The sequence below is a fragment of the Butyricimonas sp. RTP31003st1_G1_RTP31003_210430 genome, assembly GCF_040920905.1.
GTDB lineage: Bacteria > Bacteroidota > Bacteroidia > Bacteroidales > Marinifilaceae > Butyricimonas > Butyricimonas paravirosa.
In genome coordinates this window covers 1-47,670 of the sequence record NZ_JBCOSQ010000037.1, presented here as the reverse complement: position 1 = coordinate 47,670, position 47,670 = coordinate 1, and the positions used below count along the sequence as shown (strand labels likewise).

The following is a 47,670-nucleotide window of genomic DNA, read 5'->3' as shown; positions in this document are numbered from 1 at the left end:
GGTATATATAGACCGACGCATTCAGGATTTCTCCCGTTCTCGGATCCGTCCACGAGGGACCCATCCCGTTAGCGATACTAATTGGGGCATAACGAATACAACTATATTTCAAGTTATCCGGATCAAATTCCAGATCATCTGTCGGAAAATCACGGCTGATCATGACGTTTTTCATACCGATTTTCTCGAAAGCTTTGTTCCATTCTTTAATTCCCGCATGTACGGCAGCCTTCCACTCTTCCGGGAAACCATTATCCACGTAGAACACGATGGGCTTTACCGGTTCCACCAGTTCCCCCCGCTTGTAAGCCTCCATATCTTTCGGCTCCACTCTCCAACGATTCATCAAAAAAGTATATTTGGCTCCATCCGTACGGGTGGTCATATCTTCCTTCACGGAATAGAAAAGTCCTACTCTCGGATCAGCCAGACGTTCACGCATCAAATCCTTATCCGGTAACAAAATCATTGAACGATTCATTTTCACGGTAACAGCCGTTTTCACGCTTTTCCCCGTTATAGGAGACATCACGCTCTGGTCATAAGATAAAGAAGAAATTACCGCAATATTATCCTCGAAGGCTTTCACCTCATCTATATAAGAAACCTCTTTATTAAAAGTAGCTCTTCGTTTTAACTTCCCGTAACCGGTTGAACGACTATACGGATCAAAAGGTGTCAGACGAGCATCATCTGCCAGAAACAACCAAGTCATATCGAACACGACGGCTGTACTATCCGCATTGTAAGCCATAATTTCCATCGCTTTCAGCACGGGCGGCACGTTACGATTCCGAATAGCCCGATTATATGCCTCTTGCTCTATGCCACTATACACTTGTAGCACGGAGGGCAAACTCATCTGGATCAACTCAATTTTATTGTCCCTTTTCTGAAAGGCTATATGCAAAGGATCTGTTGTTTTTTGCCCGACAATAGCATTGCTATTGTCACTAATCCCGGCCACGGTCGACCCTAACAGAAACTCTCTTTTCAGTAAAGTCAAGGGCAGCTCAAAATAGACCTTATTCTCAAACTTATGCAACGTGATCATTCCCTTTCGGGTCACGCATTCCTTCCCTTCAAAAAGCTGGTCATATTTGCTCTCCTTTTTTTGTTCCACGTTCTCCTTCTTTCCTTTCTTTTTCCGTTTTTCAGCCTGAACCTCAACAGAAACCGTCAACAAAAAGGAAAAAAGACAGAAGAGGATTAAAAGGAATCTTCTATTCATATATCTTGTTTTAAAGTACATCATTTATTTTTTAGAAATCCCTCTATCTGCGATAACAAGTAAGCATAATGTCCCCGAGTCTCGTAAGAACCATTGTTTTTATTTACTTTCATCAGGTTTTGTATTTTCAAAATCATCTGATGCAAAAGATGCTGGTTATTATCATTCGATATGTTCGCCACGTATTGAATAAAATCATATCCCAACCTGTCATTCAAATCTTGTCGGCGTTCAACCAAGTTGGAGAATTGATCAAAATTCGTAGCTTTCATACTTATTGCTTTCCTCATCGGTAATTTTTCCATTATTTCCCGAATCTGATAGTCCGGTAACTGCTGGTGCCCTCCACAGGCACAACCAAATGCCGGACGAGATTTAGCCAACACCATATCGGCCATGCTCTTCCTGCCCGTAGCCGGATTTACCCCACTGATTAAAGAATTTACAACTTCCGTCTGCAGAATACGTTCTGCCTCCGTCGGATTCTTTCCGCGAAGAGTTGAGGCCCAAATCAGATTATAAAGATCATCCAAGTATTCTTGGGGAGAATAACCATTCGGATCACGATACACACCTAATGCCAAACGTTTGGTCGAAACGAGTGAACTGGCAAAGGCCTTTAATAGCAACCGGGCATTAGAACCGTCAAATTCCAAGTTTTTTACCACTTCCGGGCAATCCAACCATTCCATATTCTTCAACTCGTTAATGGCAAAACGCAAAGCCCGTTTTTGAATTTCTTTCGGAACAACTTGATAAGTCTTATAAGGATCTCCCACGAAGTGTTCGTTAATATAGAATCCTCCCACGTTTGCCAAAGCAGTATAGATATATTGAGAATATTGATTACAAATTTCCCGGTAGATATTGTCCCGGTAAGTATAATCCTTATCCTGACTGTCCATCCAATGATTGAGATTTTTCAGAATATATTTCAGATTCTTAATCCCGTACTCACCAGCCTTGACAGCATCATCACTCAAATCTTCAGTCAAAGATGACGGGTCAAAAGTACCATACCCGATTTGTTGCTTACCATACCGGAACATCGGATCCCCGATCTTATCTGAAATCATTTTCCGCAAAACAGGTAATTCTTCTTCCGGGGTGCGTGCATCCAACAAGGGTTTATATCCCCATTCGATAGCGTAATAATCATACACACCCAATTCCGGGGGAGTCAAAGAGACCCCCTTATCTTCAGGTTGCGCAATGTAGTTAAAACGAGCGTAGTCCATGATAGAAGGAGTTGTCCCGTATTTTTCCATAAATTCCGCATCCCGGTAGGATTCCACGGGAATAGAGGCAGAGGCAGCCATGTTATGCATCAAGCCTAACGTGTGTCCGACTTCGTGTGCCACGATATAACGCATACTTTCAAACAAAACATCTTCCGGTAACTTTGTCGTTCGCACTCGCTCGTCCACCTGAGCTGTCTGCACGAAACGCATATTATTGATCAACTTGATCACATCATGATAAATCAACACGGAAGCATTGACCACTTCACTGTTACGAGGATCAACCCAAGATGGTCCCTGAGCATTAGCCATCCCGACAGGACAATAACGTACACAAGAATATTTGATATTATCCGGATCAAACTCCGGGTCATCTTTCGGAAAATCATAAGATTGAACAGCATTTTTGAAACCGATTTTTTCAAAAGCCTTGTTCCAAAGTCTGATTCCCGCATGAATGGCAGTCTTCCATTCGTTCGGAAATGCATCGTCCACGTAATAAACGATCGGTTTCACTGGTTCCACCAGTTCTCCCCGCTTATAAGCCTCCACATCCTTAGGCTGAAGGTCCCAGCGATTAATATAATAAACGTCTTTCACGCCATCCAGATCATCCGTAATCACCTCTTTACCGGAAACGAAATAACCGATACGAGGGTCTGCCAAACGGGGACGCATCCTCGGTTCTTCCGGCAACAATACCAATGAACGATTTACTCCTACCGTCACAGGCTCATCAATAACCAGCACGAACATTCCATGAAGCGCAATATCCTGTAAATAGGAAAGCGAGGAAGTAATCGAGACATTATCTGAAAAGGCCTTTATATCCCCGACATAAGACAGTTCTGACTGGAAACGCTTCCTACGGGTTCCCTGCCCGTAATACACCTTTTTTCCGTAAGGATCAAAAGGATCCATCCGAGAGTCGTCACTCACGAAGAATTTAGTTGCCTCAAACACAACCGCAGTACTATCGGCATTATAAGCCTTCACTGCGAATCCTTCCATAATTGGTAAACGAGTTCCCATTTCCATGGCCTGTTCAATATGCTTATCTTTACTTTGGCTTGATATTTGTGCCCGGGAAGGATTAGTAACTTCCCGCAAATACACCATACTATCCGTCATGGTAAAAGCAACGTGTAACGGGGTCTGATTTTTTTGTCCCACCAACGCATTCGAATTATCGCTGATACTGGAAACAGTTGATCCAAGCAACATATCCCGTCCCAACAAACTCAGCGGGAATTCAAAATACAATTTTCCATCCACTTTGTGAAGGGTAATCATCCCTTTCGCCGTGGTGCATTCTTTACCCTTAAAGAGTTGGTCATAAGCAGATTCTTTAGGAGTTTGAACATTCTCCGTTTTTCCTGCTTTCTTCTTTTTCTCTCTCTTTTTAGCATCTGTAATCAATGGAACACAGACAAGGGCCATCAAAACAACTAAAACTTTGATTTTCATAAATACATTTAATTTACATACAATTTATTTCGTCCCGATATTTATACAAAGGTCTTTCCGTCTGGAGCAAACAAGACGTAAAAAAGTCTCTGCCACAGTCGAGTGGAAGGAGTCCAAAAGCGTTTCAAAATGAAATACTTCTGGATCTCCTTGATTACTTGTTACCGATTAATATCCCCAACCATTACCACTACATACTTTATAGCGGATATGTACGATTTCGCCAAAATTATGAGTTGACGCATAAATCAACTTCTCTTTTTGACCATTCACGGCCTTTCTTGTCAGATCCAACACGTAAAACTCTCCGGATTGCATTCCTATAGCCACCCGACGGCTACCAACACTCTCGGAATCTATCGCCGTGATAATCTGCCCTTGTGGGAATTCATAATATTTCTCCACGGGCATCTTAGCGTCCCGATCGTACAACCACAACTCATTATCTTTAGAAATCAAAACATAAGGGGTTCCAAAATCATCCCCGTACACCCATGAACGTAATACATTAAATACATTTTTAGAGGTTCCGTTTATCACTTGATTTAGATCTATCTGACGCTGTAATACCGGGAATGCAGAAGGAGCAGAAGATTCACTCATCGCATTCACACGAAAATCATGCGTGTAATAATTCCCGGTTGTCCGGTCTCGTAAAATAGAGTAATATCCCTGATCTCCACTTTCTCCCTCTTTTACCTCATAATAACCAGTATGCAACACCTCCATATTCCCCAAATTATCCAATCGGGCAAAATCAGGCGCATACCCGGATTCATCCACCGTAAATTTCACTACCTTTCCTGCTGTTTCCTTTTTCAAGTCCGCAATAGCCAGAAAACGGTTATGCACCTTATCATACATAACAGTATAATTCAAGTCAGAGAAAGGAGCCAACACCATACGAGATCCATCTACTTCTTCATTTTCGAATTCCAACGGACGGTCGATAAAATAACCGGAATTGTACAATTGATTCGTTAATTTCTTACGCGTATATACCTTTCCATCATGATTAACCACACAAGTCAGCCACTTCATATCAATCATATCAATCGGTTTAAAATCTACCGGTAAATTTCCATCCAGAAAAATATCATTCAAAAGAATATCTTTCGTGAAATCTTCTCCGGATAGATCCACGCATCCTTGACCTCCATTTTGTAGTACCCAAAAATGCCCGATACCGCCTCTTGCTGCAAAATGTTCCAGCACTCGAACCGGTTCCGTTCCTAACTCTTCCCCATTAACCAATTGATAAATATCAGGAATATCGGTATACGTGAATTTACCATACTCACTTCCATCATCTTCTTGGGTTTCTCGGATATATGACAAAACAGACTTTCCGTTCTGTTTCGCAAGAACAACCCAAGCCTCTTTGGCATACGCAGAACTTAACATCGCTGAAATTCCCCCGGAGAAAGTTACTCCGGTACGATTATCGGTCACGTTCAAATAAACGTTATGGTTACTAGTCACGGTATCAACAACCCATTCCAAATTTCGTTGATCGGAAATTTCTTTTCCAAGGAACGTCCATTTGTAACTCAAATCGACATCATTGCTATCAATGGCAAACGTCAATCTCGGAGTCAATTTAATTTTTTCTCCTAGAATAGCCTCAAAATAACTTGCATCAAAAGTAATCTTAATATCATTCTTGGGATCATACGAATAATTTCCCTTATCATCATAGCAGGAACTCACTCCCAGTACTGTAATGATTAACAGAAGTATATATCTTATTTTCATCACCATCACTTTTTAGTTATTAATAAATAGGCACCGTCATATTCAATTCAGGGTGTAAAGCCAGATAGTCTTTAAATTCCAATGCCAATACCCGCAATTTTGTCGGGTTTTCTTTTAACAAAACAGGGATCTCGGTTGCATCAACCTGAGTAACGATCAGGAAATACTTGTATTTTTCGGGAGAATATTCACCCAAATATACCGTTATAATATCTCCTTCCCACCAGAGAGGTTTGCTTTCCACGTTATCAAAATGAACCTTTACCGTGCGATTACGCCTTAACCCCGGGGTAAAGCCATTTCCCTCTTCCAGTTTGATCATTAACGTCACGGGACCATCATTCAATCTTTCCGTTTTTTTCAAGGTCACATAAAGCGTATCTTTCAGCTGGTTGGCCCCGAACTTCGGTTCCATGTTCAGAACATACTCTTCAGGAAGAGCCGTAGTCCCCGTATCTACCACCGAGATACGATAGACAGCATCTTCTGCAAGAGGATCACCCATTAAATTCACCTCGAAACCGGCCTTATATTCTTCATTGGTCGGATAGTGGGAAAAAGACACGGATAAATCTGCACTATCCAAGCTTGTCGTGAAATAAAGATAGCGTTCTGAATGATAAGTTTTTATTTCCTCTTCACTACAGGAAAAAAGAGCAAACACTATCGCAATTAGAATTATATATATTTTCATAAGTATCCTTTTTTTATTAATGAATCAGTTGATTGTCCGGAAGAGGCAACACCCTGCCAATCGTGTATCCCCAATCATTCGGAGTCATATCATATTTTTTATAATAATAAAACAACTGTCCTTCTCCGATAAAATCTCTTCTAGCATCTCTCAAAATAGCTTTTTGCATTTCCTCCAAACTCTCAATCTGAAGTTTTCCACCCCGAATCCCTCTTGCCATTCTCACCTCATCCAGTTTGTTAATACCTGATTGAGTCTGTCCTTCCGTGTAAAGAGCTTCACTAATGATATAGTACATCTCGCTTAAACGAATCATCGGAATCAGATCCTCCCCGTAAGAATTACCGACTTGCGTAGTATATTTCTTTGAATAGTAATAATAATCATCCACAACCGAAAATAAGGTCAGGCGGGCATCCTCTGTATCAACCTCATCATAATTTTCATTATAAATAATGGCATCATAGTATACCGGCAATTTAATGTCATTAGCCGTTCCCAGATAATTGCTATAATCGTCTATTAATTTCTGATTGGAAAGTCCAAAGATCACCCCATCATACAATTTATAATTACTATTATAACTCCCACCTCCGGTAAACGTGAAACATTTGGTATTATAACTGCTTTGGGGATAAGTGGCCTCAACTACTTCTTCTGCACATTCTCTTGCCAGAGTTTGTTTGTCCCCATATGAGTACACACGTGCCAAGGTCGCACAAATAGCATAGTAGTTCATCCGAAATCCCCGGTACATATAGAACAAATCATCCGGCAAATAGGAATCACCGGATCCCCGTCCCCCTTCTATTCTTAATCTGGTACTCATCCATACTTTATGATTGCCGGTCGTATCAAAAGGAGCAACCAGATCTTTGGCTTTAAGCAAGTCCCGTTCTATTTTTTCTAAAATCACGGGAACACTTGCTCTAGCCTCAGAGGTTGATCCGTATCTTTCATAGTACGGGATATATCCTTTGTCATCCGCAACTTTAGGAGCCGGGGCAAACAAACGTAACATATCGAAATGCAGATAAGCCCGTAAGGCCAGTGCCTCCCCGTGAATCATATTCCGTTCTTCCTCTCCACCAGCAAATTTAGACGGATTTTCCCCGTCAATCCGGGCAATGATATTATTACAGTTTGCGATAGAATTGTAGGCTTGAGACCAAAAAGCCTCGCTGATATTCTTCACGACTTGAACATTGTATTTCCCCAGTAACACATCATAATACTCGTGATTACTACAATCATAATAAATCGTCAACGGATCATACACCCATCCCATTACGTCCACAAATCCCCAAGTTAATTCCCTTCCGTACATTTGGGTGGTTGCCATATCCCGATACACTCCATTCAACGCATTCCGGTAACCGTCTCCATTGGCGAACAGAGTCTCTTCGTTTACCTGATCGTCAGGTGCTACATCCAACCATTGCTCACATGAACTCAACATGATCGGCAACAATACAGCTAATATTATCTTATTTATCTTCATATTCTATTGATTTCTAATTTCCTAAATAACGTTGAGCCGTTTTAGAACGTCGCTTTTATTGAAAAATTCACGGATCTGGCAAAAGGATAACTAAGTCCACGTTCCGCCTTAACGGAAGAGATCCGCAAAAGGTCATTAGCCCCAATTTCCAAACGTAACATACCTAAATGAGCCTTTTTAATCAATTCTTGATCAAAATCATACCCTAGTGTAATCGAATTCAATGTCACAACATTATAATCCTGTACAAAACGCTCGGTCGGATTCGTAGTCTCAATGGATCCTCTCCCGGTTTCCAAAGCTTTGTATTTTGCTTTATCGCCCGGATTTTTCCAACGGCTGGTAAACACCCGTTTATCTACATTTGAGCTGTATAAATTAGCATTCTCCACCTTGTCCACCAAAGTTTGGTTATATTGTTGTCCCCCGAACTCATACATAAACGTCGTGTACAATGTGAAGTTTTTATAGTTCACGTTAAAACCAAACGTTCCTTGTGCCTTGGGTTCTGTATTTCCCACAACAACCTGTTCAGAGCTATTCCACGTGTAAGTAACAGAACCGTCACGATTGACTAGAATCTCCTGTCCGGTAGCCGGATCTATCCCCAAAGATCTCATCGCATAGATAGAGGTCAACGATCCTCCTTCCGTGTATTTTGTGATGGGTTTGGAAGTGGACCCGTCGAATGCATTCGACTCGGCAAAATCCTTGTCAACCGCATCATTATAAGCTTTCAAGCTCTCGGAAACTTTTAATATCTCATTTTTATTATGAGCTAGGTTAGCAAACACGGAAACATACCAGTCATTGTTACGGAAAAGATCACTTTTAAATTGAATCTCATACCCTTTATTCATTATCTCTCCCAAATTATCCATGTAAGTCGTGAACCCTGCCGCACTTTCAATGGTCACATCATTAATTAGATCCACCGTTTTCTTACGATAATAAGAGAACTCCAGTTGGAAGGCTCCATTAAACAGTTGTATATCTATACCTAAATCTAACTCTTTCGTTTTTTCCCAAGCAAGATCCTTATTCCCTAAAGCCATTAATGAGGCCCCGAAACCGGTCTTATACCATTCATCACTCAAAATCTGGTAAATTGTTTGTGCTGCATACGGTGGGAAATTTACTTTACCTGTTACCCCGTAAGACCCCCGGATTTTCAACATATCAACGTAACCGAATTTCTTCATAAACTCGTAATTATGAAGATTGATACCAAGACCTCCGGACCAGAAAGGAGCAAAACGCTTATCAGAACCGAATTCAGAAGAACCGTCTGTTCTCACGGAAAGGTCTAACAAATAGATATTATTATAGGTATAATTCAAGCTTGCCAACAAACCAAATAAACGGGTTCTGTTCTGACTAACGGTCGGTTTCTCCACAATCTCTTGTGCATAGTTAGGAGAATGCAACGTCCCGGAAGGAAAACCTCGATAATAAGCTGAAGTAGTCGATGTCTCCGTAGAAGTGGCATTGATACCAACATTCAAGTTAATATTGTGACCTCCTAAAGTACGGTTGTAAGCCAAAAAAGCATTCAAATCCCAGTCAAACCCGTCTCCCGTACTGGTTCTAAGTTCACCGGAACTACTATTAGTAGAACCTAACACCTTTGTATTACGCATTGACTTCGGGTCAATAAAGTCCTCTGTTTTTGTGTTTTTCTTGGTCAAACTGAATTGTCCCTTTATCTGTAAATAATTATTAACATACCAGTTGGCACTCAAATTATTTATCAACTCGTCTACCTGCGTTTTATTAAAACTTTGCAATCCAGCTTCATACAAAGGATTTTTCACCTCTGAATCCGATTCTCCATGCCATTTTTGAGTCGTTTTTAAATAATTCCCGTTCTCATCTTTATACATATCATACGGTTGCTTGGAAGTATAATCAGAGAAAGTTCCATAAGGAGATTCCTTAGACCGTGTGATATTATAAGAGATATAATTTTTTACCTGCAAAGAACCGACCCGATAGTCTATATAAAATCCAGCACCCATTCGATCACGGAAAGATTCTTTCATCACACCGTCTTCGTTATTATAGAGCATATCTAAACCAAAACGAATATCATTGGTTCCTCCCTCTATATATAAACTATGTTTATGATTGAATGCCGTTTGTAAAGGTTTGGACAACCAATAAGTATCAACTCCGTGTACAATATTATTCAATTTGCCATTATACTCCACATCATACTTATTCTGAGCTGTTGGATTCTCTCCTTTATAAATACCTGCTGCCACCTCTGCCTCTAATTTCTCCCTCGCATTCATTAAATTGTAATCGGTCAAATCCGGAGCAGTTACCGTCCCGGTCATGCTGTAAGATACAGAAACTTTCCCCGGAACGGGAGCCACGGTCGTTATAACAACAACCCCATTAGCAGCCCGCGACCCGTACATGGCTGATGCTGCCGCATCTTTCAAGATGGTAATGCTTTCAATACGATTCGGGTCCATGTCATATAACTTTTCCACGCTAATCTCGAAACCGTCCATAATAAAAGTGGGTAAATTAGGATTGTTTTCCAATTCGGATTTTGAAAGATTATTCTTTCGATCCAAATCCTTCACTCCAATACCAGAACGCCCACGGATATATAATTCAGGTACATTATTCGGGTCCGATCCCCATTGATTATTTTGTTGAATACGAAAAGAAGGATCAAAGGTCTGTAATGCCTGTAGCACGTTTGTTTTAGACACTTTCAGCAAATCCTCTCTTTTAACGGTTACGGAATTTCCTGTAAAACTTTCTTTGTTAATATTGGCATATCCTGTCACGACAACTTCCTGCATTTCTTTCACGTCTTCTTTCATACGGATAGAAATTTCTTTCTCATCATTCTTGGGATCATTGGATAAACGGTATTCCTGAGAAACCATACCGACAAAAGAGAATACCAATATCGTACTATCCATCTTCGGGACCTCAAGCGAAAATTTCCCGTCAATATCCGTAACAACCCCTAACGTAGTTCCTTTGATAAGCACCGTTACCCCCGGAAGGGTTAATCCCTTCTCGTCCATCACCTTTCCTTTGATTTTCCGGAATGTTGCCTTCTGTTCCTCATCCTTTCCGTCTTTCTTCGAAATAACCAAAAAGTTCTCGACTAATTTACATTCCAAACCACTTCCTTTTAATGCCTCATTTAAAGCATCTTTGGCATTCACGTTATTCAAGCGAACGGTTACACGGGCCATGTTTTTTAACAACGTGTTATTATACACCACCACGTAACCGGACTGTACTTCCACTTCCTTTATGATGTCTTCGATCAAAGCATCTTTAAAGGAAATACTAACTTTTTCCTGTGCAACTCCCGTTTCAGCATGTAACTGAAACAGAGTTACAAAAACGATCAATAATTGTAATCGCATAATTTTCCAAAATTTGGACCATACTTTTCCCGTCCGGAAAAGTTTATCCTTTAAAAATTTTTTCATAGATTTGTGTAACTATTTGTTTAAAATTCTCTCTTGCAGGAGAGGGTTATTAAAGCGAAAAAAGGGGAAGAGGCCAATCTTCCTCTTTTTCATTTTTTACTTATCCATATCATACCATCTTTTTGTATTGAAAATTTTACTGATTGAGTATTTTCTAATAATCTGAGCATAAAATCTATCGGTCTGTTCCGTAAAGCTGCCCCCGAGAAACAAACATCTTGCAAGGATTCGTCCTCAAAACGAAATTCGACATCATACCAGCGCCCCAAAGCTCGCACAATTTCTGACAACGGGGTATTGTAGAAATGGAAAGTCCCATGTTTCCAAGAGGTGTAATATTTCAAATCGACCGGATTAATTGTCACCTCACCTGATTTCTTGTCATAAACCGCCCGTTCCCCAATATTCACCTTATTTACGGTATTGTTTGCCAACAGATTGATGCGTCCAGTTTCAAGTATTGCGCAACAGTTATACTCATCCGGATAACAGGATGCATTAAACGAGGTTCCAGTAACTTCAATGGTTGCCCCATCCATCACAACATTAAATTTCCGTTTTACATCTTTCTTCACTTCAAAATAAGCCTCGCCCTTCAAACGAACTTCCCGAACATCCAAACCGAAACATAACGGGTATTCCATTTCTGTCTCTGAATTTAACCAGACTTTCGTCCCATCAGACAGTATCAACATGTATTCCCCTCCCCGAGGAACCACGATTTTATTATAAACGACCTTTTCAACTTGCCTTATGCCTCGAGAAGGGTCATAATAATTCAAAGTATTGCTCGTTCCTCGCAATAAAATTTCCTGTTCGGCTAATCCATCTCGTAAAGTGGAATCGCCTAATTGTAAAAGATCGATTTCCTGACCGTCTGATAAATAAAGAGTGGCTTTCGACATACCCGGCTGAATCTGATGGGCTATTACCGGGGACTCCATAGTCTCATTAGGAGCCATAAAATAATAAGCTATGGCAACGAGTATCAAGGGCAGAAGAATTCCAGCAGCATAACGTAACCACACATACCGATGAATGGAACGAGGTTTTATCCGCCTCATCACCTTTTCCAAAGCATTTTGCTCGTTCAATACATCATATCCTTTTACAAGTTCTCCTGATTCTATAATCGAGCGAATCTGTTCAAAGACAAGCCTATTTTTTTCAGAGGCTTCTATCCATTCTTGTAAAGAAAGTTTTTCCTCTTCTGAACAGATGCCCTGGTAATCTCGCCATATAATATCTTCTATGTCTTCCTTTATCATCATAACAGAAATCATCTTGCTATTACTATAGAGAAGACGAAAAAAAATGGAAATGGGTGAAAGAATTTACTCGGAAACAGCAAAAAAAGCAAGAAATAATTTGAAATCATCCTTGTTTAGATTTTCACGCAAGATACGAATACTTCTAGATAGTTGTGTTTTCACCGTATTCAAAGAAATATGCATCTCGTCTGCAACATCCTTATATTTTCTGTTATTCACGCAGATTGCGGTAAACACATATCGGCATTTATCCGGAAGATTCTCTATTGCCTCCAATAATTTATCTATTTTGGAATCTTCCTCCGATTCTGCTTGAAAAAAATCTTCCAATTGGTCTGCTAAAGAGTTTACATCAACAGTATCGTATTTTTTTGCCCGGGCCAGATCAATACAGGCATTACGTACCATTCGGTACAAATAGGAACGCACGGAAATTCCTTCTGAATCTTCTTTAAATACATTCCAAAACTTAACAAATACCTCTTGCACGATATCCTCTGCCTCGGAAAAATCACCACAAAGTTTCGCCCCATACAAACATAGCGCTTTGTAATTTTTATTGAAAACATCAACAAACAATTTTTCCTTTATAGTCAAATCCGAAGACATCTATTTATACTTTATCTATATTCCATCTATCGGGGATAAAAGTATAAAATTATTCTATTTTTTCCGCCAAACAAGTAATTTTTAATTGTATACGTTTATTTCTCAACCACTAACATTATTAGAAAACAAAAGAAACGGCCCTGTCAAACAATAACAGGACCGCTCGGAATATATTCTTAGTAAAAAGACCTATACGTAATTAGTCACCCAAAGTAGCAACCATCACAGCCTTAATCGTATGCATACGGTTTTCTGCCTCGTCGAACACGATAGAGTTCTCTGATTCAAACACTTCCTCGGTTACTTCCAATCCGTTCATTCCGAATTGTTTGTAAACGTCACGTCCTACTTGAGTTTCCAAGTTATGGTATGCCGGTAAGCAGTGCATGAATTTGCAGTTCTTGTTTCCAGTCAATTCCATAGCTCTCTTATTCACTTGGTACGGGGTCAACAATTTGATACGCTCTGCCCATACTTCTGCAGGCTCACCCATAGATACCCATACGTCAGTGTACAAGAAATCGCAACCTTTCACACCTTCTTCTACATTATCCGTGATCGTAACAGTTGCACCGGTCTCTTCTGCAATAGCCTTACAAGTAGCAACCAATTCTGCATCCGGTTGTAATTCTTTCGGAGCAACGATGCGAACATCCATACCCATTTTAGCACCACCTACCATCAACGAGTTACCCATGTTGAAACGAGCATCGCCAAGATAAGCGAAAGTTACTTTGTTCAACGGTTTGTCGGTATGCTCCATCATGGTTAAGAAGTCTGCCAAAATCTGAGTCGGGTGGAATTCGTTAGTCAAACCGTTCCATACCGGAACACCAGCGTAACGAGCTAATTCCTCAACAATAGCCTGACCGAAACCGCGGTATTCAATACCATCGTACATACGTCCCAATACACGAGCCGTATCTGCCATAGATTCTTTTACCCCAATTTGAGATCCTGAAGGACCAAGATAAGTTACCTGGGCTCCTTGATCGTGAGCAGCTACCTCGAAAGCACAACGGGTACGAGTAGAAGTTTTCTCGAAAATCAAAGCGATGTTCTTACCTTTCAAACGAGGTTGCTCGGTTCCTGCATATTTTGCTTTCTTCAGATCAGCAGCCAGGTCCAACATGTATTTTATCTCCTTCGGACTAAAGTCCAATAACTTTAAAAAGTTTCTGTTTCTCAAATTAAAAGCCATAACTTTATTTATTTTAGATTTATGATTTTAGATTCCAAATTCAAGGACTCCATACCTTGTATTAAAATCAGGTCAAAATTACAATATCCAATCGAGAATAAAAAAACATTTTCAGTTTTCAATTCTCCATATTCAATTATCTTCTGTCGTCTTCGTATTCCATGGTGATCTTTGAACCATATCTCCGATCTTCCAACTTGGTAGCCTCGGTGATCACGGATTTTTGACCGCCATCCTTAACAAAACGCAGACAAGCACGGATTTTAGGAGCCATACTACCTTCGGCAAAGGTTCCATCTTCCAAATATTTCATCGTGTCGGCATAGTCCAAGAATTCCAGTACTTGCTGGGTCGGTTTCTTGTAATCCTTATAAATATAAGGTACATCCGTCAAAATATAGAATTCATCCGCTTTTACACGGGTTCCAACCATGGCTGAAGCCAAATCCTTGTCAATTACCCCTTCGATCGGCTGAATATCACCTTTCTCATCAATATATACCGGAATACCACCCCCTCCGGTCGTGATCACGATGTTTCCTTCACGAGCCAAACGCTCTACCAAATCAGCATTCATAAAATCTTTCGGATCCGGCGAAGGAACCACACGACGCCAACCACCTTCTACCTTGATCTCTTCTTTGAACACCCAACCTTTCTCTTGAGCTAATTTATCAGCCTCATCCTTCATGTAAATTTTTCCTACCCGTTTGGTCGGATTCTGTAAAGCCGGATCGTTCTTGTCAACAATCACCTGTGACACCATAGAGATCACGTTACGTTGCAACCCGTGTTCTTTCAAGATATTACGTAAGTTACGTTCAATCATGTACCCGATTTGTCCTTGCGTGAAAGCCACACAAACATCCAATGGCATAGCGGCATTGTCATATTTCTCCACACCGGCAGCGTTATCCATCAAAACGTTTCCAACCTGAGGACCGTTTCCATGAGAAATAATCAGATTATATCCTTCTTTTATTAAATATACCAAATTCTCCAAAGTGTCGATGGTATTGGCATTTTGCTCTTCAATAGTACCTTTTTGATTTCCTCTCAAAAGAGCATTACCTCCCAACGCAATAACTGCTAATTTTTTTTCCATTACTCGTATTTTATTTTATTATTTCTTTTCTATTCGAAAAATTCTGCGTCCACAAAGCTAGCGAAATTAGTTATACAAAAAATAGGTAAAATTCTTTTTTATCAAAACATAAAACACTGCAAATCAAATTACTGTATAAATATTCTCCCCATTTTTATAAATATGCAGCGTAAAAACCGGACTTTTGACCATTCGGAAAAAATTTATCATTTATTTCTCTTAACAGTCTCTTTTTTTGTACCTTTGCGATATGCAAAACGAAAACAAACCATCATCGAGAAATTTGTTCCAGCGATTTGCAAACAAATACACTTTCGTGGGGCTGCTATTTGTTATCTGGATCGCTCTGTTCGATAAATACAGTTTTATCGATCGGTTACAGTTGCGTTCAAAAATCAACCAATTGGAGAACGAACAAAAGTATTACCGGGAGAAAATAGAAGAGGACAAACGTAAGAAAGAAGAGTTGTTGGGAAACCGGGATAACCTGGAGAAGTTTGCTAGAGAGCAGTATTTAATGAAGAAAGAAAACGAGGATATTTTCATCATTGTAAAGGAATAATCGATTGGGAAGAATTATTGCTATTGATTACGGGAAAAAGAGAGTGGGCATAGCCGTTACCGATCCATGCCAAATTATTGCCAACAGTCTAACCACGGTCAGATCACATGAGGTATTGCAATTTTTGCAGGACTATTGCTTGAAAGAGAAAGTAGACTTGATTGTTGTGGGACATCCCAAGCAAATGGATAACACGGATTCGGAAAGCATGACCTATATCAAACCCTTTCTTACCGCTCTCGGTCGCAAGCTACCGGACATACCCATCGTTATGTATGACGAACGTTTCACTTCCGTACTGGCCCATAAAGCCATGATCGAAGGAGGGGCAAAAAAGAAACAACGTCAGGACAAAGCGATAATCGATGCTATTAGTGCCACGATTATATTGCAGTCGTATATGGAATCACAAAGAAATCTGAATATTTAAAAATGCTTTTACCTATTTACATTTATGGACATCCGGTTCTTCGGAAAGTTTCCGAAGACATCACCCCGGAATATGCGGGATTGAGTAAATTACTCGACGATATGTGGCAAACAATGTACGAATCAGACGGAGTCGGACTGGCTGCCCCGCAAATCGGAAAAAACATTCGTATTTTCGTGATCGACGGCTCCCCGTTCGAGGAACTGGATCCGGATTGCAAGGATTTTAAAAAAGCTTTTATCAACGCACATATCTTAGAGCGTTCGGGAGATGATGTACCTTTCAACGAAGGCTGTTTAAGTATCCCCGGAATTCACGAAGATGTTATGCGAAAAGACCGGATAAAAATTGCCTATCGGGATGAAAACTGGGTGGAACACGTGGAAGAATTCACGGGAACTCGTGCCCGCATTATCCAGCATGAGTACGATCATCTAGACGGGATTGTCTTCACGGATCACCTGTCTGCACTGAAAAAACGTTTACTCAAAGGAAAACTGAATAACATCAGTGCCGGAAAATTCAAACAAAGTTACAGGGTAGTATTACCCAAGTAAGTTTATAAAGTATAAAGTTTATAAGGTTCATAAAGTAACAGGTATCCTTCGGTTCCTGCTTAACGATACTCAAGCTACCGTAAAGGAAGTGCCCTGTGAGACGATAGACCTTATAAACTTTATAAACCTTATGAACCTTATAAACTATAATTAATTTACAACTAGTTTGCGCCCTATTTACTGGCATAGATTTCCTTTTCTCTTTCTCGTGATCCCGTTGATCTTGGGAATTACTGCCAGTCAATATTTATCAAGCTTTCCTTCGACGTTCATTTTAGGTGTCATTATTATATCTTTTTCCCTGCTTTTCATTATCCAGAAAGTTCGTTCCGGACTTCCGTTTGTACTACTCGCTTTTACCGGACTTTTCTCCACGGGGATATATCTATCGGAAACCAAGACACCCCCGATCATTTCAGGCGAAACTTATCAATTAACAGGACGCTGCAATCAAATTCTTTCCCCCGGAAAGCTTGTCATTTCCTCACCTCATTTATGCACGTATTTACAAATTCCAGATTCCATGAAAGTCTCGGTTGGGGATTCCCTTTCCGGGCTGATAAGATTATACCCTTTACAAACCTCACATAATCGTCATGATTTCAATTACAACAACTACTTACAACACCAAGGCATACAGGCCAAAGGCTTTCCGGTTGGTGAAATCCATAAAACCGGACACTCGCAAGACCTTTATTCTGTGTGTCACATGATTCGAAATAACTTAGCAACTAAACTACAACAGGTCATCCCAGATAGCATGACGTACAAGCTATTAGCAGCTCTTTGTCTGGGATGTAGGCAAAAAATTACTCCCGATACGAAAGAACTATTCCAAAACACAGGAACAATTCACATCCTTGCTATATCGGGATTACATATAGGAGCCATATTCGCATTTTTCTTGGGTCTATTAAAGTTATTCCATTTTAAAAGTAAAAAATTCCGCTTGATTCTGATCCCGCTAATATGGCTTGTTGCTTGCATTACCGGCCTCTCCCCTTCTGCTTGTAGAGCAGCAACCATCCTAAGCTTTATTACCATTGGAGAGGCATTCAGGCAAGAAACAATTCCTTTGAATGCCATTGCCGCTGCTGCCTTTTTTTCACTTCTTATCAATCCGGAATTACTCTATTCTGTCAGTTTTCAAATGTCATACGCAGCCTACACCGGAATCATTTTAATTTACCCGTTGATGCAAATTAAAAAGATGCACAAGTTCCTTCGCCCATTATACACGCTACTTTGCATCAGTTTTTCTGCACAGATCATGACACTACCCATCATGGCTTACTATTTCCATTCCATCAGTTTGAACAGTATCTTCATAAACCTTATCACAGTACCCGCCGCTTCTTTCCTTTTATATGGAGGAATCATACTACTTGCATTACCGGAATTCATCAGTTTTTATTTGTCATATATCATCATAGGTCTAACACACCTATTTATTTTCAGCCTACAACTATTTTCCAGAATCGTGATAAACTTACCGGATTTATACCCGACAGCAACTCACGTCATACTATTTTACCTCATCATCGTCCTTGTCATCATTTATTTGATCACGAGAAAACGTCACGTTCTTAGGTTTATCTGTTGCAGCATGAGTATATTGCTCGTTCTTCATGGCTGTTTCACGTACTATATCCAAAACCATCAGGAAATCGTGATTCGTAATCTCTACAAACAATCTGCTATCTTATTGAATTACAAAGGTTATTACACTTACCTCAAAACCACGAGCCCCAATGATGGTTTGTCCACTTATATCACAGCCAACCATTTACAAGCTTTACCCACCCATGAAGCTTTTGTCGGACAACAAATAAAATTCATTCAGAATCACCTGTCATCTTCTCAATGTTCCATATCAATAATCGACCACACCAATCCTACATTTTCTCATGAAGATATTGTCATCATTACCGAAAATATCTACCCTCCCAACTTCCTCGAGTTCCATCCGCAACAGATTATCATGGACAACTCGAACACAAGTCACTGCACGAAAGCCTGGCAAAAATTCTGTTTCAAGAACCAAATTCCGTTTTTCAAAACAAGCGAAGTGGGAACAATTATCTTGAAAATATAGGCATTTTTTTATGGAATTCGGATTATAATGCTTTATTTTGCTCGTTAATTAACACCTAACTAAAATGGACATAGTCATAGCGGGAGCAGGAGAAGTGGGGACACATCTCGCGAACATGCTTAGTAAGCAAGAACATAATATAATGTTGATTGACAGCGATGAGGAAAAGCTGGAACTATTAGGCAATCAATTAGACGTTATGTCAATCGTGGGATCTTGTACCTCGATTGGTGCATTGAAAGATGCAGGAGTACACAAGTGTGATTTATTTATTGCTGTCAATCACCAAGAAGATCAAAATATCAACTCAGCGATCTTGGCTAAAAAACTCGGGGCCAAACAAACCATTGCCCGGGTAAACAATAGCGAGTACTTGGAAGACGAGAACAAAGAGTACTTGAAAATGATCGGTATTGATTCGCTGATTTACCCGGAACGATTGGCCGCAGAAGAAATTGTAGCCTCCTTAAAACAGAGTGGTTCAAGGCAGTTACACGAATTCTCGGATGGCCGCCTGCAATTATTAGGAATCAAACTTTGGGAGAATGCCCCGGTACTCAACTTGACCTTGATAAAAATGGCAGAACGTTACGGTGCCCAGCATTTCCGCGTCGTGGCTATCAAACGAGCAGACCACACAATTATCCCGCGAGGAAATGACTCTTTCCGCTACGGAGACCTGGTATTTATTGTAACCAAGCCTTTCTATGTCCCCAATGTATTCGCTCTTTGTGGCAAATCACAATATGAAGTTAAGAATGTCGTCATCGTGGGGGGCTCCCGTATCGGCATCAAAACAGCTTCCCTATTAGAGAAAAATTACAACGTGAAGATTATCGAAAAGGATCGGGAGAAATGTATTCTCATCGCCGATAAATTAAAATCCACGCTGGTAATCAATGGTGACGGAAGAGATTTGGCCTTATTACGAGAAGAGGGAATAAAAAACACCGATGCTTTTATCAGTGTAACCCACTCGTCAGAAACCAACATTCTTTCCTGCCTGTTAGCGAAAAAGCTTGGGGTAAAAAAGAGCGTAGCCGAAGTCGAGAACATTGACTACATTGATCTGGCTGAAAACATCGGCATTGGAACCCTCGTGAACACGAAATTAATTGCCGCCTCTCATATTTATCGTTACACGATGAACGTGGATGTGAAACATTTAAAATTCCTCACATTTTCGGAAGCAGAGGTATTCGAAGTTACAGCAGAGCCGGGTTCTAAGATTACCCGTAAAACTTTGGCTGATATGAATTTCCCTGAGAACGCAACCGTCGGGGGTGTTATCCGCAACGGGGATGCCATTATAGCGAAAGGAGACGTACAAATCGAGGCCGGAGACAAAGTTGTCATTTTTGCCTTGCCCAGTGCAGTGAAAAAAGTAATCAAACTATTCCAGAAATGATTAACTTTAGGTTCATTACCAACATCATAGGAAAACTATTATTTGTAGAAAGTGCTTTCCTGATCTTATGTATTATTGTAGCCTTGATATACGGGGAGAACGATCTCATGGCTTTTGTTTACTCTGCAATCATCACGCTGGGAGTCGGGAGCCTCATGACATTTACAGTGAAAGTCAAAGACCGGGTACTTGCCAAAAAAGACGGTTATTTTATTGTAACCTGCACGTGGATTATCTTCACCATCTTCGGTTGCTTACCTTACTTATTCGGAGGAACAATTCCGTCAATTGTTGACGCCATATTCGAAACCATGTCCGGTTTCACGACGACAGGTTCCTCAGTGATAAACAACGTCGAGGCCTTGCCACATGCCACTCTATTCTGGCGTTCCCTAACTCAATGGATGGGCGGAATGGGTATCATCGTGTTACTTTTAGCTATCATTCCCGGCTTGGGAATCGAGGGGCGTGATCTTTTCGTGGCCGAAGTACCAGGTCCGACACATGACAAGTTCACGGCAACCTTCAAATCAACAGCCCGACGTATGTGGTATCTCTATATTTCACTAACTGCCGCCCAAGCTATTTTACTGTTACTAGGAGATATGGATCTCTTTGATGCCATCTGTCACTCATTCACGACGATGGCTACCGGAGGATATTCGACCAAACAAGCCAGCCTTGCTTATTGGGATTCCGCATACATCCAATACGTGGTTATCATATTCATGTTCATTGCCGGAACGAATTTCGGTTTACTCTACGTCATGTTGCACGGCAAATTCCGCAAATTATTTCATGATGAAGAGTTTAAACTATATCTTTACATCACGTTAGGGGCTAGTGCAATCATCGCAATCGTACTATTCTTGAACGGTTATGCAAACTTAGAATTAAGCATACGGGAATCTATATTTCAAGTAGTTACCATTCTAACAACAACAGGATTCGCCACTGCGGACTATCTACTATGGCCACCTCTCACGAGTGCCATCATCTTTGCCCTCTTATTTATCGGGGCATGTGCCGGTTCAACTTCGGGAGGATTGAAATGTATCCGACTCAATCTATTATTCAAGAACTCATTTATCGAGATGAAACGAATCATTCATCCTAACGGAATTATCAATGTCAAGTATAACGGGAAAAGTGTTCACCCCAATATTATGACCGGAGTGATGGGTTTCTTTATCTTGTACATGTTCATTTTCGCTATCTCCAGCCTGATCATGTCACTATTTACTCAGGATATAGCCACCGCTTGTAGTGCTGTTATCTCTAGTATGAGTAACGTTGGTCCCGGCTTCGGTGAGATTGGACCTATGGACAATTTTGCTAATCTACACGACTTTGCCAAGATATTTCTATCCATCCTGATGATGGTCGGACGTCTGGAAATATTCACGGTCCTCGTTCTATTCAGTAAAACATTCTGGAAAAAGTAATCTCTACCCACAAGATAATTTGGATCTCACCCAAAGAGAGGTATTTTCGGAGCTTAGATTCCGGGATACCTCGTTGCAAAAATAAAAAAGGACTGCCATTTCAACAGTCCTTTTTTATTCTTAGAAAAATATCCTACAATTCACCCAATCCTTGCCTTGTGACAACAATCTCATCGCCCGTACAATCAATCACTGTCGAAGGAATATTATTCCCATATCCTCCGTCTATGACCAGATCAACTAGACGATTATATTTCTCGTGAATCAACTCCGGATCAGTGATATATTCCTCGACTTCACCTTCAGCAGCTTTCACAGAAGTGGTCAGCAAAGGCCCGCCCAGCTCTTCGACAATAGCCTGAACAATAAAATTTTTGGGTATTCGAATACCTATCGTTTTACGTCTATTCATTAAGACATTGGGCAACTTACTGGTAGCCGGCAACACAAAAGTATACGGTCCCGGTAAATATTGTTTCATCAACCGAAACTCTTCATTACTTACTTTTGCATAAGCAGCGATGTTTCCCAGATCCTTACAGATCATCGAGAAATTTGCTTTCTCTGCTTTCACACCACGAATAGCCGAAACCCGTTGGACAGCCTTCACGCTATTTATATCACACCCGATCGCGTAAATCGTGTCGGTCGGGTAAATGATAACACCACCATTACGCAAGAGCTCAACGATCTTTCGAATCTCCCGATCATTGGGATTGTCCTCGAATAAACGTACAAACATGATCGTAAATTATGAATTCACTTTCTTGTGATCAGCCAAGAACGTAGCCAAACCGGAATCCGTCAGCGGGTGCTTTAACAAACCTTTGATCGCACTCAACGGGCAGGTTGCAACGTCCGCCCCGGCCTCAATACATTGAATAATATGTTGTGTGTGGCGAATTGAAGCGGCCAATACTTGCGTGTTGAAACCGTAATAAGCATACATATCCACAATCTTTTCCACCAACTCGATACCATCACTACTGATGTCATCCAAACGTCCTACGAAAGGAGACACGTAAGTTGCACCTGCTTTAGCAGCCAACAGAGCCTGTCCCGGAGAGAACACTAACGTACAATTCGTACGAATTCCCTTGTTGGTAAAATATTTGATAGCCTTAATACCATCAGCAATACAAGGTACTTTTACCACGATATTCGGGTGCAAAGCGGCTAATTCTTCCCCTTCTTTAATCATGCCCTCGTAATCAGTCGCAATTACCTCCGCGCTTACATCACCATCCACGATATTGCAAATCTCAACGTAATGTTTTCTACAATTCTCGTCACCTTTGATACCCTCTTTTGCCATTAAAGACGGATTGGTAGTAACACCGTCCAACACACCAAGGTCATTTGCCTCGCGAATCTGGTCAAGATTTGCCGTATCAATAAAAAATTTCATATTCTATCTGGTTTTATTGTTTAACTTCAATATCACAGGCAAAATTACAAACAATATCTGTAATCCGATCATATTTAGTTTATAAAGTTCACAAGGTTCATAAAGTTTATAAAGTAGCCTTATAAACTCTATAACTCCATTACGCGATTAGTCCGAAAAGAATCCATGCTACAAGTAAAGTAAATACCACATTAAACGCTTGCGCACCCAGAAAAGCATATGTGGAACGACGATTTTCAGAGGTTATCAAGCTCTTGAAATCCGTCTCCAACCCAATAGACATAAATGCCAAGGCAAACCACATACCCTGAATATTCTTCAAAATTGGTTTAGCATCAGACACGACCTCTGGAGCAACGCAGAATGAAAAAACAAGAGAAGCAGCAACGAATCCCAACACGAATTTCGGAAAACGCAACCAAATTACTTTTAACGTCGGTTTTTCTTCTGTAACCTCTTTCTTCGAATAAGACCAATAAATACTGATTAAGAAGGCCGCAACTCCCAACAACACGTTCTGTGAGAATTTCACGATCGTACTCGTCTGCAAGGCTACTTCTCCATATATAGCGCCAGTTGCAGCCACGGCCCCGGTCGTATCAATTGTTCCCCCGATCCAAGCCCCTGCCATATCCTCAGGTAATCCCATCAACTTAGCCAAACCGGGCATGATCAAAATCATCGGCACGGCCACGACCAATACTAACGATACCACGTATGACAATTTTGTTTTATCCCCTTTGATAGCTCCGGCAGTAGCAACAGCTGCAGACACTCCACAAATGGACACAGCACTGGAAAGCATCAATGACATTTCTTTGTCAATTTTCATTTTACGACATAACCAAAAGCAGAAATTCCACACGGTAAAGACAACGACACAAGATTGTATCAATCCTAATGCCCCGGCTTTCAACAAATCATCAAAGAGTACAGTCGTCCCAAGTAACACCAAACCGATCTTCACGAAAAGTTCAGAAGAAAGTGACTCCTTCAACCACTTGGGAATAGAAAATATATTACTAATGAAAAGTCCTATCAATAAACTAAATATCACGGTTTCAAATCCCCAATCCTTTAGGAATTTATTTCCTCCGACAACCATGGCCAAAAGCGTAAGGAAGAACACGACCGGAAAACTTGCAGCAATCATTTTCAATTTTTTACCCGTAAATAATCCGGCAATCAATGCCATCAGGAACATAAAACAGAAAACAATCAGAGCATGCCCCACGTTATCCAACGTGAAAACCTTATTCATTAATGCGTCAGCATCCGGCCAACTGAAAGAAGGCCAATGAGGTTTTAATTGAAATACTACTAAAAGAATTATAAACCACCCCACGATAGTAGAGGTCCAATCTTCGGAAATCTTTAACTTGCTCATCTGGAAATTTATTAATTTAGTGAATAATTTCTGTGGCAAAGTTAATACCGAGAATCAAAAAAATAATCCGTATTTTTACTGATTCTGAATTAGTACATTTCCAATAGGCCCTTAATAGAGCCCAAGTAATACTCTTTCCAACCTTCAACGATCTCCTCGAAGACCTCATCTGGAATATTCGTATGTTCTAATTCTACACGAGTCCGGGGACCGTCTTTTTTTAATTTAATGGTCACAATAGAACGTTGATCCGTCTCCCCGAAAAACCATTCCTGAACAAGCAAATGATTGGGCTTTACCTCCAGATTCACGCCACAAATATCTCCCTCCCATAAAGAAAACACGAATCCTTCCTCTGCTTTCATTTCCGCGGGATAACCACTCCACAGTTCGATTTGAAAAGGATTCGTCAATGCCGTAAAGACTTCCTCCGGATCAGCCGTAATATCAATTGTGTATTTAAAATTCATTTATAATAAAAATATAGACTTTAGGAACTTTCAGAACCGAAGACTCAACTATATGGACCTAATAAACAAGAAGTGTGATAAAATGACTTTTATCACACTTCGCTATTATTTATTTCTTCTTGTATTGTTCATTTAACTGATTTACCACATCATTGGTAATATCAAATCCCTCTTGCGCGAAAAGCACGTTACCGCCTAACGTCGTACTCAGTATTAATTGGAAACCTTTCGCTTTATTATACTCCGTCAAGAAATTTGTGATTGCATCATACAACTTCCGGTTTATTTCCATTTGCTCGCGTTGAGCATTCTCGGTCATTTCCTGTTGCAATTTCTGCAAATTTTGTTGTTTGATCATCAAATCCATCTGGGCTTGTTCGGCTCTTTCACGAGTCATAAAACCACCGTTTTCCACTTTATTCCGAAACTCTGCTGCCTCACGATCGAAGTTCTTCACTTTTATGTTCAACTCTGTCCGATTGGCTTCCAATTTCTTTAAAAACGCTTCATTCAACTCTCTCGATTGAGTATAATTGTTAAGCAATGTATCCATGTTAATGTAGACAATTTTTGCATCAGCGTTCACAGTTACAGTACCGCCTTGATTGCTCGTACTTTTACTATTTCCACTGAAATGCAAAATATACAAAACTATCACAGCAATCAACAATAACACATTTAATCCTATCGACAAATTCTTCATAAAATGTAACTTTGTTATTAATAAATCGATTCATTGAAATCTCGGCCCACACGAGGCTTGTTTCGAATACAAAGATAATCTTTCTTCTTTTAGTTATCCGATTTTTCTCTTTTTTCTATATAAAAAATTTTCTTTAACAGGTCTATTTCCTCAATATTAATGACTTTCCCTCTCTCCGCTTGCCGACGCGCCCGCATTAATCCTTGTAATGCCGTGATAGACTGAGTTCCAACACCTAACTTCACATCAACCATTCCTTTCATTTCTACCTTACGGGCAAAATCCTCGATCATCATACTCCTGTTCATTTCCTGATCCATCACTTTCACCGGTTTTGATGCGGCATGTATAGCTTGATTTAGATTGTTTTGGGCATTCAACAAAAAAGTATTCGATTTGTAATCCCCCGTAAGGAAACGCGGTAAGATTAAAACTTCCGACAGTAAAACAGTATCTCGTACCATAAAAACCCCCAGTAAGAAATCATTTTCTCTTAAACTGTCCGGAATAACAACTTGCATGGGAGCATAGCCTATATGCGAAAAACGCAAGGTATCCCCCACTTGTACACTCAATGAAAATCGCCCTTGTTTATCAACCCCTCGAACCTCTTTCCCCAACCGGAAGATTGCTTCCGGTAATGGCCGTATACTGTCCCGGTCACAAACTACACCCGTGACAAACACATTGCCTTTATCTTGGCTCTGCCCTTGCACTCCCAAGCAAAAGAATATAAAAAAAAATAGAAGGCTAAACTCTTTCATTTTCCCGGGCGATTTCACTATTCTGCAAAATGTTCAATAGCAATTCTCTCGCACGGAATAATTGAGCTTTCACGGTTCCTAACGGAATGGCCAGCTCTTGAGCAATTTCTTCATAAGAATACTCTTCAAAATAACGTAATTCTATCAATTTACGGTAACGCCCTTTCAACATGGCAACTTTTTCCCGCATAAATTCAGCTCGCTGTTTACGGATCGTTTCCTCTTCCGGATTCAACACGTCTGCCGGTACACTATTGATATACCCGCGATCATCCGGGTTTATATCATCCTTATCCAAAGAAACAATTTTGGCTTTTTTCTTCCGAATAAAATCAATCGTGTTATTAGAGGCAATTTTGAATAACCACGTACTAAACGCAAACTGAGGCGAATAGTAATTCAAACTCGTGAAAGCTTTCTCGAAAGCCTCGAACATTAAATCTTCCGCATCAGTTCTGTTATTCACCATCTTCAGTATCATAAAATATACTGAATCCTTATACCTCTTAAATAACTCGGCATAAGCCTGTTCATCTCCCGTTATTGCCCTCTTCACGACCTTATAATCATAAAGAGCTTTCTCTGACAAGTTGTTTGTTAACTCCATTTCCTCTTGTTAAAAAATGAATATCCATTTTCGTACACTCGATAAACAAAACCGATCGTACTAATAATAAACGAAGTTAGGAATAATTTTTTTTGTTTCAGACAAATAGCGCAAATATTTAACAAAATTACATCCGTTAAAAATACTGTCAACATGACAAGAAACACGTATATTGGGTAAAAACCTAAGACAATCAAACAAATAGCTGTCAAATAAAAGAACAAACGCACGATCATATCGCCATCTATCATAATCCTCTCCGTCATTGCCAATCTCATCTTGCTAGCATAATAATATGAAACTTCGTTTATTTCTCCTTTTTTGTCACTCTTATCAATTATCACATACGAGTCCGGATCTTTTGTCATCTTTATTGCCCCAAACCTTGATAATTCTCTAACCATATCATTATCGTATCCTAAATACGATTGTGAATTCTTCGCGAACCCACGGTTTTCTATATAATACGATTTTCGGTAAGCCATGTTACATCCATCCCCAAAAATATATTTTTTATTTTTCACCATGACCATCATTTTTATAAAGCGCAAGAAACGAAACATACGCAAATTTCTCACGTTTTGCTCGGTGAAATCATAATTTGCAAAACCGACGACAGCCGCTGTATTTTCATCAAAATATGACTCCATGGTCTTCACCCAATACATCGAAGAGGGACGGCAATTAATCTCTGAAAACAACAATATATCGTGCTTGGCAGCCAATACACCTATATTTATAGCCAATTTTTTAGTAAATCTGAATTTAGTGTCCGGAAATATTCGCGTACACCTCAACTGTGGATAATCTTTCTGTATCTCGGTCAATACATCCTGCGTGTCATCTTCTGAACATTCATCAACCACAATCACCTCAAAATTATCATATGCTTGCATCAAAAAACTCGGTAAATTCCGTCGCAAACACTCCGCATTATTGTGTGACGTGATGATAACCGACACCCCTTCATGCTCTTGTTTATCCATCGGTTTTACTTTGCGAGACACGATCACACACCGACGAATAACGTGATAGATATAGGTGAGTGTCAATACAAACAGAAGTATTACCCCATACCTAAAAGCTCCCAGTTCTCCCCAAAAGACTCTCAAACTCTCCATATCATTATATTAACATTCTTTTATCCATAAAAAACAGACAAATATACTTACTTAATGGTGATTTTAACGTATTAATTGAACAATTTTGTGTACATTAGTTCGATTTTACTAACATAAAGCAACTACATTATGGGACAACAAAAAAACAGAGGAATTATAGGGATACTCACCGGCGGAGGAGACGTTCCCGGCCTGAATCCTGCCATCAGAGCGGTAACCATTCGAGCCCTGCGCGAAGGCTATAAAGTTATTGGAATCAAAAGAGGCTGGGGTGGCCTGATTGACATCGTACGAGATCCACAATATGACAACTCTGGTAATTTTTTTGAATTAACAGAGGAAATCGTGAACAAAGCCGGACGCACTGGTGGGACTTTCCTGCATACATCCAGAACCAGGGCTTCCCACGTACCTAAAGCAAATGTACCCAAGCATTTACAGGATAAATACTCGGACGACATCAACGATCTGACCCCGGAAGTATTAAAGAACCTAGAGTTCATGGGTATCGACTACTTGATCCCGATCGGGGGTGATGACACGTTGAGTTACGCGGTACGCTTGAGCAAGGAAAGCGTGAAAGTCGTGGCCATACCCAAAACCATGGACAACGACGTTCCCGGAACAGATTACTGTATTGGATTCAGCACCTGCATCACCCGTACGATTGCCCTCACGCATGATCTCCGGACATCAGCCGGATCTCACGAACGAATACTGGTTCTGGAAGTCTTCGGACGCTATGCCGGGTTCACGGCAATGCTACCAACCTTAGCCGGAGCTGCCAACCGTTGTGTGATTCCGGAATACGAATTTAACATCGAACGTCTGACCGAACTACTTTGCGAGGATCGTTTCACGAATCCCAGCAAATACTCGGTGGTTCTCGTATCCGAAGGAGCCACTTTTTCCGGTGGCAACATGATTTTCCAAAGTGAAGAAACAGACATGTTCGGACATAAAAAGCTGGGAGGTATCGGAAACATGATCTCTCAACAATTAAAAGAACTTACCCCACAGTTTAATCACGGACAAGTAATCAACACCATCACGCAAAGACTGGGATATCTGGTTCGCTGTGGAGATCCGGATGCACTGGATTCCATCGTACCTATGGCATACGGGAACCTTGCTCTGGATTTAATTAACAAAGGATTACACGGCAGGCTAGTTATCCTAAGAAACGGACGTTATGACAACGCCCCGATCGAGATTGTAACCAGCAGTAAAAAGATCGTGGATGTTCCCAAATTCTATAACACGGAGAGATTACGTCCCCAATACAACAGTTTCGAATTCATGCCACAGATGATACTATAAAGATAAAGCTCCCGGTTTCCCGGGAGCTTTTCTTTAAGATAAAAGAATAGTACTAACTCTTAGTTTTTAGCTTTTATCTTGTAGTGTTCAGAGTGGTTGAATCGGGTGTGATACTATCTACCTCCACGACAACTTCCGACTCCTCCACGACGGTTCCTACCGGTTCTTGTACTTGTTTCCCCGACTGCACCTTGCTTTTCTGACTATTCCCACAAGAAACAAACATCAAAGTTGCAGCAACCGCCACCATGCAAATCCATCCAATTCTTCCAAAAGTTTTCATCATATTCAAATTTAGTTTAGCTAGAAATTCAACGTGAAATGATACGTAATCAAGACGGTATAGGTTACAAAAAGGTGGGTCACCATCACGGCCCCACCAAAGACAATTTAGAATTTTCGAAAATTGTTATGCAAAAACATAACAATAACTTCAAAACAAACGTTTAACTAACTTTATTAAGAAATGCCTCCGGCTCTTTATTAAATTAGATCCCACTCTGAATTTAACAAAAAAGACGTGCCATGCACACCGGAGGCAATCTCTTTTGTGCAATACACGTCTTTATAACTTCAATTCGAGTGGGATGCTGCAAATGTAAGCATTAAATTTCATTTAACAACATTATTTTTACGAGAGAATTTGGAAAAAAGAAAATCTCTATATAGCTTTGTCCCTGTAAAAACAAAGAAACATGATATACAATCAACACATAACCCAAACTTGGTGGTGGCACCTCTTTAAACTTCATAGTAAACAATGAGGTTATGTGATTGTATTGCATAATTAATATAGAGAGAGCCTATTGTTTACGAACAGTAGGCTCTCTTTTTTTTATTCACCTTTTTAAAATCAAAAATCATGAAACCAATCAAGAAATTTATGCTCACCGAGCAAGAAATGCCAACCCAATGGTATAACATCGTGGCAGACATGCCCAACAAACCCCTTCCCCCTCTCCATCCGGGAACAAAACAACCGTTAAAGCCGGAAGACCTTTACCCGCTATTTGCCCAAGAATTGGCAAAGCAGGAATTCGCTACCGAACGCTACATCGAGATCCCTGATGAAGTCCAGGACTTGTACAAAATATGGAGATCGACCCCTCTCGTACGAGCCTATGCTTTAGAAAAAGCTTTGGATACTCCTGCCAAAATATACTTCAAAAATGAAGGGACAAGCCCGGCCGGCTCTCATAAACCAAACACGGCCATCGCGCAAGCCTATTACAATTACAAACAAGGCATCAAACGTATCACCACAGAAACCGGCGGGGGGCAATGGGGTACAGCATTAAGCTTTGCCTGCCAACATTTCGGTCTGGACCTGAAAGTGTTCATGGTAAAAGTAAGCTACAACCAGAAACCCTATCGTAAATTGATGATGAACACGTGGGGATCAGACGTGATACCGTCACCGAGTAACTTGACGGAGGCCGGAAGAAAAATCCTACGGGAATATCCGGATTCGGCCGGTAGCCTAGGTATTGCCATTTCAGAAGCAGTCGAGCTTGCCGCACAAGATCCTCTAACCAATTACTCCCTGGGGAGCGTGCTAAATCACGTACTATTACATCAAACTATCATCGGCGAGGAAGCACTTCTCCAGATAGAAAAAGCGGGAGATGAACCGGACATCGTGATCGGGTGTTTCGGGGGAGGTTCAAACTTCGCCGGAATCAGTTTTCCATTCATCCGCAGGAACTTGAAAGAAGGAAAACGTACCCGAGTAATTGCCGTAGAACCACAATCCTGTCCGAAATTAACCCGTGGTCAGTTCCAATACGATTTCGGTGATACAGTCGGGTTAACCCCCTTACTTCCCATGTACACGCTGGGACATGATTTCCAACCCGCAAGTATCCATGCCGGAGGTTTACGCTATCATGGAGCCGGGGTTATCGTCAGTCAATTACTCAAGGACAAGCTGATGGAAGCCGTTGCCATTCCGCAACTGGAGACCTTCGAGGCCGGAATATTATTTGCCAAAACCGAAGGGATAATTCCTGCACCTGAATCCACTCATGCCATAGCACAAGCGATTCGGGAGGCGAAAATTGCCAAAGTCGAAGGAAAAACCAAAACTATCCTGTTCAATCTATCCGGACATGGTATGATTGATCTCTACGCCTACGAACAATACCTTGGGGGAAATCTCCAGAACTTCGAGCTTTCTGATCAAGAAATAGCTCAATCTCTCGATAAACTAGAGAAAATCATGTGAAGAGCATAGCTATCTGATTTTTTGCTACATTTGCAAAAAAATCAGATAGCATGTTTTATACAGAACTCACTTTCCATATCTCCCCTTACGTGGAGGACATTGCAGATGCGATTATTGCCGAACTCGGCGACCTCGGATACGACAGTTTTTCATACTCGGATGACGGTTTCAAAGCTTACATACCAAGCAAAAATTTCAACGAGGAACAAGTAAAGTCATTAGAAATCCTTTCTTTCTTCCAGTCTCTATACACGATCACCTGGGAAAAAGTAGAAATCGAGAACCAAGATTGGAATAAAATTTGGGAAGAAAACTTCACACCTATCCTCGTGCAAGACCGGATTCTGGTAAGAGCCGGATTCCATCCCACGATTGAAAACATCGAACACGAAATCATCATTGACCCGAAAATGAGTTTTGGCACGGGCCATCATGCCACGACAGCTCTCATGCTCGAAACGATCTTAGACATGAAACCTGATTTCTCCGGCAAAAAAGTCCTTGACATGGGATGTGGCACTGGTATTCTATCTATCATGGCCGCACAAGCCGGAGCCCAATCGGTTACCGGCATCGACATTGACGAATGGGCTTACAACAACGCCATGGAAAACATTGCCACCAACAACATGAACAATATACGTGTTCTCATCGGGGATGCAACATTACTAAACGGGGTAGAACACTACGACATCATCTTGGCCAATATCAACCGGAATATATTATTGAATGATATGCCTGCGTACGTGAAGGTACTCAATGACAACGGTTACCTCATCATGAGCGGATTTTACACCGAAGATCTTCCCGTTATTCGCGAGAAAGCCGAACTATTGCAACTAACCTATCAATCCAACAAAGTAAAAGACAACTGGACTGCCGTCATTTTCCACAAAAGATAACTTTTGCGGAAAGTTACAGGTTAGCGCAGGTTGTTAAAAAAAGAACTTGAAACTTGCCAACCTGTAACTTGTAACGTGACGTAGTCACATATCTGTTAATATTTTAACAAAGGCTTGCTTTTTCAATTTCAATATGCAATATTTGCATCGTGAAAAATACAAAAGAAGAATGAGAACAAGATATACTAATAACTATAAACAGATGATGTGCATGCAAAGGCTTTTTGCAGGCTAACGCACTGTTGTCAAAAAACTGTCGAAAAAAGCCTGTGTGAATACACGGGCTTTTTTCATGTAAAGAAATAAATGATTTAAAAACAATAAACTTATGAACGTATTAAAATTTGGAGGAACCTCGGTTGGCTCCGCACAACGAATTCAAGAAGTGGCAAAATTAATCTCGGATGACCAACCCAAAATTGTCGTTCTTTCGGCCATGTCCGGAACGACCAACACGTTAGTAGACATAACTAACTATCTGTACCGCAATGATAGGCAGGAAGCTTTGACGACAATCCAAAATCTCGAACTGGATTACTTGATGACCATCAGCGACCTTTACAGTACCGAAGAATTCAAGCACCGGGGACAAGAATTTGTACAAACCATCTTCACCTATCTCCGTTCATTCATCAACAAGGACTTTTACCCGTTACAGGAAAAAGCCGTTGTTGCACAAGGAGAAATCATTTCCACCACACTAATGCATTATTACTTACAAGAACAAGGTATACCTTCCACGCTCCTGTCCGCCTTGGATTTCATGCGTATCGACAAAGACTGTGAACCGGACTATTTTTATATCGAGCAAAACTTAAAACGACTATTATCCAACCCAGCCACGGAACGTATTATCATCACCCAAGGATTCATCTGCCGAAACGCTTACGGGGAAATAGACAACCTGAAAAGAGGGGGTAGTGACTACTCGGCCGCATTAATCGGAGCCGCACTCAAAGTGGATGAAATTCAGATATGGACCGACATTGATGGCGTACATAATAGCGACCCGCGGTATGTGAAAAATACGAAAGCCATTCGTTCTCTATCTTTTGATGAAGCAGCCGAACTTGCCTATTTCGGAGCAAAGATTCTCCACCCGTCAAGCATTCAGCCCGCTAAAAAAGCCAATGTCCCCGTCCGCATGAAAAACACGATGAACCCAAGTGACGAAGGAACCCTGATCACGAAAGAAAGCCCGATCAAAGATTTCAAAGCCGTGGCAGCAAAAGACGGGATCACGGCCATAAAAGTCAAATCCAGCAATATGTTACTCGCATACGGTTTTGTACGGAAAGTATTCGAAATATTCGAATCCTGGAAAACCCCGATCGACATGATTGCCACGTCGGAAGTTGCCATATCTCTCACAATCGACAGTACATGCCACTTGGAAGACATCAAAAAAGACCTCACGAAATATGGTACAATCGAGGTCGAAGAATCTCTTTCCATCATCTGCATCGTCGGGGATTGCTCGATCAACAATAGCGGACTCGCGGCTCGGGCTCTCACTGCGCTGGAAGATATTCCCCTGCACATGATCTCCTACGGGGCCAGCGAACACAGCATTTCTCTACTCGTGAAACAAGCAGACAAACAAAAAGCACTTGAGGCTCTTAGCGAAAGATTGTTAAATAAATGAGTTCATAAACCCACCCACATGAATATAGAAACCATCAAAACATTTCAAACCTTGAAGACCCCGTTTTACTACTACGACACGACTCTTCTACAAGCCACGCTTCAAGCCGCTTCCCAAGCAGCTAACGAACATGGATTCAATTTGCATTACGCGATAAAAGCGAATGCCAACCCACACATTCTTGACATCATTCAAAGCCACGGAATTGGTGCGGACTGCGTGAGTGGTAACGAGGTGGCTCAAGCCGTAGCAAGTGGTTTTCCCTCGGAACAAATCGTGTATGCCGGAGTCGGGAAAAGCGACGAGGAAATCCGGCTGGCTCTTGAAAAAGAGATATTCTGTTTCAACTGCGAATCTTTACCCGAAATAGAGGTGATCAACATACTGGCCGGAGAAATGGGGAAAAAAGCCTCTGTTGCTCTTCGGGTAAACCCCAACGTGGATGCCCACACGCATCATTACATCACCACGGGAATCGAAGAAAACAAGTTCGGGTTCTACCTTTACGACCTCGACCACGCCATCACGGCCTGCCGGGAAATGGAACACATCAAGCTTATCGGACTACATTTTCATATCGGCTCCCAGATCACCGATCTCACGGTATTCCGAGGACTTTGTTTGAGAGTAAACGAAATACAATCCCGCCTGAAAGAACAGGGAATCATTCTCCCTCACGTGAACTTCGGCGGTGGATTAGGCATCAATTACGATTGCCCCACGTGTGGGCTAATTCCCGACTTTGCCTCTTATTTTCAAATTTTTGCTGATTTCTTCGAGGCCCAGCCGGGTCAGCAACTTCATTTCGAACTAGGCCGATCCCTTGTCGGACAATGCGGTTCCCTTATCTCTCGTGTCCTGTACGTGAAGGAAGGGAAACATAAAAAGTTCGTCATCTTGGATGCGGGAATGAACGACCTTTTACGTCCGGCACTCTACCAAGCTTTCCACCGGATAGAAAATTTGACCTCCGTGGGAGAACATGAAAAATACGACGTGGTTGGCCCTATCTGTGAATCATCTGATTGTTTCGGCAAAGACCGGGAACTCCCCCTCACCAACCGGGGAGACTTGATCGCCATTCGCTCCTGTGGTGCATACGGAGAAGTCATGGCCTCACGATACAATCTCCGAGAATTACCGGGAAGTTACTTTTCCCAGTAATTCGTGATATTCCTGCCAATGGACTTGAAAATGTGAAACAGACCCGGTTTTCCCCGGGTCTGTTTCACATTTTCAAGTCCATTCACTATTTCTGATTATTTTTCTTATCATTCGGCTTGGCAATGGATTCTCTCATTTGCGTATCAGCCTCGATATTCTTCATCTTGTAGTAATCCATAATACCCAAATTACCGCTACGGAAAGCCTCTGCCATAGCACGAGGAACTTCTGCCTCAGCCTCGATCACTCTCGCCCGCATTTCCTGTGCAAGCGCCTTCATTTCATGCTCGGTAGCAACAGCCATTGCTCGGCGTTCCTCCGCTTTCGCCTGAGCGATTTTCAAATCGGCCTCTGCCTGATCGGTCTGTAATTCCGCACCGATATTCTTACCAATATCAATATCTGCAATATCAATAGACAAAATTTCAAAAGCAGTACCAGAATCCAATCCCTTGTTCAACACCACCTTCGAAATAGAATCCGGATTCTCCAAAACCTCCTTGTGCGAGGCTGCAGAACCAATTGAAGACACAATACCTTCCCCGACACGAGCCAGAATAGTTTCCTCCCCGGCACCCCCGACTAACTGACGGATATTTGCCCGTACCGTAACCCGGGCTTTAGCTATCAACTGAATACCATCTTTAGCCACGGCAGCCACTGGCGGGGTATTAATCACTTTCGGGTTCACACTCATCTGTACAGCCTCAAACACGTCACGACCGGCCAGATCCACGGCCGTTGCAATTTGAAACGTCAAGTCGATATTTGCTTTAGACGCAGACACCAAGGCATGTACCACTTGAGCCACGTGTCCCCCTGCCAGATAATGAGCCTCCAGTAAGTCACGATAAAGCTCCAAGCCTGCCTTTTTCCCCTCGATCATGGCACGAACGATAACCGTGGGAGGCACTTTCCGCCAACGCATCAAAACCAATTGCAACAAAGATATTTTCACATCAGACACTAACGCTTGAAACCACAAGCCGATCGGAATAAAGTAGAGGATCATCCAAAGTAAAAAAAGACCTCCGGCGATAACCGCTACCAGAAAAAACAAACTACTCTCCATCTTCTATTCAGTTTTTAATTTAACTACAATCTTATTTTTATACACTTTCAACACGACGACTTCCCGGTTTTCCTCGATATACCCGGAACGGGATTCCGCCTCGACCACACTGTCCCCCACCCGTACTTTTCCCATCGGCGCCAAGCGTCCCTGCGTCATCCCAATATCTCCTTCCCGAATGGATTCATCCACACCTTCCACCGTGCTATCAATCTGCGTGTGTAACTGCATACGCTTCCACGTCTTCGATCGCAAGACGTAATAAGTCACCCCGAAACCACAAAGAGCCGTCCCCAACAAAGTGAAATGCCCGACCGTCGTTCCCATCGTAGAATAAGCGATATAAATAGCGATTCCCACGCAAGCGAAACCTAAAATCCCTGCCACGTTCACTCCCGGGAAAACAAGAAACTCAAGTATTAACAGGACAAAGCCTATCAAGATCAGCATGAATAAAACAAGCCACTCCATATACAACATTTTTTGTTTGATAAAGATACATTTTTTTATTTAATAATAGTATCATCGTACTGAAATATTTTCCACACTCCCACCCCACCTTCCCAACCGATCAGGCCGTAACACCCGAACGTGACAAAGGAAGGCTACACCCTAAAATACCTGTTTAACTACCAATATAAAGAGTAGGAGAAATCAGATTTTAATTACCCCGAAATTATTTCCCCGCCCTCTGGCACGGGTTGCAGTGCTAGCGAGTTTGAACCCGCACATTTTCAACATACGATTTTCAATTCTCAATTATTATCTTTTACTTTGTAGCCAATTTTTCATTACCCATGTAGGCAATGAGTCAAGTACATAAAAGAGAGGACGAATGAAATACACTGAATTGGATGACAATGAAGAATTCTACCGCAAAGTAGAATATTACAACAAGGCAAGAACTGAAAAATTAAGCTATCATTATAAAGAAATTCTCAAATTATTGGGAGAAGATCCCGAAAGAGAAGGATTAGTGAAAACCCCATACCGTGTTGCAAAAGCCATGCAATTCATGACACGAGGCTACACGGAAAACCCGGAAGAAATCCTTCGCTCCGCCCTGTTCAAGGAAGATTATCGCCAGATGGTGATCGTCAAGGATATTGAAATTTATTCTCTATGTGAACACCACATGCTCCCGTTCATCGGACACGCCCACGTGGCCTATATCCCGAACGGATACATTACCGGGCTGAGTAAAATCGCTCGGGTAGTTGAGGCCTTTTCCAGAAGGCTCCAAGTACAGGAAAGACTGACGAATGACATAAAAAATTGTATACAGAATACACTCAATCCCCTCGGCGTTGCCGTGGTCATTGAGGCCCAGCATATGTGCATGATGATGCGGGGTGTGCAAAAACAAAATTCGGTAACGACCACTTCCGATTTCAGCGGGGCATTCGAAAAACTTGCCACGCGGGAAGAGTTCATCCGATTAATTAGTAACAAATTTCATTAAGAAATAAACATGACGAGTATGAAAAAAGCATTTGTTTTCCCGGGCCAAGGAGCCCAATTCGTAGGTATGGGCAAGGACTTGTACGAGAACTCACCCGAAGCAAAAGAGTTATTTGAAAAGGCAAATGAAATTCTGGGATTCCGCATCACGGACCTGATGTTCGAGGGAACCGACGAAGATTTAAAGCAGACCAAAGTAACTCAACCAGCGATATTCCTTCACTCGGTGATTCTTGCAAAATCGTTGAACGAGAAACCGGATATGGTAGCGGGTCACTCGCTGGGAGAATTCTCTGCACTTGTTGCCAACGGTACACTTTCTTTCGAAGATGGCTTGCGTCTTGTTCACACCAGAGCGCTTGCCATGCAAAAAGCATGCGAGGCTAATCCATCCACGATGGCAGCCATCCTCGGGCTACCGGATGAAACTGTCGAAAACATTTTAGCTGAAATAGATGATGTAGTTGTTCCTGCCAATTACAACTGTCCGGGACAAATCGTTATTTCCGGAACGACACAAGGAATTGCCACCGCTTGCGAAAAATTAAAAGCAGCCGGGGCCAAACGGGCTCTCCCGTTAAAAGTCGGGGGTGCTTTCCACTCTCCGCTGATGGAACCTGCCCGGAAAGAACTGGCCGACGCCATCATGAACACCCATTTCTCACAACCTTCATGCCCGGTTTACCAGAACGTGAACGCACAACCGGTGTCTGACCCGGAGGTGATCAAAAAGAACTTGATTGCCCAGTTAACAGCATCTGTACGTTGGACTCAAATCGTACAAAATATGCTGGCAGACGGGGCATCATCTTTCTTAGAAATCGGTCCTGGAAACGTACTTCAAGGATTGATCAAAAAAGTAAGTACCGAAGTTGAAACAGCAGGAATGCAATAGATTTTGTTTTAAACAAAATCTACTGGTTACAAGTTACAGGTTAGCAAGTTACAAGTTCATGAATCTTACACATCAAGAACCGCCTAACCCATGAACTTGTAACCTGCAGAGCCGAAGGCTCAACCTGAAACTTGTAACAATTTTAAAGCCTCCCATGGGAGGCTTTAAAATTTTATTTATATCTTTGAACAAAGATAATTCAAGATAAAACCGGGATATGCCAAACAATAAAACGAAAAAACACCGTACGATTCAATACGTGTTTAAAATCAGTACGATCATCATTATCTGTGGTCTCATAGTCTTATTACTTCCTAAAATAGAGGGTTTTAAATATTCTTACCAAAAAGGGATGCCTTGGAAATACGAGACATTGATCGCACCCTTAGATTTTCCTCTGCATAAAAGTGCCGAAGAACTTGCCGCTGATATTGAAAAAATCAAAGAAGAGCAAGCCCCCATTTTCAACTTCAAAGAAACAAATGTTGAAGCTCAGATCAACAAACTTTCAGAAAAAATAAACACATATCGAACCGCGAACAACGGAAAAGATATGGATAAAATCATTCAAAAACTACGGGAAATTTATTCCAAAGGCATCTTACTGATGCCGGAAAAAATGGATCCGGCTAAAATCAAAAATATTCTTATCGTCAAAAACAACATTGCCTTCGACGAAAAGTTTTCCAACGTGTACACGCTAAAGCAAGCCTACGAAACATTGGTTAAATACATCGAGAGCCTGCATCTGGCTAAATCAACAGAGGAAGGAATACTCAGTCTAGGCCTGAACAATTACATCAATCCAAACCTCGAATACGATGCCGGAAAAACGGGCCTTGCCATTGAAACCAGCGTGAAAAGTATTACTCCAACCCAAGGGATGGTCAACCGGGGAGATATTATCATATCCAAAAACGACCTGGTAACCCCCGAAAAATATAAAGTTTTGGAATCTTTCCGGATAGAACACGAGCAAAGTTTGGGATCAACCATTGACAGAATCCGGATCTCGGTAGCTCAGACCGTGTTGACCTTGATCGCCATCATGAGTTTCTCCATTTTCCTTTATGTCTCCCGGAAACGGCTATTCTACAACAACAGGGATTTCTTTTTCCTGTATAGTATGTTTTTGCTAACCATTGCCCTGGGAAGTATCAGCTATTTTCAACACATCAATATCCTCACGATTCCCGTTTTATTCTTTCCAATCATCGTGAACATTTTATTCGGGACAAGACCGGCTCTTTATCTATTGATCGGTACAAGCTTGCTGGTTTCCTACTACGCTCCCAACAATTATATGTACTTCTTCATGCAAATATCAGCCGGGATCGTAGCCATGTTCAGCCTCTCACACCTGCAACGCCGTTCTCAACTATTTATTGCACTAGGTCTGATATTCTTAACTTATATATTGGTATACGGGGCTTTCACGCTCATACAAGAGGGAACTCTCGCACCCAAACATCTGTTCGCTGTCGTGTTCCTCATCATAAATACCGGCTTATTAAGCTTAATTTATCCCGCCCTTTACCTGGTAGAACGCCTCTTCGGGTACACGTCTGAAATCAGTTTACTGGAATACTCGAACCCGAATCACCCGGCCTTACGCAACCTGACGAAAAAGGCTCCGGGAACATTCCAACACTCCCTCATGGTTGCCAACCTAGCGGAAGAAGCGATTTATCACATCGGGGGTAGTCCGCTTTTAGCCCGTACCGGGGCATTGTACCATGATATCGGGAAAACATACAACCCGATCATGTTCGTGGAGAATCAAACAGGAGGCTTAAACCCGCACGATTCTCTGGATTTTGACGAAAGCGCCCAGATCATTATCAAACACGTAACACAAGGCTTGGAACTTGCCAATAAATACAAATTACCGGAAGTCCTCAAAGACTTTATCCGCACACACCATGGTAAAAGTAAAGTAAAATACTTCTACTACTCATTCAAAAACAAATACCCGGACAAGGAAATAGATGAATCCCTGTTCACTTATCCCGGTCCGGACCCCGTGAGAAAAGAGTGTGCCGTAGTCATGATGGCCGATGGAGTGGAAGCAGCCTCCCGGGCTCTGGAAATAAAGGATGAAGAAAACCTAACCAAACTGGTGAATAACTTGATTGACGGCCTTCTCCAAGATGGACGATTCGCTAACGCAGACTTGACATTCAAGGACATTTCCACGGTGAAACGAGTATTTACAGAAATGCTTATAAACGTGTACCATGCCCGTATCGCATACCCGAAATTACAAACCAAAGCATAACCCTCAAGACCTAAATATATGACACAAAAACCAATAACCATCAAAGACATTGCAGAGAAATTAAATATATCCGTGTCTACCGTCTCCCGTGCGCTAAAAGACAATCACGAAATCAGCGCACAAACACGTAAAACCGTGCAGGAACTGGCTAAACAACTCGGTTACAAACCCAATCCTATCGCCGTAGCCCTGAAAACCCATAAAAGTCATTCGATCGGAGTTATTGTACCCCAGATCGTGAGTACTTTTTTTGCCACAGTCGTGAAAACGATTGAGGAAGTAGCAGACGGTCACGGCTACAACGTTTTAGTCATATCCTCGAACGAAAGTTTCCAAAAAGAACAAAAAAGCGTGGAAGTACTCATGGCCAACCGGGCGGATGGAATTATCCTTGCCTTATCACACGAGACGAAAGACTATGAACACATTAAAATGATACAGGAATCCGGAACACCTATCGTGCTGTTCGACCGTACCACGAATGAACTCAACGTGTCACGGGTCGTAACGGATGGTGTCACTGCCGCATTCCAAGCCGTTCAACACCTCGTTTCCGAAGGTTGCAAAAAAATAGCTTTATTATGCGGTCCCGAAAACGTTGCCATCGGGGGCAATCGCATGGAAGGCTACGAAAAAGCCATGGAAGCCAACCATCTTCCGGCTAAAACAGAACTAATCTGGCACTGTTCCGATTTCACGGTAGAGGCTGGAAAAGAAGCGACACGCCAGTTACTCTCCCGGAAAGAGAGACCGGATGCTATATTCGGCATCACAGACGATTTGGCAATCGGGGCTATTGAGGCGATCAAGGAAAAAGGACTTAACATCCCGGAAGACATTGCCGTTGTCGGTTTCTCCAACACGAAACGCTCACGCTACATGAACCCGACGGTAAGTTCCATCAACCAGTTCCCGGAAAAAATCGGACGGGCCGCAGCTGAACTTCTGTTTGATCAGATTCTGAACAGCAAGCACGCACAGATTAAAAAAGAAATCATTAACTGCGAACTGATCGTTAGAGAATCTTCGGACAGACTATGTAAAACACGATAAATGCTAACATAATTGCTAAAATCTTAACAATATAAATTAAAACCTTGTTAATTACTCGGTTAAAGATTATTAAACCTAAAAATCAATGGTTTGAATGACTATTTTTGTAGAAATTAATAACAGCAGCCCATGGACGTAGTTGTGGAAAATCTGACGAAATCTTTCGAGAATCAGAAAGCCGTGGATTCAATTTCTTTTAAAGCAAAAAGAGGTGAAATCCTTGGATTCCTAGGGCCTAACGGTGCGGGTAAAACAACCACGATGAAGATCATGGCAGGGCTACTGACACCGGATTTCGGAAATATAACATTCGGGGACTATTCGATTTGGAAACAGGCAGGTAAAATAAAAAACATCATCGGTTACCTCCCAGAACGTAACCCTTTGTATGACGAAATGAATGTGATTGATTTTCTATTTTTTATTTCAAAACTTCACAACATTCCTAAATACAAAATCACGTCACGTGTTTTGGATATGATTCGTTTATGCGGATTAGACAACGATAAGCACAAACAGATCGGCGAATTATCCAAGGGATTTCGCCAACGGGTAGGAATTGCCCAGGCACTAATTCACGATCCGGAAGTGGTCATTCTCGATGAACCGACAACAGGACTTGACCCCAACCAGATTTTTGGAATCCGTAAAATCATCAAAGAAATCGGGGAAGAAAAAACAGTTATTTTAAGTTCCCACATTCTTTCTGAAATCGAAACAACTTGCGATCAAGTGATGATCATGAGTAACGGGAAAATCGTGGCCAATGGCACGACATCCGAACTTCGTCGCAAATCGGATGCCGAATATTGCCTGAAAATAGGCATCAAGGGTGGGGAAACAACCGACATACACGAGGCACTGAACGACCTGCCGGGAGTACTCCACATCGAGATTATTCATAAACAGAATTTTGAACTCCAATGTAAACCCGATGTAGAAATCGAAAAGTCAATCTTTAACCTTTGCCAAGAAAACAACTGGTACATCAGCGAGTTAACTCCCGTACAAACCAGATTGGAAGATATATTTCGTAAAGTTACACAAAATGAATAATTCATGGGTGCAGTTAAAGTTATAATAAACAAAGAATTAAAAGTAGCATTTAATTCATTATTGATATACATCGCATACACGGCTTTCCTTTGTGTAACGGGATTTGCTTGCTGGTTCTCCGGGAAAAACATCTTTTCAAGCGGACAAGCTTCTCTAAGCAACCTGTTCAACGTGTTTTACTGGACGCTCTTTTTCCTAATACCGGCACTCACGATGAGAAGTATTTCAGAAGAACGCAAGGACGGAACCTTTGAACTCTTATTCTCAAAGCCGATTAAAACATGGCAGTTAATCATGGGGAAATTCTTTGCTATACTATTACAAGTAGTTATATGTCTGGCATTGACACTTCCCTACTATATCACGATTGCCTCACTGGGTAATGTAGATCATGCCGTTGGCTTTTGCGGTTATCTAGGGCTTATTCTGGTCAGTGGATGTTACATCAGTATCGGGATGTTCGCCTCGTCCCTCACCCCGAACACGATCGTGGCCTTCTTCATCACGTTTGCTATCGAGATAGGATTCGTGCTTTTATTTGAATTCATTGCTGAACTATGGGGGCCCGGATTTATAGCGGCATTATTCACGTATCTCTCCATTGGAGAACATTTTGATGCCATCCCCCGCGGAGTGATCGACACGAAAGACTTGATATACTTTATCAGCGTAATTATTATATTTTTAGCATTAGCAAGACATTATATCTGTAAAAATCGGTTTTAATATTTAGTACGAAAGTGATGAAAAAGAAATTGATATACAATCCGACCTACCTGATTTTATCACTGATAGCGATAAATATTATTTCCTATTTCCTATTTATCAGGATCGACCTCACGAGTAACAAAAAATATTCTTTAAGCCCTGTCAGCAAAACGATGATCAAAAAAATCGACAAGGATATTTCCGTTACCCTATTCATGTCCGAAGGTCTCACGCCCGACAAAATAAAACTCGGACGGGAATTCCGACACTTGCTGAAAGAGTACAAGACAATCAGTAACAAAGCATTCACCATAAACACGATCATACCGAACAACAGTGACAAGGAAGCTCTGGCTGAACAACTAGGGATAGAACCAATGGCCCAGGAAATAGCCGAAAGAGACATGGTGAAAATTCAAAAAGTATACTTTGGAGCCGTCATCCAGATTGGCAACAAAAAAGAGGCAATAAACATTCTCCCGACCACGGCATTAGAATACGAGGTTACCCGCCGTTTAAAAGAAGCTTGCGACACGACCAAACCGACTATCGGTTTCTTACGTGGACATAACGAAATGTTGAGACAAAAAACTCAATTAATCGAGCATGAGCTATCCCATAGTGCCAAGATTGAATCCATGCGCATAGACCAGTTTACAGATTTGAATGACTACAAAGTAATCTGTATCGTGGGACCGAAAGAATCATTCAGCAAGGAAGAACTCGTTCGATTGGGGCAATACTTGGAACAAGGGGGAAGACTCTACATTGCTTTGAATCACGCAGTCGGACAAATCAGTTACAGCCAGAATAACGGTTTCATCAACCGGGTCGGCATAGAAGATATGCTGGAAGAATTCGGGCTAAAAATCAACTATGATTTCGTCGTGGATAACTATTGCGGACGCATACTCGTTACTCAGGATCAAGGATTTCTACAACTCCAAAGTGACCGCCATTTCCCGTATATACCTATCATCCAGAACTTCAGTTCTCACGTAATCACGAAAGGACTGAATGCCATGCTATTACAATTTGTCAGTAGTATCACGAATGTAAAAACGACCTCCGCTTACACGTTCACCCCGTTGGCAAAATCATCTTCCATTTCAGGCGTGCAAAAAGTTCCGGTATTCTTCGATATTTATAAAACCTGGACAAGAAAACACGACTTTAATCAACCCTACAATACTGTTGCCGCATTATTAAGCAACGAAGATAACAACAGTGCTATTGTTGTCATCACGGATGCCGATTTCATGGAAGACAAATTCTTTGATCCGTTCTATATCAGTAATATCAATTTTGCCGTAAACTCCATTGAATGGCTGGCGGACGATTCCGGATTAATTAAATTGAGAAACAAATATATCGAGAATCAGTCACTAAAAGTAGTAAGCGACTCTTACAGGAGATTCTTAAAATATACCAACTTTTTCCTGCCCATCATGCTGGTATTACTTATCGGACTATATCAATACAGGGAATATAAAAGAAAACGGTTGAGACGTTCTCAACCGGGTCGTATCGATTAGGTGATTACTCACCTAATCGTTTTATTTTTTGATACAAGGCCTCGCTCACCTCGCATAACGGAGATCTTAACTTCTGGCAGGCAATCACGCCTCTGGCATGTAACGCAGCTTTTATTCCTGCGGGATTTCCCTCTTCAAAGAGAGCTTTAAACATCTCACCCAACTGCAAATGAATCTGCCGAGCCTCCCCGTACTCGCCTTCCAATGCCAAATGCAGCATCGTGGAGAATTCATTCGGCATCACGTTAGCAATCACGGAAATAACGCCACTGGCCCCTATAGATACTAACGGTAAGGCAATACCATCATCTCCCGACAGGAAGATAAAATTCTCCGGCATACCGGAAATAATTGCCGTAGCCTGTTCAAAATTCCCGGAAGCCTCTTTAATGGCGATGATATTCTCAAAATCACGAGCCAACTTCAAGGTTATCGCAGCAGTCATATTCACGGACGTACGCCCCGGAACATTATACAAGATCATGGGAAGAGGTGTATGCTCGGCTATCGCCTTAAAATGATTATACAACCCTTGTTGAGAAGGTTTATTATAATACGGGGTAACACTCAGAATGGCATCTCCCAACCGCAGATAAGGCAGTGTGGCAAGATCATGGATCACTTGAGCCGTATTATTTCCCCCGATTCCCAAAACAATCGGCAAACGTCCGGCATTCTCTTCGGCAATGACTTGCACGACAAAAGCTCTTTCGTCCGCTGTCATCGTTGCCGCCTCGGACGTCGTTCCCAAAGCTACCAGATAATCCACCCCACCATCAACCACGTAATTCACCAGGTTCCTCAGAGAATGTTCATCCACACGTCCCGTTTCGTCAAATGGAGTCACTAAAGCAACCCCTACTCCCGAAAACTTTTTCATTTCAATACGTATTTATCTTAGTTAATAATTTAAACAATCGCTCCATAAAATCATCTATATCCCGCACCCCGTCAAAATCAATATCATGTCCCGTACCGTAACCAATCTTGCAAGACGCCTTGGCCGACTTCACGATATAATCCCCACACACATCCGGCTTCAACGACAAATCAATCAACAGTCCCTCCTTCCTGTTCAGTATTTCCTGCACCCGGGGATCACGAAATCCTCCCTTGTAAGAAATACCAGAACTATCCAGATAAATAGCATCTTGTATTTGCTCCGTATTCAACTTGGGCTGCCGGATAAAAGCAAGCAAACAAACGTCCATATGTTTGGCCAGAGCCTCCCGCACCTTATTGACAGAAGACACCGGGACATCACCAGCTACCCAAAACACGACACATTTTTTGGCCGTATCTAAATTATAAAACGACAATACCCGTTCATCTTTTACCACTATATTCTTCAAATGGCGCTTTTTAAACCCTTCTGCAATACATTTAAACATACAAAACTATTTATCTGACTCTTACTCCTAACTTTATCATATTCATTTGTACATGAACAGAGTAACACAAATGTAGTAATAAAAACTATATGCACTCCACTTTGTTATTTTTCAAACATAAAAAAAGTATTTGAAAAAATTCCGTTAACTCTTGCAGGAAAAAAGAACATTCCCTATCTTTGCCACGCAAATCAAGAAGGACTCGTAGCTTAATGGATAGAGCACTTGGTTACGGCCCAAGAGGTTGTGGGTTCGACTCCCGCCGAGTTCACGAAAATCCCCCGAAAGATGTCTTTCGGGGGATTTTTCATTAATCAAACAGTTGATCCAAGTCTTTCTTCAACTCCGAAGGTTGCTTCGCTTTACTCCACAAAATTCACCCTTCTTTATCCAGTAATGTGGCCAAAAATAGTTGGTAACATTTTTCCAATTAAAGCTTATCTTTGAATAGTAAAGTCGAAGAGGAA

The 47,670-nt window shown here is 41.5% G+C and carries 41 protein-coding genes and 1 tRNA gene; 19 read left to right on the top strand and 23 right to left on the bottom strand.

Translation table 11 applies throughout. The annotated features are described in order from the left end of the window. The 10 genes from AB5542_RS12520 to AB5542_RS12475 form a co-directional block, all read right to left on the bottom strand. Positions 1-1,231, bottom strand: a 1,231-nt coding sequence (locus AB5542_RS12520) for a DUF5117 domain-containing protein (RefSeq protein ID WP_368243102.1), incomplete at its 3' end; no start/stop codon positions are given. 20 nt (positions 1,232-1,251) lie between these two features. Then, positions 1,252-3,939: a zinc-dependent metalloprotease gene (locus AB5542_RS12515; protein ID WP_279040785.1), complete on the bottom strand. Its 2,688-nt coding sequence runs from the start codon at positions 3,937-3,939 to the stop codon at positions 1,252-1,254. A 168-nt stretch (positions 3,940-4,107) separates the two neighbouring features. After that, a complete protein-coding gene (locus AB5542_RS12510) occupies positions 4,108-5,694 on the bottom strand; it encodes a PKD-like family lipoprotein (RefSeq protein WP_279040787.1) in 1,587 nt (528 codons plus the stop codon). A gap of 19 nt (positions 5,695-5,713) precedes the next feature. Then, positions 5,714-6,388: a DUF4843 domain-containing protein gene (locus AB5542_RS12505; RefSeq protein WP_118305577.1), complete on the bottom strand. Its 675-nt coding sequence runs from the start codon at positions 6,386-6,388 to the stop codon at positions 5,714-5,716. A gap of 16 nt (positions 6,389-6,404) precedes the next feature. After that, positions 6,405-7,889 carry a RagB/SusD family nutrient uptake outer membrane protein gene (locus AB5542_RS12500; RefSeq protein WP_279040791.1) on the bottom strand — a complete coding sequence of 495 codons (1,485 nt, stop codon included), beginning with the start codon at positions 7,887-7,889 and terminating at the stop codon, positions 6,405-6,407. A 41-nt stretch (positions 7,890-7,930) separates the two neighbouring features. Continuing rightward, the gene (locus AB5542_RS12495; RefSeq protein WP_279040793.1) at positions 7,931-11,356 is read right to left on the bottom strand and encodes a SusC/RagA family TonB-linked outer membrane protein; all 3,426 of its coding nucleotides are present in this window, start codon (positions 11,354-11,356) and stop codon (positions 7,931-7,933) included. An 89-nt stretch (positions 11,357-11,445) separates the two neighbouring features. Further along, positions 11,446-12,627 carry a FecR family protein gene (locus AB5542_RS12490; protein ID WP_279040795.1) on the bottom strand — a complete coding sequence of 394 codons (1,182 nt, stop codon included), beginning with the start codon at positions 12,625-12,627 and terminating at the stop codon, positions 11,446-11,448. Between the two features lie 63 nt (positions 12,628-12,690). After that, positions 12,691-13,236, bottom strand: coding sequence for an RNA polymerase sigma factor (locus AB5542_RS12485; protein WP_087421590.1), 546 nt, complete (start codon positions 13,234-13,236; stop codon positions 12,691-12,693). Positions 13,237-13,435: 199 nt separating this feature from the next. Further along, positions 13,436-14,437: an ornithine carbamoyltransferase gene (locus tag AB5542_RS12480; RefSeq protein WP_087421589.1), complete on the bottom strand. Its 1,002-nt coding sequence runs from the start codon at positions 14,435-14,437 to the stop codon at positions 13,436-13,438. Between the two features lie 136 nt (positions 14,438-14,573). After that, on the bottom strand, positions 14,574-15,542 hold the full coding sequence (locus AB5542_RS12475) for a carbamate kinase (RefSeq protein WP_087421588.1): 969 nt from the start codon (positions 15,540-15,542) through the stop codon (positions 14,574-14,576). Between the two features lie 250 nt (positions 15,543-15,792). On the opposite strand from AB5542_RS12475, the gene AB5542_RS12470 reads away from it, so the two are divergent. The 6 genes from AB5542_RS12470 (at position 15,793) to AB5542_RS12445 (ending at position 22,039) form a co-directional block, all read left to right on the top strand. Continuing rightward, on the top strand, positions 15,793-16,104 hold the full coding sequence (locus AB5542_RS12470) for an FtsB family cell division protein (protein ID WP_229128360.1): 312 nt from the start codon (positions 15,793-15,795) through the stop codon (positions 16,102-16,104). Positions 16,105-16,108: 4 nt separating this feature from the next. Further along, entirely contained in the window at positions 16,109-16,534 is a 426-nt protein-coding gene (gene ruvX / locus AB5542_RS12465; protein WP_087421586.1) for a Holliday junction resolvase RuvX, read from the top strand. A 2-nt stretch (positions 16,535-16,536) separates the two neighbouring features. Beyond that, a complete protein-coding gene (gene def, locus AB5542_RS12460) occupies positions 16,537-17,091 on the top strand; it encodes a peptide deformylase (RefSeq protein ID WP_087421585.1) in 555 nt (184 codons plus the stop codon). Positions 17,092-17,257: 166 nt separating this feature from the next. Further along, on the top strand, positions 17,258-19,186 hold the full coding sequence (locus AB5542_RS12455) for a ComEC/Rec2 family competence protein (RefSeq protein ID WP_279040796.1): 1,929 nt from the start codon (positions 17,258-17,260) through the stop codon (positions 19,184-19,186). Positions 19,187-19,250: 64 nt separating this feature from the next. Further along, positions 19,251-20,594, top strand: coding sequence for a Trk system potassium transporter TrkA (trkA, locus tag AB5542_RS12450; RefSeq protein ID WP_087421583.1), 1,344 nt, complete (start codon positions 19,251-19,253; stop codon positions 20,592-20,594). Further along, on the top strand, positions 20,591-22,039 hold the full coding sequence (locus tag AB5542_RS12445) for a TrkH family potassium uptake protein (RefSeq protein ID WP_118305583.1): 1,449 nt from the start codon (positions 20,591-20,593) through the stop codon (positions 22,037-22,039). Before trkA ends, AB5542_RS12445 begins: the two co-directional genes overlap by 4 nt. 133 nt (positions 22,040-22,172) lie before the next feature. Here the strand turns inward: AB5542_RS12445 and AB5542_RS12440 are convergent, their stop codons facing one another. The 8 genes from AB5542_RS12440 to AB5542_RS12405 form a co-directional block, all read right to left on the bottom strand. Then, positions 22,173-22,781, bottom strand: coding sequence for an L-threonylcarbamoyladenylate synthase (locus AB5542_RS12440; protein ID WP_279040798.1), 609 nt, complete (start codon positions 22,779-22,781; stop codon positions 22,173-22,175). A gap of 9 nt (positions 22,782-22,790) precedes the next feature. After that, entirely contained in the window at positions 22,791-23,447 is a 657-nt protein-coding gene (fsa, locus tag AB5542_RS12435) for a fructose-6-phosphate aldolase (RefSeq protein ID WP_027201604.1), read from the bottom strand. A 139-nt stretch (positions 23,448-23,586) separates the two neighbouring features. Continuing rightward, positions 23,587-24,834 carry a YeiH family protein gene (locus AB5542_RS12430; RefSeq protein ID WP_087421580.1) on the bottom strand — a complete coding sequence of 416 codons (1,248 nt, stop codon included), beginning with the start codon at positions 24,832-24,834 and terminating at the stop codon, positions 23,587-23,589. An 89-nt stretch (positions 24,835-24,923) separates the two neighbouring features. Further along, entirely contained in the window at positions 24,924-25,304 is a 381-nt protein-coding gene (locus AB5542_RS12425; protein WP_087421579.1) for an SRPBCC domain-containing protein, read from the bottom strand. A gap of 109 nt (positions 25,305-25,413) precedes the next feature. Further along, positions 25,414-26,007, bottom strand: a complete 594-nt coding sequence (locus AB5542_RS12420) for an OmpH family outer membrane protein (RefSeq protein WP_087421578.1) — start codon at positions 26,005-26,007, stop codon at positions 25,414-25,416. Between the two features lie 89 nt (positions 26,008-26,096). Further along, complete coding sequence (locus AB5542_RS12415) at positions 26,097-26,771, bottom strand: hypothetical protein (protein WP_087421577.1); 675 nt, start codon at positions 26,769-26,771, stop codon at positions 26,097-26,099. After that, positions 26,758-27,378 (bottom strand): RNA polymerase sigma factor, encoded by a 621-nt coding sequence (locus AB5542_RS12410; RefSeq protein WP_027201599.1) that lies wholly within the window; start codon positions 27,376-27,378, stop codon positions 26,758-26,760. Before AB5542_RS12410 ends, AB5542_RS12415 begins: the two co-directional genes overlap by 14 nt. Then, entirely contained in the window at positions 27,369-28,499 is a 1,131-nt protein-coding gene (locus AB5542_RS12405) for a glycosyltransferase (RefSeq protein ID WP_087421576.1), read from the bottom strand. The genes AB5542_RS12410 and AB5542_RS12405 overlap by 10 nt, the downstream gene beginning before the upstream one ends. Positions 28,500-28,628: 129 nt before the next feature. Here AB5542_RS12405 and AB5542_RS12400 point away from each other — a divergent pair, with 129 nt between their 5' ends. After that, on the top strand, positions 28,629-29,819 hold the full coding sequence (locus tag AB5542_RS12400; protein WP_087421575.1) for a 6-phosphofructokinase: 1,191 nt from the start codon (positions 28,629-28,631) through the stop codon (positions 29,817-29,819). 73 nt (positions 29,820-29,892) lie between these two features. Here the strand turns inward: AB5542_RS12400 and AB5542_RS12395 are convergent, their stop codons facing one another. Then, on the bottom strand, positions 29,893-30,105 hold the full coding sequence (locus AB5542_RS12395) for a hypothetical protein (protein ID WP_147344507.1): 213 nt from the start codon (positions 30,103-30,105) through the stop codon (positions 29,893-29,895). Between the two features lie 576 nt (positions 30,106-30,681). Here AB5542_RS12395 and AB5542_RS12390 point away from each other — a divergent pair. The 4 genes from AB5542_RS12390 to lysA all read left to right on the top strand — a co-directional run bounded on the left by AB5542_RS12390 (position 30,682) and on the right by lysA (position 35,754). Beyond that, entirely contained in the window at positions 30,682-32,043 is a 1,362-nt protein-coding gene (locus AB5542_RS12390; RefSeq protein ID WP_118305587.1) for a TrpB-like pyridoxal phosphate-dependent enzyme, read from the top strand. 50 nt (positions 32,044-32,093) lie between these two features. Beyond that, positions 32,094-32,945, top strand: a complete 852-nt coding sequence (gene prmA, locus AB5542_RS12385) for a 50S ribosomal protein L11 methyltransferase (RefSeq protein ID WP_279041130.1) — start codon at positions 32,094-32,096, stop codon at positions 32,943-32,945. A 328-nt stretch (positions 32,946-33,273) separates the two neighbouring features. After that, complete coding sequence (locus AB5542_RS12380) at positions 33,274-34,590, top strand: aspartate kinase (RefSeq protein WP_087421571.1); 1,317 nt, start codon at positions 33,274-33,276, stop codon at positions 34,588-34,590. 18 nt (positions 34,591-34,608) lie between these two features. Continuing rightward, a complete protein-coding gene (gene lysA / locus AB5542_RS12375) occupies positions 34,609-35,754 on the top strand; it encodes a diaminopimelate decarboxylase (RefSeq protein WP_087421570.1) in 1,146 nt (381 codons plus the stop codon). A gap of 85 nt (positions 35,755-35,839) precedes the next feature. Here lysA and floA read toward each other — a convergent pair whose 3' ends face one another. Next, entirely contained in the window at positions 35,840-36,826 is a 987-nt protein-coding gene (gene floA / locus AB5542_RS12370) for a flotillin-like protein FloA (RefSeq protein ID WP_027201591.1), read from the bottom strand. Between the two features lie 3 nt (positions 36,827-36,829). Continuing rightward, on the bottom strand, positions 36,830-37,297 hold the full coding sequence (locus tag AB5542_RS12365) for an NfeD family protein (RefSeq protein ID WP_087421886.1): 468 nt from the start codon (positions 37,295-37,297) through the stop codon (positions 36,830-36,832). Between the two features lie 364 nt (positions 37,298-37,661). On the opposite strand from AB5542_RS12365, the gene folE reads away from it, so the two are divergent. The 7 genes from folE to AB5542_RS12330 all read left to right on the top strand — a co-directional run bounded on the left by folE (position 37,662) and on the right by AB5542_RS12330 (position 45,812). After that, complete coding sequence (gene folE, locus AB5542_RS12360) at positions 37,662-38,288, top strand: GTP cyclohydrolase I FolE (protein ID WP_087421569.1); 627 nt, start codon at positions 37,662-37,664, stop codon at positions 38,286-38,288. An 18-nt stretch (positions 38,289-38,306) separates the two neighbouring features. Continuing rightward, on the top strand, positions 38,307-39,182 hold the full coding sequence (gene fabD / locus AB5542_RS12355; protein ID WP_279041124.1) for an ACP S-malonyltransferase: 876 nt from the start codon (positions 38,307-38,309) through the stop codon (positions 39,180-39,182). Between the two features lie 217 nt (positions 39,183-39,399). Next, the gene (locus AB5542_RS12350) at positions 39,400-41,460 is read left to right on the top strand and encodes an HD family phosphohydrolase (RefSeq protein ID WP_279041122.1); all 2,061 of its coding nucleotides are present in this window, start codon (positions 39,400-39,402) and stop codon (positions 41,458-41,460) included. A gap of 18 nt (positions 41,461-41,478) precedes the next feature. Then, positions 41,479-42,513 (top strand): LacI family DNA-binding transcriptional regulator, encoded by a 1,035-nt coding sequence (locus tag AB5542_RS12345; protein WP_118305592.1) that lies wholly within the window; start codon positions 41,479-41,481, stop codon positions 42,511-42,513. Positions 42,514-42,642: 129 nt separating this feature from the next. Beyond that, positions 42,643-43,569, top strand: coding sequence for an ATP-binding cassette domain-containing protein (locus AB5542_RS12340; protein WP_087421566.1), 927 nt, complete (start codon positions 42,643-42,645; stop codon positions 43,567-43,569). Positions 43,570-43,572: 3 nt separating this feature from the next. Next, entirely contained in the window at positions 43,573-44,295 is a 723-nt protein-coding gene (locus AB5542_RS12335; protein ID WP_118305593.1) for an ABC transporter permease subunit, read from the top strand. A gap of 17 nt (positions 44,296-44,312) precedes the next feature. Next, positions 44,313-45,812 carry a GldG family protein gene (locus tag AB5542_RS12330; protein ID WP_279041118.1) on the top strand — a complete coding sequence of 500 codons (1,500 nt, stop codon included), beginning with the start codon at positions 44,313-44,315 and terminating at the stop codon, positions 45,810-45,812. 4 nt (positions 45,813-45,816) lie between these two features. On the opposite strand, the gene dapA is transcribed toward AB5542_RS12330, so the two are convergent. Both dapA and AB5542_RS12320 read right to left on the bottom strand, forming a co-directional pair. Further along, a complete protein-coding gene (gene dapA, locus AB5542_RS12325) occupies positions 45,817-46,692 on the bottom strand; it encodes a 4-hydroxy-tetrahydrodipicolinate synthase (protein WP_279041117.1) in 876 nt (291 codons plus the stop codon). A gap of 1 nt (position 46,693) precedes the next feature. After that, positions 46,694-47,203: a DUF6913 domain-containing protein gene (locus AB5542_RS12320; RefSeq protein WP_279041115.1), complete on the bottom strand. Its 510-nt coding sequence runs from the start codon at positions 47,201-47,203 to the stop codon at positions 46,694-46,696. Between the two features lie 198 nt (positions 47,204-47,401). Between AB5542_RS12320 and AB5542_RS12315 the strand changes: the two genes are divergently transcribed. Next, positions 47,402-47,474, top strand: a tRNA-Arg gene (locus AB5542_RS12315). The last annotated feature ends 196 nt before the right edge of the window (positions 47,475-47,670 follow it).

What these genes read in the sequence shown, in the direction of transcription:
- AB5542_RS12320 (WP_279041115.1), bottom strand. Translation starts at nt 47,203, where the DNA reads ATGTTTAAATGTATTGCAGAAGGGTTTAAAAAGCGCCATTTGAAGAAT.
- AB5542_RS12330 (WP_279041118.1), top strand. Translation starts at nt 44,313, where the DNA reads ATGAAAAAGAAATTGATATACAATCCGACCTACCTGATTTTATCACTG.
- AB5542_RS12500 (WP_279040791.1), bottom strand. Translation starts at nt 7,889, where the DNA reads ATGAAGATAAATAAGATAATATTAGCTGTATTGTTGCCGATCATGTTG.
- AB5542_RS12445 (WP_118305583.1), top strand. Translation starts at nt 20,591, where the DNA reads ATGATTAACTTTAGGTTCATTACCAACATCATAGGAAAACTATTATTT.
- lysA (WP_087421570.1), top strand. Translation starts at nt 34,609, where the DNA reads ATGAATATAGAAACCATCAAAACATTTCAAACCTTGAAGACCCCGTTT.
- def (WP_087421585.1), top strand. Translation starts at nt 16,537, where the DNA reads ATGCTTTTACCTATTTACATTTATGGACATCCGGTTCTTCGGAAAGTT.
- AB5542_RS12490 (WP_279040795.1), bottom strand. Translation starts at nt 12,627, where the DNA reads ATGATGATAAAGGAAGACATAGAAGATATTATATGGCGAGATTACCAG.
- AB5542_RS12395 (WP_147344507.1), bottom strand. Translation starts at nt 30,105, where the DNA reads ATGATGAAAACTTTTGGAAGAATTGGATGGATTTGCATGGTGGCGGTT.
- AB5542_RS12345 (WP_118305592.1), top strand. Translation starts at nt 41,479, where the DNA reads ATGACACAAAAACCAATAACCATCAAAGACATTGCAGAGAAATTAAAT.
- fabD (WP_279041124.1), top strand. Translation starts at nt 38,307, where the DNA reads ATGAAAAAAGCATTTGTTTTCCCGGGCCAAGGAGCCCAATTCGTAGGT.
- AB5542_RS12365 (WP_087421886.1), bottom strand. Translation starts at nt 37,297, where the DNA reads ATGGAGTGGCTTGTTTTATTCATGCTGATCTTGATAGGCTTTGTCCTG.
- trkA (WP_087421583.1), top strand. Translation starts at nt 19,251, where the DNA reads ATGGACATAGTCATAGCGGGAGCAGGAGAAGTGGGGACACATCTCGCG.
- AB5542_RS12415 (WP_087421577.1), bottom strand. Translation starts at nt 26,771, where the DNA reads ATGAAAGAGTTTAGCCTTCTATTTTTTTTTATATTCTTTTGCTTGGGA.
- floA (WP_027201591.1), bottom strand. Translation starts at nt 36,826, where the DNA reads ATGGAGAGTAGTTTGTTTTTTCTGGTAGCGGTTATCGCCGGAGGTCTT.
- AB5542_RS12515 (WP_279040785.1), bottom strand. Translation starts at nt 3,939, where the DNA reads ATGAAAATCAAAGTTTTAGTTGTTTTGATGGCCCTTGTCTGTGTTCCA.
- AB5542_RS12400 (WP_087421575.1), top strand. Translation starts at nt 28,629, where the DNA reads ATGGGACAACAAAAAAACAGAGGAATTATAGGGATACTCACCGGCGGA.
- folE (WP_087421569.1), top strand. Translation starts at nt 37,662, where the DNA reads ATGAAATACACTGAATTGGATGACAATGAAGAATTCTACCGCAAAGTA.
- prmA (WP_279041130.1), top strand. Translation starts at nt 32,094, where the DNA reads ATGTTTTATACAGAACTCACTTTCCATATCTCCCCTTACGTGGAGGAC.
- AB5542_RS12495 (WP_279040793.1), bottom strand. Translation starts at nt 11,356, where the DNA reads ATGAAAAAATTTTTAAAGGATAAACTTTTCCGGACGGGAAAAGTATGG.
- AB5542_RS12480 (WP_087421589.1), bottom strand. Translation starts at nt 14,437, where the DNA reads ATGGCTTTTAATTTGAGAAACAGAAACTTTTTAAAGTTATTGGACTTT.
- AB5542_RS12380 (WP_087421571.1), top strand. Translation starts at nt 33,274, where the DNA reads ATGAACGTATTAAAATTTGGAGGAACCTCGGTTGGCTCCGCACAACGA.
- AB5542_RS12390 (WP_118305587.1), top strand. Translation starts at nt 30,682, where the DNA reads ATGAAACCAATCAAGAAATTTATGCTCACCGAGCAAGAAATGCCAACC.
- AB5542_RS12420 (WP_087421578.1), bottom strand. Translation starts at nt 26,007, where the DNA reads ATGAAGAATTTGTCGATAGGATTAAATGTGTTATTGTTGATTGCTGTG.
- AB5542_RS12510 (WP_279040787.1), bottom strand. Translation starts at nt 5,694, where the DNA reads ATGAAAATAAGATATATACTTCTGTTAATCATTACAGTACTGGGAGTG.
- AB5542_RS12335 (WP_118305593.1), top strand. Translation starts at nt 43,573, where the DNA reads ATGGGTGCAGTTAAAGTTATAATAAACAAAGAATTAAAAGTAGCATTT.
- dapA (WP_279041117.1), bottom strand. Translation starts at nt 46,692, where the DNA reads ATGAAAAAGTTTTCGGGAGTAGGGGTTGCTTTAGTGACTCCATTTGAC.
- AB5542_RS12340 (WP_087421566.1), top strand. Translation starts at nt 42,643, where the DNA reads ATGGACGTAGTTGTGGAAAATCTGACGAAATCTTTCGAGAATCAGAAA.
- AB5542_RS12350 (WP_279041122.1), top strand. Translation starts at nt 39,400, where the DNA reads ATGCCAAACAATAAAACGAAAAAACACCGTACGATTCAATACGTGTTT.
- AB5542_RS12505 (WP_118305577.1), bottom strand. Translation starts at nt 6,388, where the DNA reads ATGAAAATATATATAATTCTAATTGCGATAGTGTTTGCTCTTTTTTCC.
- AB5542_RS12430 (WP_087421580.1), bottom strand. Translation starts at nt 24,834, where the DNA reads ATGAGCAAGTTAAAGATTTCCGAAGATTGGACCTCTACTATCGTGGGG.
- AB5542_RS12485 (WP_087421590.1), bottom strand. Translation starts at nt 13,236, where the DNA reads ATGTCTTCGGATTTGACTATAAAGGAAAAATTGTTTGTTGATGTTTTC.
- AB5542_RS12470 (WP_229128360.1), top strand. Translation starts at nt 15,793, where the DNA reads ATGCAAAACGAAAACAAACCATCATCGAGAAATTTGTTCCAGCGATTT.
- AB5542_RS12410 (WP_027201599.1), bottom strand. Translation starts at nt 27,378, where the DNA reads ATGGAGTTAACAAACAACTTGTCAGAGAAAGCTCTTTATGATTATAAG.
- fsa (WP_027201604.1), bottom strand. Translation starts at nt 23,447, where the DNA reads ATGAAATTTTTTATTGATACGGCAAATCTTGACCAGATTCGCGAGGCA.
- AB5542_RS12475 (WP_087421588.1), bottom strand. Translation starts at nt 15,542, where the DNA reads ATGGAAAAAAAATTAGCAGTTATTGCGTTGGGAGGTAATGCTCTTTTG.
- AB5542_RS12405 (WP_087421576.1), bottom strand. Translation starts at nt 28,499, where the DNA reads ATGGAGAGTTTGAGAGTCTTTTGGGGAGAACTGGGAGCTTTTAGGTAT.
- AB5542_RS12440 (WP_279040798.1), bottom strand. Translation starts at nt 22,781, where the DNA reads ATGTTTGTACGTTTATTCGAGGACAATCCCAATGATCGGGAGATTCGA.
- AB5542_RS12425 (WP_087421579.1), bottom strand. Translation starts at nt 25,304, where the DNA reads ATGAATTTTAAATACACAATTGATATTACGGCTGATCCGGAGGAAGTC.